Source organism: Bacillus sp. CDB3 (assembly GCF_002081505.1).
In the GTDB taxonomy this organism is placed as follows: Bacteria; Bacillota; Bacilli; order Bacillales; family Bacillaceae_G; genus Bacillus_A; species Bacillus_A cereus_AT.
The window spans coordinates 1-57671 of record NZ_ALBR01000065.1 but is presented as its reverse complement, the minus strand read 5'-3'; the positions used below and the strand labels follow the sequence as shown (position 1 = coordinate 57671).

The window sequence follows — 57671 nt, the reverse complement described above, 5'->3', positions numbered from 1 at the left end:
CTGAAGGAAATGCAAATCGAATACCTTCATTCGCACATGAAAGTAGCCAACTGAAAAATGACGCAATTTTATTAATTATGATACTACCCAATTTGGTACCTAACATAAACCATGTAATAAAAAGCTCCAATATTATTAGAATACTGATTGGTCTCCATTTTATTTTTCTTTTATTAGGCGAACATAGGAAAACGAATAATATTACAATGAAAATCCCTAAAATATTTAATATGAAATTCATGTCAACAACTCCTTGAGCTTTATTATTTGTATATAAAAAAGCTCTTATTCTTCATACTTTGGCTAATGAACAGAAGTATGAAGAATAGGAGAGGAACAAAAAATTGATGGTTTATAAACATCCCAATACAACGAGAGAAATCATATCATTATTTGAATTTTTGTATTCTACGGGCTGCCGTATTGGGAAAGTCGTAAAAATGAATCGTGATGATATTAACTTCTCAACGAATTCTGTCATTGTGCATGGGAAAGGTGATAAAGAAAGGGAAGTATACTTTAATACTCGTTGCACTATTTGGTTAAAAGGTATCTAGATGAAAGAGATGATGAGGAGCCTTGTTTGTTTATTACCGGAAGAAGGCTCAAAAGACGTATAAGTATTGATAACCTAAGATTTATTATCAAACGTATATCAAATTGTACTGGGATTAAATAGAGTATTCATCCTCATCAATTACGTCACAGCTATGCTACATATATGATTAACAACGGTGCGCCACTTGAAGTAATAAAAAGCTTACTTGGTCATGAGAAGAATGAAACCACGAGAATGCTTGCTCAGCTGAGCGGAAAGTTGAGACACAATTTTTATATTAAATATTTTTGAAAACTACTGAAATTAATCTTTAATCAAAATCGAGGGGGCATATAAAAAGACGTATTTTTTTGAAGTGGACCATTTTGTTGAAAAATTAAATTCCTATTATTTTGTTGTGGTAAATAAGTAGAATAGGTCGTGAATATACTGTGGAGATGTTAAGGCTTTAATTAGGATAGGAGTGAATAAGTAATTATGATACAAACGATGAACATCCTTATTTCTGGTGCGAGCATTGCCGGCCCGGCACTCGCTTACTGGCTTCAACGCCACGGATTCGACGTGACTGTAATAGAACGTGCACCAGTATTGCGCACGGGTGGTTACGGGGTTGATATCCGTGGTGCAGCTATTAAGGTGCTTAAGGGGATGGACATACTTGATCAAGTTCGTGCAGCTGACACGAACATGACTGGTGTTTACTTCGTGAACAGCAAGGGCAAGTTCGAAGGTCAAATAAGCGAAGCGAGTATGGGGAACCAGCAGGGTCTGGACATAGAAATCATTCGTGACGATCTTAGTAACATTTTGTACGATTTAACCAAGGATACGGTTGAATACATTTGGGGCGATTCAATTACCGCTATACATGAGACTGAAGCTGGTGTAGAAGTTCAATTTATTCATGGTAAGCCACAGAAATTTGACTTGGTCATCGGTGCGGACGGGCTCCATTCTAATGTGCGCACCTTAACTTTTGGCGACGAAGCACAGTTTAAACGTACGCTTGGCTGTTATATCTCAATTTTTAACCTCGAGAACTACCTCAACCTCGACCACTGCCAGCTGCTTTATACGATACCAGGCAAAACAGTAGGTATGTATAGCGCTCGTGACAATACCGAAGCAAGGGGGATGTTCTTGTTCAAATCAGAGGCATTGAAGTACGACCGCTATGATATAGAATCTCAAAAGAAACTTGTAGAAAATGCCTTCTTAGACCATACAGGTTGGGAAACCTCGCATCTACTCAAGACCATGAGAGATGCGACAGACTTTTATTTTGATGAGATATGCCAGATTCACATGCCGACATGGTCAAAGGGGCGGGTTACATTGGTAGGCGATGCAGCGTATGGCCCATCACCTTTATCGGGTCAAGGCTCTAGCCTGGCGCTTGTCGGGGCTTTTGTATTAGCTGGTGAACTCAAAGCTGCAGATGGCGACTTCGCCCGTGCATTTGTTGCCTATGAACAAAAAATGAGAAAGTTTGTTGAGAAAAATCAAAAAATAGGATTAATAGCTGCCGGGAGTATGATTGAAAAATCAAACTTCAAAATCTTTCTACGCAACTTAATGTTGCGTATACCAACCATTATGGTTGTACAATTTAAGATGATTTCGAAAATGATAGCGAAAGCTGCTAACGGGATAGAGCTGAAAGATTATTGATATTGATATTTATAACAAAAAGAGAGATTTACCTTTTTGTTGGTACTTAAAGTGATGGTGCACAAAATAGACATAAGAAAGAGCCTACAAAAAGTAGGCTCTTTCTTATGTCTATTTATTTCACTTCAACTTGCTGCCTTACAGTAAGTGTTTTCGGCTTTATATTTACAAAACAAATACTTACCACAATAAATAAAAGTCCGATAAATAAGCTAATTGTAATGGCCTCATGTAAGAAAATAGAGCTTACAATAATAGCGATAAGGGGGATAAGGAATGTATAAGCCCCAACTTTACTTGCTTCACCAGCTCCAACAAGTGTGAAGTAAGCCAGCCATCCCATTGCAATAACAAAGAATGAGATGAATAGTAGTACACTTACAAATGGTATACTCCAAGCGATGTTAGACCAGCTTTCAAATTCTGAACCAAATCCGATTAAGCAAAGTCCGCCAATAATAAGCTGAAGTGTTACCATCCAAATGGCATTAACACGGTGTCCAGTTTTCTTAATAAATACTGTGCCGAGTGCCCAGCCGATAGCACATCCTAAAGCAAGTAGAACACCGATAATAGAAATATGTCCAGTTAAACTACTAGAGCTAATAACCCCTACACCAATAAATCCAAGAATAAGTCCGAAAATTTTCAAGCCATACATTGCCTCTTCAAGCCAAATCCATGAGAAAATGCCGAGTAAGACAGGTTGGAGAAATACGATTGCGGAGAATAGTCCGGCGGGCATGTATTGAAGTCCGACAGTTTGTAGTCCGTAAAATATAATGATGTTAAGTAAAGAAGAAATAACGTATAAATGCCAAGTTTCTTTTAAATGTAACTCTTTGTATTTCGGTAAAGCGAAAAGGAGTAAAATGAATCCTCCAATTAAAGTTCGAACGCCTGCAAATAAAACGGGTGGTGTATAATGCAGGGCAAACTTAGATAAAGGCCAATTGATTCCCCACATGAAAACGAGAAACGTAAGGATTATGGCTGTCTTAGTTCGAGAAAGCTGTGTCACTGTAAAACCTCCTTGGTGTGATTCATCTCACTATGATATGATATCGACTGTGATAAATAAAATGAATCTTTTTTATAAGGAGTATAAGTGATTAGTTATGACCATTACACAACTGCAAGTATTAATAAAAACTGTTGAGTTAGGTAGTTTTACGAAGGCTGCTCGGGTGTTAAATATGACGCAACCAGCTGTAAGTCATGCGATTTCAAGTATTGAGTCAGAATTAGGAGTTACTATTCTTATACGTGATAAACGAAAAGGATTACTCGTTACGGATGTAGGAAACAGAATTCTTGTGCATATTAGAGAGATTTTGAACGGTGTAGAGAAGATTGAACAAGAAGTTGCGATGGAGAAAGGGCACGAAGTTGGGACGATCCGAATTGGGAGTTTTCCGAGTGCTTCTGCGCATTTCTTACCCAAAATGATAAATCTTTTTAAGGAGAAGTATCCGAACTTAGAAGTCGTTCTTTGTGAAGGGACGATTAAAGAAGTTGAAGATTGGTTAGTATCGAGGGTTGTTGATATAGGAATTGTTATTTTGCCTAATAAAGATATGGAGATTGTCCCATTAACGAAGGGGAAAATGGTTGTTATCTTAAGAGAGGATCATCCTCTTTGTAAGAAGGACTCTATTACAATTAGTGATTTAGAGAATGAACCGATCATATTATGTAAGGGCGGATACGAACCACCCATTATTGATATGTTTAAACAAGCCAACGTACCACTGCGGGCTGAGTATGTAATTTCGACCGTTACTACAGCTTTAAATATGATTCAAGAAGGATTAGGTATTGCAATATTAGCTGAATTATCTTTAACGAATTTACCAAAAAATGTGCAAACGAGAGAGTTGGAACCGCAAGTATGGAGAGAAATTGCTTTAGCTGTTCCATCATTAAAGGATTCTTCAATCGCTGTGCAGCTATTTATTGAAGAATTTCAAGCGCTATTTACAGAATAAAAAGAAGTGTCTCATATATCATAATGGGACACTTTTTAATTTGCTTATAAAAAATCTATCAAAAGGATTGACTTATCTTTTTGTTGTAACTATAATGATTACATCGAGGTGGTGATTACGATGAAAATTAGTAGCCGCTTTTCTATAGCTGTTCATATTTTATCTATTTTGAAAAACAATCCATCTTCACTTTGTACTTCAGACTATATGGCTGAAAGTGTAAATACAAATCCGGTAGTAATCCGTAAAATTATGTCGTACTTGAAACAAGCTGGATTTGTTTACGTAAATCGTGGACCAGGTGGCGCGGGATTATTAAAGGATTTACATGAAATCACGTTGTTAGATGTGTATCATGCAGTAAATGTAGTGGAAGAGGATAAACTATTTCATATTCATGAGAAACCAAATCCAGATTGTCCAATTGGCGCGAATATTCAAGTAGTGTTAGAAGTTATATTAATTCAAGCACAATCCGCGATGGAAGAAGTTTTGAAAAATATTACGATGGGGCAGTTGTTTGAATCTTTACAAGAGAAAATGAATGCTTAAAATATTATCTATATTTTTTTGTTATCAGTGTAACTATTTTGATTACAACTATAAAGGTAAGGTGTAAAAATTATGACTGTAAAAATGAAAGTATACTCAGACTTTATATGTCCGTTTTGTTTTTTAGCAAAAGGTCCATTAGATGAAGTAGCGAAAGAGAAAGACGTAGAAATTGAATGGATGCCATTTGAATTACGTCCAAGTCCATATTCAAAAATAGATCCATGGAATGAACCAGAAAAGTTAGGTTCATGGGATGCCTTCATTCTTCCTACAGCGAAGAAATTAGGAATCGATATGCGCTTGCCACGTGTTTCACCGCATCCATATACACATTTAGCTTTTGAAGGATGTGAATTTGCGAAAGAACGTGGGCTAGGAAATGAGTATCATCACCGCGTATTCACCGCATTTTTCCAAGAAGAACAAAACATTGAAGATATTGATGTGTTAACAAAACTTGCGGTAGAAGTAGGGCTTCCAGAAGCTGAATTTAAAGATGCATTAGTAAATCGAAAATATAAAGAAAAACATCAAGAAGCAATTCAGCGTGCATATGATGAAGCGAATATTATGGCGGTACCAACTGTCATGATTGGTGATGAAGTTATTCAAGGGCTTGCTAGTAAAGAAACGCTAGAGAGAGTAATTGATAAAGAAATTGAAAAGAATAAAACAAATTCTTTTGAAGGAATGCAATGTAATACAGATGGATATTGCTAATTCGCTTGTTATGAAATAACAAAATAAATTATAAAACAAATATTTGGAGGAATTAAAATGTCAGCAACTACAACAAACTTAAAAGAAGCAATCGTGAACCGTCGTTCAATTCGTAAAGTAACAAAAAATGATGCAATTACAAAAGAAAGAATTGAAAAGGTTTTAAAAACAGCTTTACACGCACCAACATCTTTCAATATGCAAAGTGGCCGTATGGTCGTATTAATGGATGGAGAGCATGAAAAGTTTTGGAATATCGTAAAAGAAACACTTAGATCACGCGTACCAGCAGAAAACTTTGAAGCGACTGTAGAAAGACTAACAGGTTTCCATGCAGGTGTAGGGACAGTTCTATTCTTTGAAGATCAAGCAACTGTAGAAAAAATGCAAGAAAATGCACCATTATATAAAGATCAATTCCCATTCTGGTCTCATCAAGGTAATGCAATGTTACAACATACTGTGTGGATGCTATTATCTGCTGAAGGAATTGGCGCATCACTGCAACATTACAATCCAATCGTAGATGCTGAAGTAAAAGAAACTTGGAACATTCCAGCAGAGTGGAGTTTAGTAGGACAAATGCCATTTGGTGAGCCAAATGAACAACCAGGAGAAAGAACGTTCTTACCTACTGAAGATGTGGTGAAATTTTATTAAGAAATTTAATATATAACGAGAAGGAATCTGTTATATACTTATCAAAATGAAAAGGTTAGATAAATGAAAGGACAGTACATATTAGCCATATATGTACTGTCCCTTCGTATATAATATTTAAACTCTATTGTGGAAAATGTTACTGCAAGAACAATTTCCTCCATATGAATCGATGTCTTTCCTTACAATCAATAATCTAAATGCTTATTTTTTTGAAATGACAGTAAACATCCCTGTCATGTTTGGTGAGTAATCTTTAAAATCGTATTTTTCATAGAACGATTTTTTACCCTGTGATGCAAACAAACCAACAAATGCCTTATCTGGGGCATTTTGATTTAAGTATTCAACCAAAATATACATTATTTCTTTCCCAATACCATTTTTCTGATAATCTGGATGAACCACTATATCTTGAATATAGAAATAGATAGCCCCATCGCCAACAATTCTCCCCATACCCACAATTTGCTCATTATCCTTGACTGTTATGCAGTAAATAGAATTCTTCAGTGATGTTTCCGCTACTTCAAAATTCATATAATTAGACCATCCGACAGAATCGCACAAATATTTGTACTCTTCCAATGTTGGAATGTTATTTTTAAACTCATATTTTTTCAAAATGTATCCTCCAAGTCCTCAAATTCAACAAGTATAATAAATTCGACATTTTTTTATCTATTCCTCTTACGCAACTGAATTCCCTTTACCTATTGAATTTAGTACAGTTTCCTTATTTGTATTAATTTATAAGAGTTTAGGGAAGAAATATAAAAAATGATCTGGTAAAAAAAGGGAGTGGAAATATGAGTGATGAGAAAAAATATACAGTGGTAGGTACTGATGTCGAGGAAGTAAAGCGTTTAAACAAAAATTCAGGGTTAACGTATAACCAAGTGAAGGAATTGTTAGCGAAGCAAATGCAAAAAAGAAATGATTAGATTGAAATAATTAAGCTTTTCATTTAGCATTTTTTTAGAGAGGGTTAAGTAATAGATAACTCTCTTTTTTCAATATGAAAAATCTACTACGGAGCAACAGTTTAAAAATAGACGTTCTCCTAAAATATAGAGTTGATAAAGTAGTTTTTAGAAAAGCATTAGATGAAAAAATCCGACAATAAAAAAGAAAAAAGGATTCTTCCCAATTAGTAAGAAAGATTGTCTATAGAAGCTCATAAAATGTAATAGTATTACAATGAATAAGTATGTGTTGTAATATATCCAATTTCCATCCATTGAAGGGGGAGGTTAAATCTTAATGAATGAAGTGAAAAATTTTTTTCGAAGTAGAGGGTTTCAACGGTTTCTCGTTTTAATAATATTAGCGCTTGTATTATATGGATTAAAAAGTATGATCAATTTGATATTAATTACGTTTATACTGACATTTTTAATGGATCGATTTCAACGTTTTATTTCAAAGAAATTGAAAGTGAATCGAAAAATTGTTATCGCATGTTTGTATATAATATTAGTTTCCTTTATAGGCACTACATTGTATAAATATTTACCTGTGCTAACGATACAAATTTCACAATTGATTTATCAATTTAAGCTATTTTTTCAAAACCCACCTGATAATGAGATCATTAAATATGCACTTTCGACAATTAATGGAATGGAAGTATCAAAATATATAGAACAGGGTGTAGATGTCATCTATCAATCGATAGCGAATATAGGGAAGGTGAGTTTACAAATATTATTGTCTCTAATATTAAGCTTATTTTTCTTATTAGAAAAAGAGCGTATTATTACATTTACTTCTAAGTTTAAAGAGAGTAAGCTAAAGATTTTTTATGAGGAGATTGCATATTTTGGCGAAAGGTTTGCAAGATCGTTCGGTAAAGTAATTGAAGCGCAATTTTTAATTGCAGTTGTAAATTGTATTCTTACTGTCATTGCATTGATTGTTTTAGGATTTCCGCAGCTTCTCGTATTAGCTGTTATGATTTTCTTACTAGGGTTGATTCCTGTTGCTGGCGTAATCATTTCACTGTTTCCACTTTGTATCATTGCCTATAACGTAGGCGGGGTTATGTACGTTTTGTACATACTAGTATTCATTACAATAATCCATGCTCTTGAAAGTTATTTTTTAAATCCAAAATTTATGTCTGCAAAAACGAATTTGCCTGTCTTTTATACATTTATGATTCTCATCTTTTCAGAGCATTTCCTCGGAATATGGGGGCTTATTATCGGGATACCGATCTTTATCTTTTTATTAGATGTACTTGACGTAAATAATGATAAATCGATTAAAAGTAATAAGTGATAGAAATAACCGATGTTGTCTTTTGGGGAAAACATCGGTTATTTCTTATTTTTTCTTTGGAGGAGGTAGTTTTATAAATTTATTTGCAATTAAAGCTATAATAACAGCAGTAAAAATAAACACCGCGATTATGCCAACCCCAATACCTGCCCATCCTCCTATAAGGAAGATACTTATCGGTATTGCTAACAAGCTTAAAATAATAAGAATCAACCCGAGATTCTTATCATATTTTTTGGTTGGAAATAATGTTCGGATGATTAAAAAGAGAAAAAGTATTAATGCCGCTACAGCTAGTAAGAGGATTACTCTTGTCAAAGAATCATTCATGAAATCACTCCTTTTTATCCCGCATTAACTGTCCGTAAACGCCCGATTGGTGCGGGCTAATAATCAGTGGGGGATGAACAAAACCCCCACTGATTAAAGTTTCACTTTATTATAGATAATATTACCGTTTAAATTGAGGGGGAACTATAAAAATATAAAAAAAGCAATCCAATATAAATCGGATTGCTTTTTTGATTGAAAAATATGATTAAAGAACAGGAGCCATTGTTTCTTTCAATACTTGAACAGAGTGATCGAATTTTAATTCTTCTTCTTCACTTAATTCAACTTCTAAAATTTCACGAACGCCTCCGCGGTTTAAGACAGCAGGTACGCCAATATAAACATCTTGTTGACCGTATTGACCTTCAAGGTATGCTGATACAGTTAATACGCTGTTTTCATTGTTTAAGATTGCTTTCGTAACACGCAGCAGTGACATGCCGATGCCGTAGTATGTAGCACCTTTTCGTTCAATAATGTGGTAAGCTGCATCACGAACGTTTATGAAAATATCATCCAAATCTTTTTGGTTATATGTGTTGTCTTTTTCAAGAAGCGTTTCTAGCTTTTGAATGCCAATTGATACATGGCTCCAAACTGGAAGTTCTGTATCACCATGCTCTCCGATAATATAAGCATGGATGTTATGCGGTCCAATATCGAAGTACTCGCCTAACATATAGCGGAAACGAGCAGAATCAAGAGTTGTACCAGAACCGATTACGCGTTCTTTCGGTAATCCAGATTCTTTCCAAGTTACGTAAGTTAAAATATCTACAGGGTTCGTTGCGATTAAGAAGATACCGTCAAAGCCGCTATCCATAATGCTACGAACAATTTGCTTGAAAATTTTAGCGTTTTTCTCAACTAAGTCTAAGCGTGTTTCACCCGGCTTTTGTGGTAATCCAGCTGTAATTACAACAAGATCTGCATCTTTACAATCTTCATAACTACCTTTCCAAACCTTTGTTGGAGCTGGTGCGAAAGGAACCGCATGGCTTAAGTCCATTGCTTCTCCTTCAGCTTTTGCTTCATTTACATCCACTAAAACAAATTCTTCAGCTACAGCTTGGTTAATCATACAGTAAGCATAACTACATCCAACTGCCCCTGTTCCTACTAATACAACACGGTTAATCCCGTTTTTCATTTCAAAATTCCTCGCAATTTCATTAATTTTATTATGTAAGATAATACGTCTTACTTCTGAAGTTTCATATCTATTTTATTACATTTTATAAAAGATATTCAAGTAATTGAAAATGTATCCGCTCAATTACTTTAATGAAACATAGGAATCCTGTTAAACGAATATAATTCAGTAAAATCCTTCATAAAAGGGGAATTGGCATGGGGAATCCATTATCGATGGAAGAAATGCTTCAAATTATTCATGAAGGGCTTGCCAAAACAAATAACCCCAAACGGATTACAATTGCCGGTGCAGGAATGTCTGGATTAGTTACAGCATCTTTATTAAAAGAAGCTGGGCACGAGGTAACGATTATAGAAGCAAATAACAGAATAGGTGGCAGGGTGTATACGATTCGTGAACCATTTAGCTCAGGGCTATATTTTAACGCAGGCCCTATGCGTATTCCGGATACTCATGATTTAACTTTAGCCTACATTCGTAAATTTAAACTACCGTTAAACATTTTTATTAATAAAACTTCTTCAGATGTAATTTATACGAATAACAAAAGAACGAGATTGGATGTGTTTGAAAAGGATCCAAGTGTACTTGAATATCCAGTTTTAGATAAAGAAAGGGGGAAAACGGCAGAAGAATTAATGTTAGAGGTATTGGAACCGATACTTAATTATATTAAGAAAGATCCTGATAAAAACTGGATTATTGTTGAAAAAAAGTATAAAACATATTCGCTCGGTTCATTTTTAACCGAGTATTATTCAGATGGGGCAATAGATATGATTGGAGTACTTCTTGATATGGAAGCATATATGGGAATGTCTTTAATTGAAGTATTACGCGAAATGATCTTTTTCACTTCAACGACGAAATATTATGAGATAACGGGCGGGATGGATGCATTAGCAAATTCATTTTTACCAGAGCTAAAGGATAATATTTTTATGTCGTATAAAGTAGAAAAAATTATACAGGAAGATAATAAAGTAATGATGCAAGTAACACATGAACAAACGTTAAATTCATGTATAGTAACTGGTGACATCGCTATTGTCACAATTCCATTTTCAGCTTTGCGATTTGTAGAAGTCCAGCCATATTATTTATTCTCCTATTATAAAAGACGGGCAATTCGTGAATTGAATTATATTGCAGCGACTAAAATTGCGATAGAGTTCAAAAGTAGATTTTGGGAAAGAGCGGGGCAGTGTGGTGGGAAATCTATTACGGATTTACCGATACGTTTTACATATTATCCGAGCTATGGCATTCAGACACCAGGGGCAGCTATCATTATAGCAAGCTATACGTGGGCAGATGAAGCGTTAACGTGGGATAGTCTCTCGCATAGAGATCGTATTCGTTATGCATTGAAAAATTTAGCGCAAATTTATGGGAATGTGGTTTATAGTGAGTATGTTGCGGGAGAATCTTTTAGCTGGAGTCAAAATCCGTATTCTTGCGGAGCATTTACAGCTTTTGAACCAGGGCAAGAGCTTGAATTGTTTCCATATATTACGCCGCCAGCGGGTAGAGTGCACTTTGCAGGAGAACATACGACATTAACACATGGATGGATGCAGGGAGCAATCGAGTCTGGAATTAGAGTTGCTCATGAAGTGAATGGAAAATGAAACGATAATCTAGCAGTTTTGTTTACAAATAGGTATTCTTTTAATAAAATGATAAATATAAATCGTAATAATTACGCTTTGAAGAAATTTGAAGTAGAGAAATGGATGGTCGGTCAAATGAGTAAAGTAGAAATTCATATATTAGGTGGTTTTTTAGGTAGCGGAAAATCAACATTGCTGCAAAATTTATTATTAGCAGAAAAGAAGAAAAATCGAAAAGTTGCAGTTTTGATGAATGAAATCGGTGAATACTCGGTAGATACAGATATTATTGGAAAAGAGAATGTGTTAAAGGAACTTCTGAAAGGATGTATTTGTTGCACGTTAAAAGAAGAGCTTGAAATACAATTACATTCTTTATATCAACAGGAAAGACCAGATGTAATTTATATTGAAACAACAGGCGTCGCACATCCAATTGAAGTGTTAGATGCATGTGTATCACCAATTTTAGCTCCTTTCCTTGAAGTGAAATCTATAGTAGTCGTATTAGATGCAGTAAGATGGCTAAACCGAAGTATATTAAGTGCAAATGTACAGCAGCTATTACATGAGCAAATGAAATATGGAAGTCATATTCTCATTAATAAATCAGATTTATTAACAGAGGAAGATAAAAATAAAGTATTTGAAGATGTAAAAGCAATAAATAATCATGCGAAGTTGTATGAAACAAAGTATTGTAATATATCTTTAAAGGATATAGAAGAAGCTGAATTTATGAGTGATGGAGAACACGAGACACTTCATGTTAAACAGCATTTACATATACAAACGATGACGTATCAATTTACGAAATCGATTGATCAAGACAAATTATATGAATGGCTTTCGAATTTACCAGATAGTATTTATCGAGTGAAAGGTTTTGTGAAATTCCATGGAGATAAATACCCTCATCTATTCCAATATTCGTTTGGGGTACCGACTTTATTGGAGCAAGATTTTGGTTTCCCGACAAACTTGGTAGTAATAGGGGAAGGGCTAGATAAGAAACAATTGGTTGAAGGGTTAGAGAAGGTCGAAAATAATTAATCTATTTTTCTAATCGTTTTTAGGTAAGCTGCAAATAATTGACTTAATAACTTAAGTCAATTATTTGCAGCTTTTTGCGTGATGATTATTGTAGTGAAACAGTAATTTCATTTGAACAACCGAATATATATTGATTGTATGTCCGTTTCCATTTAATAGGAAGGTGATTATAGATTTATGCCGAATGTAGAGGTTACTACAAAAGTTTTCCATTACCAATTTTAAAGTCATGATTACGGACAAGGGAATTTGGCGTGTTTGATTCTATCAGAAAGTAAAGTATGGGGAGGATCCCAATGTCGATGAAAATACGTAAATGGCTAAGAACGGTGGTTACTGGTTGTGTTTTAGGGTCATTGTTAGTAACAGCGGCTTGTTCAGGAAAGAAGACAAGTACAGAAGATGAAAAAACGATTAAGGTAGGGGTTCTTGCTTCATTAACAGGTCCATTAGAATCTTATGGAAAACAAACGGTAAATGGATTTGAATTAGGGTTAGACTATGCAACTGGTGGAACAGGGAAAGTAGAAGGAAAGAAGATTAAGTTTGTTGTAGAAGATACAGAAACGAAAGCAGATGTAGCAGTTAAAAAGGCTACAAAATTATTAGAAGAAGAGAAAGTTGATTTTTTAGTCGGATCGTCTAGTTCAAGTGATACATTAGCAGTATTACCACTAGCTGAAGAATATGAAAAAATTATGGTTGTAGAACCGGCAGTTGCTGATAGTATTACCGGGAAGAACTGGAATAAATATATTTTTAGAACAGGAAGAAACTCTTCACAAGATGCGATTGCAGGGGCTGCCTCAATTGCTAAAAAAGATGTAAAGATTGCGACGTTTGCTCCAGATAATGCTTTCGGTCGTGAAGGAATTGCAGCATTTAAAGCGGGAGCGAAGAAATTAGGTGCGAATATTGTAAACGAGCAATACGCGGATACGAATTCAACGGATTTCACTGCGAATATTCAAAATATTATTAGCTCAAAACCAGACTATTTATTTATCGTTTGGGCAGGTGCGAATTCACCATGGAAACAGTTGAAAGATATGAATGTGGAAGCGCAAGGGATTAAAATTTCTACTGGTGCACCTGATATACCAGCATTAAAAACGATGGATGCGCTAATAGGGATGCAAGGGTTTTCCGTTTATTATCACTCACTTCCAAAGAATAAGGTGAACGATTGGCTAGTAGAAGAACATAAAAAACGGTTTAATGGTGCTGTTCCAGATTTGTTTACAGCAGGAGGAATGTCAGCAGCAATTTCTATTGTCGAAGCTTTAAAGAAAACGAAGGGCGATACAGATGTAAATACACTTATCAAGAAAATGGAAGGGATGGAATTTGAGACACCGAAAGGAAAGATGAAATTTAGAGAGAAAGATCACCAAGCATTACAGACATTGTATTCTATAACATTGAAAAAGCAAGAGGGGATTGATTATCCAGTACCAGTGTTAGAGCGAGAATTAACAATGAAAGAAACAGAACCGTCTGTTCAAAATAAATAGACTGAATTTTCTGTCGTTATGTATAAAGAGGGGATACCCTCTTTATACTTATTTCTTTCATAAACATGGCTTTCAGTGGGAGGGATTTCATGACACATCTGTTAGAGACGAAAAATCTTTGTGTATCTTTTGGGGATCATCATGTTATTAAGGATGTTAATTTAACGGTACAAAAAGGAAAGCTCATTTCAATAATTGGACCGAATGGTGCTGGAAAGACAACACTATTCAATTTATTAAGTGGGCAAATTTATCCGACGAAAGGTGAAGTTTATTTTAAAGGGCAGGATATTACAAAATTATCAATTTCAGATCGAACGCGTTTGGGGATTGGTCGTTCTTTTCAGCTGACAAATATTTTTCCAGAGCTAACAGTACTTGAAAATGTGCGTTTAAGTGTTCAATCGTTTGTTCAGGATTATTATAGTTTCTTTCCGAATGCAGCCAAGTTAAAGCAGCAAACTGGAGAAGCGAGACGTCTTTTGAAGACAGTACTCCTTCACGAGAAAGGAGACGTATTAGCTAAAGACTTAGCTCACGGAGAAAAAAGAAAACTAGAACTTGCTATGTTGTTAGCATTAAAGACAGATGTATTACTACTAGATGAGCCGACAGCAGGTATTTCAGTTGAGGAAGTTCCGGCTATATTACAAGTAATCGAAAATATTAAAAAGAATCCAGATAGCACAATCGTACTTATCGAACACAAAATGGATATGGTGCTAGATTTATCAGATCATCTTATCGTTTTATTTCATGGTGAGTTATTGGCTGAAGGATTGCCGGAAGAAATGATGAAAGATGAGCGTGTACAAAGTGCTTATTTAGGGGGATTATATAGTGGCACTACTACAGGTGAATAATATAGAGACGTATTTAGATCAGTTTCATATTTTACAAGGAGTGTCTCTTTCGGTTGAGAAGGGAACGATTACAGTATTGTTTGGAAGAAATGGTGCTGGAAAAACAACAACATTGCGTTCGATTATGGGATTTCACCGGATAGCAAATGGTGAAATTTATTATGATAGTGCACAAATAAATGGATTATCTACACATTTAATTTCAAGAAAAGGTATAGGTTATGTACCAGAGAATCAAGGGATTTTTCATGATTTAACAGTAGAAGAGACATTTGCACTTGCTAGGGGAAAAGTAGAAAAAGAATCTGAAGAGAAAATAGATTGGATGCTAGAACTATTTCCAGACTTAAAACAATTTTGGCATAAGAAAAGTGGGCTTTTAAGTGGAGGACAAAAACAAATGTTGGCTATTTCAAGAGCATATATTAATAGTGATGGACTACTGCTTATTGATGAGCCGAGTAAAGGATTGTCTCCAATTATGATAGAAAAATTAATGATAGCTATTTTGAAAATGAAGGAGAAAACGACAGTTTTACTTGTTGAACAAAATTTTATGATGGCTAGTCAAATCGGGGATTATTTTTACATTATGGATAATGGGCGCATTGTGCATAATGGTTTTATGAATGCACTGCGAGAGGATAAGGAAACATGTCATAAATATTTAGGCATTTCTTAACATTGATACGGGGGGATAGAACGTGGATGTGTTAATTAACTTATTTGTAAACGGCGTTTCGACAGGGATGCTTATTTTTTTATTAGCGTCTGGTCTATCACTTATTTTCGGTTTAATGAGCGTACTAAATTTTGCGCATGGCGGTTTATTTGCATGGGGAGCATTTACAGGCGTTTGGTTATTCAATATGACAGGTAGTTATGTATTAGCACTAATTGGAGCAGTCGCTATGGGGATGTTTCTCGGTTTCATTTTAGAAAGATTTCTTATCAGGCCAGTGTATGGAAACCATGTCCGGCAGCTTCTCGTTACACTCGGAGGTATGCTCGTTCTTAGTGAGTGCATCAAAATATTTTGGGGACCTAATCCAATTGCTGCAAAATTACCGTTATGGCTTCAAGGAAGTTTTACATTTGGAGGAGTTATCTTAATAAAATATCGCCTATTCGTTATTTTAATCGGGATACTAATTTACATCGCTTTACTATTACTGCTGAAAAAAACAAAGATAGGGCTAATGATTCGCGCTGGTGTAATAGATAAAGAGATGGTTCAAGCTCTCGGAATTAACGTAAAAGCGATATTCTCGTTTGTCTTTTTATTAGGAGCGGGGATGGCAGCATTAGGTGGTTTCCTACTAGCGCCATATTCAGGAGTTATTTTCGCTGAGATGGGTATGCAGTATGCAATTTTAGCCTTTATAGTAGTTATCATTGGAGGATTAGGTAGTGTACAAGGTTCAGCGATAGCGTCATTAATAGTTGGATTAGCCGGTGCTTTTACAGCGTATTATGTGCCAGATTTATCTCTAGCAATCAATATGTTAATGTTACTATTTTTCTTAATAGTGAAGCCAACTGGACTTGTTGGTGAAAAGGGGTGAAACGGTGAACAGCACATCGGATCGAATTAAAGTATACTTTGGAGTTTTTATGCTCATTTGTTTAAGTGTATTTCCATTCGTAAATGATTCACGGAGCTTGTTAATTTTGTTCACTCAAATCTTCATCTTCGCTATTTTCGCTATGAGCTTTGATGTTCTACTTGGATATACAGGCATTGTCTCATTCGGTCATTGTATGTTCTTTGGAATAGGAGCGTATGGTGTGGCACTCTTATTTGACCGGCAAGGGGTGTCTATAACGAACTTTTTTATAGGAATATCAGCCGCAATTATTATATCAGCCATCGTTAGTTATATAATTGGTATGCTTTCATTACGTTTGAAAAGTCATTTTTATGCAATGTTAACGCTCGCTATTTCCCAGCTGTTTTTTGTACTTGCTGAAAAATGGCGTTCACTGACTCATGGAGGAGATGGATTTACATTTGGTGTACCAAATATATTCCGTGATCGTTTTACGTTTTATTATGTAACACTTATATGTTTAATCATTATTTTCATTTTGTTACGTCTTTTCACAAAATCTTCAATTGGGAAAGTATTAAAGGCAATTTCACAAAATGAACAACGAGTTGAAGCGCTTGGGTATAAAGTTCTTCATTATAAAATTATCGCAAGTGTAGTGGCAGGAGTAGTAGCGGCGATTAGCGGTGGTTTATTCGTCATCACATTACGCTTTGTAAATACGACTGTATTTTCGATTGAAATGACGTTAAATGCATTATTGATGACAATGATTGGGGGAGTTGGAACGTTAATCGGAGCCATTGCAGGAGCTGGGATTATTGAATCACTAAAATATTATTTATCAGAACTAGCGACAGAATATCCGATTTTTGAAAGATGGACGATTATTCTAGGTTTATTATACATTATCGTATTATTAGTTTTTCCAAAAGGATTAGTTGGAACGATTAAGAAGTTGAAGAATTTTAAAAGAAGTAAGAAGGAGAAGAGTACAGGGGTGGAGCAGAACGTGTGAAATAAGTCTTCAAGATGAAAAGGGATGTCCTAGTAGTTAAACATATTAACTAGGTAACATCCCTTTTTATTTTATTAAGCAGATAGTATATGAAGGTTATATTAGCGATTCGAAAAGGGATATCTATTTACCCGTAAAATACGAAAAGTGTAGCCTCTTTATTAATTAAATAGTTCACCAGGAATCGCTTTTTCTAAGTCTCGAGTTGTAAAGAAGTTAATAGGTAGTTTTTCAACCGCGACATTTTCAACTGGAACTAATTTATCATTTCTAATCGGTAAAAAAGCTATCCCATTTCCCTCAACAATAAACTCTTCAATAAGCGAATAAGAATCTAACTGTTGAAGTTGATGCTGGGATAGATTTTTTTCTTTTAGAAATTGTATTGTCATATTTCTAAAAGGGCACTTTTTATCGTTACTAACAAAGAAAAGTTCTTTTGAAAAGTCAATGTTACACTGTTCTTTCGCTTTTAATAAGCCTACAGAAATTGAAGTGGTGAATACTTTTTTAAACGCTGCGTCGGGATAATCCTCATAAGTTATGACCATATCAACTTTTTGTTGCTGTAGTAGTTTTTGTAAATGGCTACTACTTTCTATATATATTTGATAATTCCTGAAATTTTCTTTAATACGCATACTTAAATAATTAGTCAAAATAGATTGTGACGTCGCTATTACATAAGAAGAAGTACTTGTTTTAATTTCATCTTTCGCTTCTTCTAAAAGAGCTAATATTTTATTCGTGTAGTCTAATAAAATGTCACCAGAAGGTAACAGGGAAACACCTTTGTTATCTCTATGTAGTAAAGGTGTTTCTAATTCTTGTTCTAATTTTTTGATTCGCTCAGTTACATTTGGTTGTACATAGCCTAGCTCTTTAGCAGCTTTACTAATAGATCCTTCGTTAGCTACAGTTTTAAATATGATAAGATCATTTATTTCCATTCATTTCAGCCCCTTATACGGTATCATTATAAATGATACCAAACATAATTTATACCTATTTTACGTCAGCCAATCATCGGTTTATCATTATGTATATAAGATCGAAAGTGAGTGATAATCATGATTGGAATGCAATATAAGGTCATTTTACCAAAGGGTTATGACATGGAGATTATTAAAAAAAGGGTAAAGGATAATGGGTTTAAAACTGATGGTTTTCAAGAACTAAATTTTAAGGCTTATTTAATTACTGAGACAGGTAAGTATGGGAATTTCTATAACTGTTATGCACCTTTATATATGTGGAATGGTCATAAAGGGATGAACAAATTTATATTCGAAGGGTATTACGATAATATTTTGCAATCGTTTGGGTGGCAACAAATAAATATAGGTGTTCCATTAGTTGTTAATTTAAGTAATGATTTTAGAAAAAGTAGATATGCTGTTGAATATGTAGGAAGTATTTCTCAAAGTAAATCGCTGATTGGGACGCAATTAAATAAAGTAAATGAAAATGTGCAAAACATAGAAAAATGTTTAGGAAATGTAATAGTTTATAATCCGGATAAGTGGGGATATAGTCAATTCAGTTTTTATAAGGAAAAGCCTGAAATAGATGTAATGGACGATGTTATTATTTATGAGATTTTACATATTTCACGATGATATGTTGTTGAATGCTAAATTAAGAAAAAGGAATGAAAATGTATGCCTTTTGTGAACGTTTATTATCATGAAAATATATTAAATAAAGAAGAGTTGAAAAAGATAGGTGAATGTATCCATCTTTCATTAATTGAACATTTTAACATCCCTGAAAATGATTGTTTTCAAATGTTTTTACCTTATCAACGAAATCAATTTTTGTATAATCCATATTATTTGTTGGAAAGAGGAGAAATGAGAACTGAGAATATGATTCATGTTTCTATTACATGTGGACCTGGAAGAACAGTACAACAGAAAAAAGGTTTGTATCAATCTATATCCTTCGAAGTTTCGGAATGTTCCAACGTAAAAGTTACTGACATTTTTATTACATTACATGAGACAGCTGCTGAAAACTGGTCATTTGGTCAAGGGATGGCACAATTGGTAAAAATGAAGGGAGCAAAATGATGAATGAACCAATTGAATTTTATATTCCAAAGAAAATGAGAGAAATAGCACCTGTATTTTCTCATTATAGTGAAGAGATATTATTTGAGGAAGTGTGGCGGGATGCCGCTTTAACATTAAGAGAAAGAAGCTTATGTACATTGTCGGCACTAATCAGTCTTGGTAATACAGAACAATTACCATTTCATCTGAAGCTAGCTAAACAAAATGGGATAATGGAGAATGAATTAGTTGCATTAATAACACATATGGCTTTTTACGTTGGTTGGCCAAAAGCTGTGGTAGCTTTAAATATAGCAATGAATGAAATGGAAAGTTAAGAATAATGATTTTGGGAGGTATTTTTAACATATTTCTACTTGCATTACTATCACTTGAGTGGTAAAGTGATAGTAAGATCAGCGCTAGGAAGTGATGAAACATGCGTGAAAATACGATAGGATCATTAATATGGTTACGCCTAATACGATTTACGAACCAAAGTAATCAAATGTCAAATGAGTTTTTAAAACGTTTTGATTTAACGACAGCTCAATTTGATGTACTTTTGCAAATACGGACTTATCAGCCATTAACACAAATGGAGTTAGCAGAAAAGGTTACCGTTACACAAGGCGGTATTTCTCGAATGTTAACACGTCTTGAAAAAGAAGGATATATTATACGAAAACAAGATTGGAAAACGAAAACAATTAGTCTTACAGAGCAAGGGGAAGCGGCTTTAGAAAGAGCATTGCCAGAGCAACTTGCATTTCAATCATCATTTTTTGATGATGTATTAAATGAAGAAGAGCAGAAAATACTATACGAGTTGATGACAAAAGTTCATAAGCATAGTGAAAAAAAAGAATTACCGAATGAGTAATTTTTTTTACTCAATCAATTGACTAATCAAGTGATAAAGAGGAGGAAGTTTTATGTATACAATTCCAGGACATCACCACATTTCTATGGTGACTAAAAATGCGAAAACGAATAATAATTTTTATCGAGATGTTTTAGGATTACGCCGAGTGAAAAAGACAGTCAATCAAGATAATCCATTTATGTATCATTTGTTTTATGGCGATTTAACAGGGAGTGCCGGAACTGAATTATCATTTTTTGAAATGCCGAATGTAGGAAGAACAATCCGTGGCACAAATGCAATAACGCAAATAGGTTTGCTCGTACCTTCAATAGAAAGCCTTACATTTTGGAAGAAACGTTTTGAGTCGCTTCAAGTGGCGCATGGAGAAATTACAACTTACGCCAGCCGAGACGCACTGCACTTTGAAGATCCAGATGGCCTACGGTTAGTGCTACTAAATAATAACGGTGAAGAGGTGCCTGAATATTGGACTGCATGGGATGACTCTTCTGTAGAGCAGAATCATCGTATTTTAGGTATGGGAACAGTTGAAATGACAGTGCGCAGTTTAAATAAATTATCAAAAACATTAACAGGTTTATTTGGTTATAAAGAAGTATCTCGTTCAGACGATGAGGGAATTTATCAATCTATTGCTGGTCAAACTTTTGGAGAAATTTTGGTGAAACAGCAAGAGGGAGAAAGTGAAAGACCTGGAAAAGGAAGTATTCATCATTTAGCTATTCGTGTGAAAAATGATGAAGAGCTGAGTTATTGGAATGAAGCGGTGAAAGATAAAGGGTTCCAATCAACAGGGATCATCGATCGCTTTTATTTTAAAAGTTTATATTTCCGTGAGTCAAATGGAATTTTATTTGAGATTGCGACGGATGGGCCAGGATTTACTGTAGATTCAGCAGTTACTGATTTAGGAAAAGAGCTGGATTTACCACCATTTTTAGAAGAGAGAAGAAAAGAGATTGAAGAGAAATTAATACCACTTGATTAAAAGGGAGAGGACAACTATGGAACAATACCGTATTGATATAAGTAAAGGAATTGAATTTGGATTATATTCAATTGGAGATCACATTTTAAATCCGCATAATGGTTCGAAAATAAGTGCAGAAAAAAGAATTCATGAACTAATTGAAACAGCTAAGTTAGCAGATGAAGCTGGACTTGATGTGTTTGCTGTCGGTGAAAGTCATCAAGCGCATTTTACAACGCAAGCTCATACAGTTATTTTAGGAGCTATTGCACAAGCTACGAAAAATATTAAAATCGCGAGTTCTGCAACAGTATTAAGCACGTCAGATCCGGTTCGTGTATATGAGGATTTTGCTACAATCGATTTAATTTCTAATGGTCGTGCGGAAATCGTTGCTGGTCGTGGATCTCGTATTGGGGGATATAGTTTACTGGGTTACGATGTAAATTATTATGAAGAACTATTTGAAGAGAAGATGGATCTTTTATTAAAAATAAATAAAGAAGAAAGTGTAACATGGAAAGGGCAGTTTAGAACGCCGCTTGAACATGCGACAATTATACCGAGAGCTAAAAATAACAATATGCCAATTTGGCGTGCTGTTGGAGGGCCACCTGCTAGTGCAATTAAGGCAGGACACGCAGGTGTACCAATGATGCTTACGACACTTGGTGGCCCAGCTGTTAATTTTAAAGTTTCGGTGGATGCATATCGTGAAGCTGCTGAACAAAGTGGTTTTGATCCAGCAACATTACCAATTGCTACAACAAGTTTATTTTATACAGCAGAAAATTCACAAGATGCACTTAGTGAATATTATCCTCATATTCATGCTGGTATGCTTGCACTACGTGGTGGTGGGTATCCAAAACAACAATTTACTAATGCAATAGATTATCGTGACGCGTTAATGATTGGTAGCCCGCAACAAATTATTGAAAAAATGCTGTATCAACATGAGTTATTTGGACAACAACGTTTTATGGCACAAATTGATTTTGGCGGTGTACCATTTGATAAGATTGAGAAAAACATCGAATTAATTGCAACTGAAATTATGCCGGCTGTTAGAAAGCACATAGCAAAATAATTGAAAAATACCGGGAGTCTAGCTGACTCTCGGTATTTTTTATGTTAATTCAGTTTTGAAAAATGACGAAAAAATGAATTTTTAGTCTAAAAAAGGAAAGGATTTTTCTATTTGTGAATAACAATATTCTTAATTTGAATTTTGTAAATATATTTTTCTCTTGACAAAAATATAGCGTATTTTCAGGTTTGATTCGAGGACATTTTTTAAGGGGAAAGTCAAGCGTATGAAGAGAAAAACGTAATAATAATTGATATAAGAGTCTGTTGTATGTTTGAAAAACAAGTTTTTAAAATGTGAGAAATCTAATTCAAAAAAATTACAAAAGACATATTTCAGACAAAATCCTGTCAATAATACGTCAAAAATCACCTGAATTTATTATGTAAGTATATTATACAATTCGATTAACGAATAAAACACTACTGAAATAGTGAAAAGGTAAATCGTATGAAGAAAGTTCTTTTGTAATTATCTAAAAAACTGACAATCTATATTTTCAGAAAGTACATAAACGAATTTATCTTTTTGTATTTCCAAATGATTGAATTGTTCGTTATGAAGTGAATTCAATCGATATTACGATATAAAAAATTATGAAGGAAGTGAATTTAGCATGGAAACGCTCGAATTGGCACGAATACAATTTGCATCTACAACGATTTTTCATTACTTTTTCGTTCCGCTATCTATTGGTTTAGCTTTTATCATTGCGTTAATGCAAACGTTGTATGTGGTAAAGGGACAAGAAGTTTATAAGAAAATGACAAAGTTTTGGACACAAATATTCCTTGTTAACTTTGCAGTAGGTGTTGTAACAGGTATTTTACAAGAATTTCAGTTTGGTATGAACTGGTCAACATATTCACGTTTTGTTGGTGATGTTTTCGGACCGTCACTGGCAATTGAAGGTTTATTAGCATTTTTCATTGAGTCTACATTCCTAGGTTTATGGGTATTCGGTGAGGATAAACTTCCGAAGCGAGTTCACCTTTTATGTATTTGGCTCCTTTCAATAGGAACAATGTTATCAGCATTTTGGATTTTAACTGCAAGTGCATTTATGCAGTCCCCGGTAGGATATGAAATGGCTGCAGATGGACGTGCGCAGATGAATGATTTCTTGGCGATTATTCAAAATCCACAACTATGGGTGCAATTCCCGCATACAATTACAGCGGCACTTGCAACAGGCGCATTCTTTATTGCTGGTGTTAGTGCATGGAAAATTGCAAAACAACAAGAGACTGAGGTGTTTAAGAAGTCTTTCCGAGTTTCTATCGTTGTTGGAACAATTTCAACAGCATTGGTATTGTTTTTCGGTCATGCACAAGCACAAAATTTAATTAAGACACATCCAATGAAAATGGCAGCAGCTGAAGCGCTATGGAATACGAGTGAGGATCCAGCGCCATTTACAGTATTTGCGAAAATTGATACAGAGAAGAAAGAAAATTCGTTTGAAATTCAAATTCCTTATATGTTAAGTCTATTGTCATACGATAAATTTAGCGGTCAAGTTGAAGGAATGAATCAAATTCAAAAACAATATGAAGAAAAATATGGACCTGGGGATTATATTCCGCCAGTACATACTATGTTCTGGAGTTTTAGAGCGATGGTAATGAGTGGAACATTCATGCTTCTTCTAGGAGTGTACGGCTGGTTCTTATCAAGAAAAGATCGTTTAGCTGAAAAAACTTGGTATTTAAAATTAATGGTATATGCAATTGCACTACCGTTTATCGGAAATACAGTAGGTTGGATTATGACTGAAATGGGACGTCAGCCTTGGGTTGTCTTCGGTGTTATGAAAACAGAAGATGCAGTATCTCCAAACGTTACATTTGGAGAAGTATTATTCTCTCTTGTTTCATTCACATCATTATATGTAATTATTGGAGGCATTACTGTTTACTTATTCGTTCGTATCATTAAAGGACATGCGAATAAGAAAACGAAAAAGGATTATCAAAGCCATGATCCATTTGATAAGGAGGAAGAGTATGTTATCTCTTAATGAGTTATGGTTTCTAATTATTTCAACCTTATTCGTTGGGTTCTTTGTACTTGAAGGTTTCGATTTTGGTGTAGGAATCGTTTCAAGGTTTTTAGGCAAGAATGATTTGGAAAAGCGAATATATTTAAATACAATTGGACCGTTTTGGCACGCAAATGAAGTATGGCTTGTTTGTGCTGGTGGTGCAATGTTTGCGGCATTTCCGCACTGGTATGCAACTTTATTTAGTGGGTTCTATATTCCGTTTGTGTTTATGCTTCTTGCTTTAATTATAAGAGGCGTTTCCTTTAAATTCCGTGCGAAAATAGAAAACCATAAGTGGAAAAGTTTCTGGGATTGGGGCATGTTTATTGGAAGCATGCTACCTCCTATACTTTGGGGAGTTGCGATCGCAAACTTTATGACAGGTGTACCAATTGATGAAAGTAAAAATATGGTAGGCGGATTTATGAAATTACTTCACCCATTTGCGTTACTTGGAGGAGTTATGTTTCTTCTTCTATGTATTGTTCATGGTTTGCAATTTCTTACTATACGTACAACAGGAAAATTACGAGAACGCGCACGTATTGCCGCGACAAAGATTGCACCTTTTGCATTAATAGCACTTCTTGTTTTTGCAGGTGTAGGGTTATGGAAAACAGATATTTTCACCGCACATGGTTCAGAGTGGCTAATGGTTCCGATTGGAGCTTTTGTAGCGCTATTTGTTTCTACTTTATTAAATAAAAGAAGAAGAGATGGTTGGGCTTTCTTTATGACGAGTTTAACAATCATTTTGCTAAGTGCAAGTGTGTTCATCGGTATGTTCCCGCGTGTCATGATTAGCTCATTAGGAGCGGTGAATGATTTGACAATTTATAATGCGGCATCAGGACCTTATGCATTAAAACTGATGAGCTATTTTTCTCTTGCTATTTTACCGTTTGTTATCGGTAGTCAAATATGGAGTTTCTATGTATTTAGACAACCTGTTAAGTCAGACAAAGATTTGGAGTACTAATGAAAAGAAAAAGAGGACTTCCGTCGTATCCTGGTAGCCGAGTTTTATATGTAACTTTAACCTTTATTAGCATTTTAGAGGCGTGTAGTATTATTGCACAGACAGTGTTTTTAGCACGAGCAATCACATTTTTATTTCATGGAGAAACAGTGCAAGCTGTGCTAAATGAAACTGTTTATTTTGGGATTACGTTTGCAGTACGTCAAATGTTGGTGCGAACATCGCAAATATTGGTTGAGCGTTTCGCTGAAAAAACAGGATTGGCATTACGTAAACAAATAATAGAAGCATATTTTACATTAGGGCCGAGATTTGTCCAAACGAATGGAACGGGTCATTTGGTTACTTTATCGATTGAAGGCATAGAGAAATTCAAAACATATATTGAATTGACAATTCCTAAAATGATTAGAAGTAGTATCGTACCAGGACTAATTGTTCTATATGTTTTTACACTGGACATTAAGTCAGGAATCATTTTAGTTGTAACGATTCCTATTGTGATTATATTTATGATCCTTTTAGGATTAGCAGCGCAAAAAATGGCGGATAGCCAATATGAAACATATCGTGTACTTTCTAATCATTTTGTAGATACATTAAAAGGGTTAGAAACATTAAAGTATTTAGGGAAAAGTAAACAGCACGAAGGAAAGATTGAAAAAGTAAGTAAACGATATAGAAAAGCAACGATGCGTACTTTGCGAGTTGCTTTTCTTTCTTCTTTTGCATTAGATTTCTTTACGAGTTTATCAATTGCATTTGTAGCAGTTGGGTTAGGGATACGGTTAATAGATGGGACAATTATACTGTTACCAGCTCTTACGATTTTAATTTTAGCGCCGGAATATTTTCTGCCGATTAAGCAAGTTGGAGCGAATTATCATGCTACATTAGATGGACAACTTGCAATGGAGCAAATAGAAGAAATTCTACAGAAACAAAAAGAAATAGAAAAGAAGGATTCAAATGTAGATATAGTATGGAATTCTTCTAGTAGCTTGAAATTACAAGATGTAAAAGTAAATAATGATGAATCTGAAAAGGCTATATTAGAGGGAATTAATTTTACTTGGCAAGGTAACGGTGCTATAGGCATTATTGGTGAAAGTGGGGCAGGGAAATCAACGCTAATCGATGTGTTAGCAGGATTTCTAAATCCGTCAGGTGGAAATATGATTGTAAATGGTGTGGAAATTGACGCATCTACTCGAGAAGATTGGCAAAAAAACATTGCCTATATTCCGCAACAACCTTATATTTTTCCACTTTCGTTAAAAGATAATATTTGTTTCTATGAAGCGAATACACTTGATGAAGAAGTTGAGAGAGTTATAAATGAAGTGGGCCTTCGTTCGCTAGTTGCATCATTACCACATGGGATGTACGAAAGAATTGGAGAAGGTGGACGTATGCTTAGTGGCGGACAAGAACAACGTGTCGCTATGGCACGTGCACTTTTAAGTAAAAAGCCAATTATTTTATTAGATGAACCTACAGCACATCTTGATATTGAAACTGAATTTGAAATAAAGCAATCGATGTTACGTCTGTTTGAAGGTAAGTTAGTATTTCTTGCAACGCATCGTCTGCATTGGATGAAGCAAATGGATCATATTCTTATTTTAAATAAAGGGGAAATTAAAGAAAGTGGAACATATGAAGAACATTTAAAGAATGAGACATTACATTTTCATAGGGAAGAGAGGGGAGAGCGATGAGTAATTGGATTAAGCCTTATATACAGCAAAATAAAGGTAGAATGACTTTGACTATTTTCCTGGGGCTTCTTGGAGTTAGTTCGGGTGCGATGTTACTTTTTATTTCAGGTTATTTAATTTCTAAATCTGCTCTCAGACCAGAAAATGTAATGGCTGTATATGTTCCTATTGTCGCAACGCGTGCATTTAGTATAGGACAAGCGGTCTTTCATTATTTAGAGCGTTTAGTTGGGCATGATGTTGTACTACGTATATTAGAAAAAATGAGAACGAAACTATATAGAATTGTAGAACCACAGGCGTTATTTTTCCGCTCACGCTTTCAAACTGGTGATGTACTAGGTGTATTGTCTGAGGATATTGAACATTTACAGAATCTATATTTACGAACAATATTTCCTAGTATATTAGCGCTAGTTGTATATAGCATCTTCGTACTTGTTATCGGTGCATTTGATTTAGTATTTGCACTTATTGCAGGCTGTATGTTAGCTATTATCGTTTTTCTTCTTCCGGTTGTATCACTGCTTTTAATGAAACGACATCATATTGCTTTGAAGCAAGGGAGAAATCGTTTGTATCAACAATTGACAGATGTAGTATTTGGGTTATCTGATTGGCAGGCGAGTGGTAGAAAAAATGAATTTATTAATGCGTATGTAGAGCAAAATGATCAATTGTTAAAAACGGAGAAGAGAGTGAAACGCTGGTATCATATTCGAGACAGTCTCATTCATTTAGTAGTAGGGATTGTAGTTATTTCAATGATTATATGGACTGGGAATGAAGCGTCAAGTGAACAGATTGCACCTACAGTTATCGCGGCTTTCGTATTAATGACTTTATCTGTAACGAATGCGCTTATTCCTATTTCAGATGCCATCGATCGAATCCCATCGTATGTAGAATCTGCTCATCGTCTTAATCGTGTAGAAAGTGATAGTGTTTTACATGATGAAATGGATTTGCATGGAGATAAAGATTACGTTGCACCAAAACATGTAGATATTGAACTGAATCATATATCGTATAGTTACCCAGATAGTAACGAGACTGTATTAAAAGATGTATCGTTACAAATAAAAGCAGGAAAGAAAATTGCTATTTTAGGTAGAAGTGGGACAGGGAAATCTACTTTACTAAAATTGTTAACAGGGGCGTTAAGTCCGGTAAATGGCCAAGTTTTATTGAATGGTGAACAAGCTCATACGAATCTTTTATCCAAATATATTTCTGTGTTAAATCAAAAGCCACATTTGTTCGATACGACAATTGGAAATAATGTGCGAATTGGTAAACCAGAGGCGAATGATGAAGAGATATGGAAAGCTTTAGAGAAAGCACAATTAGCCCCGCATATCACTTCTCTTCCAGGTGGATTGCAAACAAAAATGCATGAAATGGGAAAGAGGTTTTCTGGCGGAGAAAGGCAAAGGGTAGCATTTGCAAGAACCCTTATGCAAGAAACACCAATCATTGTACTTGATGAACCGACTATCGGTTTAGACCCTAAAACGGAATTAGCCTTAATAGAAACAATGTTTTCTGCAACAGAAGAAAAGACTGTTATTTGGATTACACATCATCTTGTAGGAATGGAACATGTAGATGAAGTTATTTTCCTTGATAGTGGTCAAATCGCTATGCAAGGTAGCCATGAACAGCTACTGAAAGAAAATGAGAAATATCGTAGGTTATACGAGCTTGATAAAGGTATATAAGAATGACATGCAAAAAAACACAAATTCTTGATAGTTCAAGGTTTGTGTTTTTGTATTTGTGGTGAAATCATATAGGTCGTATAAGCTACTTGATCATGAATTGGTTATATATTGTTAGAAAGGGTGTTTAAAACCTATCCTTTCAAGGCAATACTTGAGCCATAGTGAATGGATTGTTGGAAGGCGTGATTATATGTTTGAAGAGGATGGCATTGTTTTAATTCTGGAGCCTGCTGATGAGCGGAATATGAGGAAATTTATTTTTACAGTACCGAAGTCGGTTTATGAAAAAAAAGAGATTTTATTACATTACGGAACACCTTTAGGCCAAGGATATACGGACATTATAGAAGATATTATTAGTGTACATATAGACATAGATATTGTAACAGTAATAGGGCATGTGAGAGGATAAAGAGAAACTTTAATTAGTGGGAGTCATACTGACCTTGAAAACAGACGTACTTAAAATAAGTATGTCTGTTTTTATATTTAAATGAAGATAGTTTCGAGGTGCATGTTGAACAGGAAAATAATGATTTTTCTAGAATATATAAAAGGAAGATTAAAAAATAAGATATGATGTGATAAGGTGTATAAGAAGAAAACAAAGTGTTTATAAATGAATAAAAGTATGGAAAATATTTGGGAGGTCAAAATGAAGTTTACAAAAACACTGTTACTTTCAATTGTAGTTTCAATTGGTTTGATGGGATGTTCGTTAGTAGAGGAAGGGAAGAACTCTATAGACTATGCTCAAAAAGCGACAGACTATGTAAATGAAATAAGTGCATTTGCAAATGAAGCGCCAGCATTAGCTGAAAAGGCTGTTAATGATAAAGAAGCTCGAAAAGAACTAGAAACGAAACTTACTGAAATTAAACAAGATATACCAGCTTTTAATGAATTAACACCACCGGATGTAGCGAAGGATCTTCACCAGCAAATCGTCGGGTATAATGAAAAGTTAAATACATTAATTGATACCTCTATGCAAAAGATAGAGGAAGGGAAGATGAATGTAGAGCAGTTTAAAAACTCTGAGCTTATGCAGACGATAGAACAAGTTCAGGATTTGAAAGATAAGGTTCAAAATTTAGGGCAATAATAAAAAGATCCGTTATCATAAACGGATCTTTTATTATTGTATACAATAGATGATTACACCAATGACAATAATAATGTTGCCAATGATTTTTCGTTTCGTTATTTTCTCTCCTAGGAAGTACCAACTAAAAATTAAAATGATAATATAACTTAATGATTCTAATGCAGATGCTTGCTTTAATGCCAAGCCCTTTAAGGCGATCACATTTAATCCGGCATTAATTACAAATAAAAAGTAGCCGATGATAACATAAGGATTCACATATTCTTTTATTTTAGAATCGTATTGTTGTAAAGTAGCCTTTTTTAATAATATTTGTGAGTAATTGGCTAAAATTATCCCGAATATCAATAATAACATATAACTATTCATCTTTTGTCACCACCACAATTCCGACGATAATAATAGCTGCGCCAAGTATGTGATTCCACTGTATCGTATCTCCAAATAGGAATACTGACCAAAGCATTGACCATAGTATTATAATTCCACGGTGTGAATATGCTCTAGAAATTTCAAAATTCTTAATGACTTGTTGCCATAGAATTGCGTATCCGAATAAAAGTACAACAAGTCCGAAGTAAGCAATAAAAAATGAAATTGATGCAATAGGGAATTGAGCTGCCCATTTCATGTAGACCATAATGATAGAATATATCAAGAAGGCCACATGTAAAAATACATAGTTTTTAATAGTTGGTTTCATATATTCACTCTCTTTTACTTTATATACACGTATGTAAACTCGATGTATATAATCAATAGCTTCTTATTATATATAAGGCATATTGAAATGATTTTTGTTTATTTCTTCACATTCCAAAATATATAGTATCATGTCTTCTAATGTAAAACAATAGAAGGCAATATGTAGCTTTAGAGCTGAAATAGAGGTAGTAGAGTTAGATTTTCCACTGTTCTATAATTTGTATCGTTTTATTTGTTGCATCCATCTCTACTTGAATACCTATTGGCAAAGTAATCATGGGATGAGTATGACAACAGTCAAAATCGGCTAGAAAAGGAAGTTTTTGATTTTGTAATACTTCTAATAATATTTCGTAAGGTTTTCTATTTGTACCACAATCATCAAATTGCTCATGTTTTCCAAGGATGATACCTGAAACTTTATCAAAAACGCCGTTAATTTTAAGTAATGAAAAACTTCTTTCGATAGTAGCTGCATCTTTTGAGCTATCTTCAATAAAGAGAATATCACCTTCTTGAATGTTTGGCATATAAGGGCTGCCCCAAATACCTTGTAAAGTGTTTAAATTCCCACCAATAATACGTCCAGTAGCTTTTCCACCTATTACTGAAATCCAATTGTTCGGTCGAAGATCTTTTTCTTTCGTTTTTTCTTCCCAATTAATCAATTCATCTGACCAAAATAACGGCTGGTTTATGTTGTAAGGAAGGTGTTGATCAGTTAATAAAGTATCCGCAAAATATTTGTATGTGCAATCTACGAAAGGCTCAAATTCACCAAAAGAAGGAACGAGTGCTGGACCATAAAATGTAGGAATTCCTGTTTTTGCATAAATTCCTAGTAATAATGCTGTTGCGTCTGAATAGCCAATCATTATTTTAGAGTTTTTTTGAAAAGAAGCATAATCAATATAAGGTAATAATGAATTTGAATTCATTCCCCCAATTGTCGACATGATACAAGAAACGTTAGGGTTTCTAATTAATTCATTTAGTTCCTCAGCGCGATCTTTAATGCTCCCTGAACGATAGTAATCATATTGACCTGTTAGTGAACCTTCTAATATATGAAATCCTTTTTTTTGTAAGTATAATTTTGCTCGCTCAAATCTCTTTGGAGAAGTATGGGCTACTGGTGAAGAGGGAGAGTAGATGCCAATTGTATCGCCATATTTTAATGCTTTTGGAAGTATCATTTGTATAAATCCTTTCTATTATAGTATTTTTGCGCTTATATTTTATTGAATATTCTTATATTTCGTTATTTTTAGTTTAACACATATGAAAAAGAGAAAGAGGTTGAAATTATAATTGCTGTAGATGAATAAATATGCCTTTTACCTTGACGATATAAAGTAATTGTTGTTATGGTTAAACATGAGTGTATAAAAGGTTTGCTAAAGGAGTTTTAGAATGAAGCGGTTAAAATGGGGAAGATTAACAATCCTATTAGTAGTAATTCTAGGTATATGTTGGTTCTTTTTCCAAGGAGTTCAAAAGAGTGAAACAAATGTAGATATTCAGCCTTTACAAGTGGCAGAGCTACCTAAAACAGGGCTATCTGAAAAAGTAGTTCCACCAAAATATATACCACCAGAAATTGATGTAAAAGCAGCTATTATTATCGATGCGAGTAATGGAGAAGTTATTTATCAAAATAATGAAAATGAAGCTGTTGCCCCTGCTAGTATGTCAAAAATGATGACAGCATATCTCGTTTTAGAGAGTATACATAATGGGAAAGTCCGCTGGGAAGATCCAGTGAAAATAAGTGCGAAATCGGCACAAACAGAGGGTGCAAAAATCCCAATGCAAGTAAATGATACATTAACTGTTAAGGACTTATATCATGCGTTAATGATTGAGTCGGCTAATAATTCGGCTGTCGCTTTAGCAGAACATGTAGCTAAGACAGAGAAAAACTTTGTTCAACTTATGAATGAAAAAGCCCAGCAGTTAGAAATGTCAGATAAAGCTAAATTCGCGAATGCTTCCGGATTACAGGAGCCCGACGGAAGTGAAACAAAAATGACAGCAGCTGACGTAGCGAAATTAGCGTATCATCTTATAAAAGACTATCCAGAGATATTAGAAGTGACTCACTTACGTCAAAGTCAGTTAGCATTTAATAATATTAATGTTACAAACACAAATGAGATGTTAAACAAAAATAATAAAGCTTTATATATAGAAGGAATAGACGGATTAAAAACAGGATTTACAGATAGCGCAGGGTATTGTTTTACAGGTACTGCAAAACAAGGCGATAATCGCATCATTACAGTTGTTATGGGGACGAAGGGTAAAACAAAACGTTTTACAGAAACAAATAAATTAATGTCCTATGCATTTCAATTGCTTAATTAGGTGAAGAAATAAGTAAATTAGATTGTTATAAAAATAAAGCAGACAGTTTATTGAACCTTGATGTTGGTGCCAATAGACTGTTTTTTTATTCTTTGACGTATTGGGAGTAAAAACTTAAGTGATATCATTTGAGTTTGATTTTGTTTGTTGATATTATTAAGTTAAGAACTTATTATTAATAAGTTTAGGAGGCATTATATGCTTCATACATACGATACTGCCTCAAATAAAAATTGGAGGGAATTGTGATGGCAAAAGATTTTTACTCAGCAATTGAAGACAGAAGATCTATTTACGCGATTAGTAAAGAGCAAGTAGTTTCTGATGAAAGAATTCAAGAAGTGATTTATCATGCTGTGAAACATACACCTTCGGCTTTTAATTCCCAAAGTGCAAGAGTTGTTGTATTACTAGGTGAACAACACGACAAATTATGGGATGTTACGAAAGAAACGTTACGAAAAATTGTACCCGAAAATAATTTTGCACCTACGGAAGAGAAAATGAATGCATTTAAAAGTGGCTATGGGACAGTTTTGTATTTTGAAGATAGTAAAGTAGTAGAAAGTTTGCAAGAGAACTTTGCACTATACAAAGATAATTTTCCTACATGGTCTCAGCAATCTTCTGGAATGTTGCAATTTGCGATTTGGACAGCGTTAGAGATTGAAGGTTTTGGTGCTACGTTGCAGCATTATAATCCGTTGATTGATGAAGAAGTAAAAAAAGAATGGGATGTACCTAAAAACTGGAAGTTAACTGCGCAAATGCCATTTGGTAAACCGGTAGTTTCGGCAGGAGATAAAGAATATCAGTCATTAGAAACTCGTGTGAAAATTTACAAATAAAATAAAAAGGTGAACAGAGATATAATCTGTTCACCTTTTTATACATGGTAGGAGTTTGTATGCTGAATTGTTTTCATCTGTTCTTTTAATTCATTTTTCTTTGTTTCAATAGTGTGTACCTTTTTAAATGTTGCAAATGATAATAAGTGAGTAAGTATATAGTAAATTTCGATATTATTAGTTATGTGATCGTCTATTATTTTTTCCACAAATGCAACCCCTCTTTGTATGTGATTATACATATTCTATCAATAAAACCCTAATAATTCCATATTTAGAAGAGGAAAAATAATCAATTGTGTTTTTGGAAGGGGAATGCTCTCAAGTCGGATGGAATTTTCGTGTGTGAAATCTTACAAATCATCACTTTGTTTAAAATCATACATAGTATTGAGAATTCATTTTCTTAATATATTATACTATTGATAAATAAGGGTTTTTTTGTCATGATAAGAGTGTGCCTCATGAACAAGAACTTTCTAGAAAAATATATTGTGTTTATGTATTAGATTAATGGAATTTCAATATTAGATAGAAAGTGTAAAATCTATATTGAAATAACGTATAAAATTTTAAATTTTGATGTAATACATAAGAAATTTGAAAAAATCGTTGCAAAAACACACTGTTTAATGGTAAAGTTCACATGAAGTTCACACGGAATTCACTTCAATCGTTTAAAATAAACGACGTGTGAAAAATAAAACTCTTGCTAAAAAATGGAACTGGATGAATATTTTACTTTGATAATATTGTAAAGTATTAAGTTTATAGTTTTTTCTTAAGAGGATAGTAGGGAAAGGAAGTAAAGACAACTTATGAAAAAAGTAATCGCAGGTTTAGCAGCAGCGTCTGTAGCAGGCGTAGCAGTTCCTGGAATGGATTCTGCTCATGCACAAGTTTCAAATGATGCGCTAAAAGAAATTAATGGACAAACTCAAACTCAAACGACTGTAACTGAAACAAAAACGGTAGAAACAACTTCTGAATTAAAATACACGGTAACAGCTGATGTATTAAATGTACGTTCAGGTGCTGGTACAGGACATAACGTTATTTCTAAAGTGAAATCAGGTCAAGTACTTCAAGTAATTGGACAAGAAAACGGTTGGTTCAAAGTTAGTGTAAACGGTCAAACAGGTTATGTAAGTGGGGACTTCGTAACAACTGGTGGCAATAAAGGAACTACTACTACTGTTCAGCAAGGAACAGGTACTTACACAGTAAACGTTTCTTCATTAAACGTACGTACAGGCCCAAGTACATCTCATACTGTTTTAGGTTCTGTAAATAAAGGAAAAACAGTTCAAGTTGTAGGTGAAGTTCAAGATTGGTTTAAAATTAACTTCAATGGTGGAACTGGATACGTAAGCAAAGACTTCGTAACAAAAGGTGGTTCAGCTGTATCTAACCAAACTCAGCAACCAACTACAAACAACAATACTACTACAGTTCAAACTGGTGGATCATATGTTGTTAACACAGGTGCTTTAAAAGTACGTACAGGTCCAGCTACATATAACCCTGTAATTGGTGGGGTAACAAATGGTACAGTATTAAACGTTACTGGCGCTGAAAATGGTTGGTATAAAATTAACCATAATGGCCGCACTGGTTACGTAAGTGCAGACTTTGTTAAGTTTGTAAAAGGCGGAGTGAACAACGTTACTAATAACGTTCAACAACCAGTTAAAGATGTTCAACAACCAGTTAAAGAAGTTCAACAACCAACAACAGGTGGAGATACATCTTCAATCGCTGGATTCGCTAGATCTTTAAATGGTTCACCATACAGAACTGCTGGTACAACACCTGCTGGTTTTGACTGCAGTGGATTCATTCACTACGTATTAAATCAAACTGGTCATTCAGGCGCTCGTCAAACAGTTGCTGGATACTGGAGCTCTAAAACAAAGACTAACAGTCCACAACCAGGTGATTTAGTATACTTCCAAAATACTTATAAATCAGGTCCTTCTCACATGGGCGTTTACTTAGGTAATGGACAGTTCATCAGTGCAGAAACTGACGCAACTGGCGTACGCATTAGCTCTGTAAGCAACTCTTACTGGAGTAAGCACCTATTAGGTTACACAAAAGCATACTAAGAAAAAGTATTTTTTATACTTTTTGTATAGAGAAAAGGCTTTCCAGGGAAACTTGGGAAGCCTTTTTCATATTTGGATAGATTACAAATATAGAAGCATTTATTTTAATTTCCCATGTAAAAATTTAGCATACAAATCATGAAAGTAGTTGGGACGAAATAAGTTTGCTGCATGTCCAGCTAATGGGATCTCTTTATATAAAACGTTCGGAAGAATGGACTTTAAATCAAAGAGACAAGATTTATAGAGATGATCATGTTCTCCCATCACCCATAATATAGGATGGGGAAGTGCTTTTAATTTAGATTTCAAGTCGAATTCTAAGCGATGTCGTAATGACTCAGCAATAATGGAAGAGTGTAATTGTAATCCGAAACGGTAATAAATATTTCTTGAAATTACAGCGAATGGATTAGCCTTTAATATCCCGCTTGGGAAAATAGTATTTGCATACTGAGAAAGCCAAGCTGAATATTCATCCCCGCGTTTTTCCCAAAATCTCTGAAAAACACTATATAAACGGGAAGGATTATTATAATGTCCACCAATATGACAAATGCTTAATACTTTTTCAGGATGCATTTGCGCAAATGTCGTAGAGATATAACAGCCGTAGCTTAGAGCGCAAATATGAGCTTTTTTAATACCCTCTTTTTCATACAAGTTCAACAATTGATCTACGAGGCGCTGTATTGAAAAGTCGATAGCTTCTCCTTTATCATCTCCGTGACCTAATAAGTCATAAGTTATAATGTTGTAGTATGCAGAAAATCGTTTATGCTCTTTTTTGAAGGCACGGCGATTTCCAACTAATCCATGAATAAAAATAATTGTTTCCTTTTCAGAATGTTTATTTGTTTGCAAAAAGGATACTCCTTTCAGTAACTGGAGATTTATTTAGTATTTTAAATTGGCTAATTAAGAAAATCCGTTATATATATTCTATGCCTAGTCTAGCATTTGCATAGAATAATATTAAGTACCAGGTAATAATATCAGATGTTTATATCTGTTGTAAAGATGAGTTTATATGTATATTTTGTGAAAATAGAAAAAGTGTGTTTACATTCAGTTTACATTTATATCGTATTCTATTTTTAGAAATCATAGTTTTGTTGAAAACGAGGAGATGAACGACAATGGAAGTTGGGAATACAGAAAAGAAAAAAGGAAATTGGAGGCAGTTTTTACGTCTTATTCAAGATACAAATCCACCGAAAGGTATTCTTATTTTTGCATTATTAATGAGTTTACTTTCTACTGGAGCGAGTTTGTTTATTCCGATGTTAACAAAAGGATTAGTTGATAATTTTTCGCTTTCTTCAATTAGTACAGGACAAATTGTTGGGTTAGTCGCATTCTTTATTATGCAAACAATTGCTGCAGGATTGTCAATTTATTTACTGAATTATATTGGACAAAAAATTGTAGCTGGACTTAGAGAACGATTGTGGAAAAAGGTACTTATTTTACCAGTGTCTTATTATGATCAAAATAGAACTGGAGATACAATTAGTCGTATGACAAATGATACAGGTGTTGTTAAAACATTAATTTCTGAGCATTTGTCAAACTTATTAACAGGCGGTATCTCAATTATTGGATCGTTAATTGTATTATTTGTTTTAGATTGGAAAATGACAGCATTACTTTTAACGGTTATTCCATTATCTGTACTGATTTTAGTGCCACTTGGACGGAAAATGTATAAGATTTCAAAAGCACTTCAAGATGAAACAGCTTCTTTTACAAGTGTGTTAACACAGGTGTTATCAGAAATTCGTTTAGTGAAATCTTCAAATACGGAAAAAAGAGAATATGAAACAGGTAATACAGGTATCCAAAAGTTATTGCAATTTGGTTTGAAAGAAGGAAAAGTGCAAGCGTTAATTTCACCAGTTATGTCGTTTGTTTTAATGGCGTTGCTTGTTATTATCGTAGGGTATGGTGGAATGCGAGTTTCTAGTGGCGCATTAACAACAGGGGAACTTGTAGCGTTTATTTTATATTTAGTTCAAATTATAATGCCAATGAGTCAATTATCTATGTTTTTCACACAATTCCAAAAGGCAATTGGTGCAACTGAAAGAATTAATACGATTTTAGAATATGAAGTAGAAGACCATGAAACTGGTGTGAAAGTTACAAATGCAAAGCAGTCGATCGTTATTGAAAATGTGAATTTTGAGTATAACGAAGATGAGAAAGTATTGAAAAATATCGATTTCACGATTGAATCTGGAAAAGTAACAGCGATTGTAGGACCAAGTGGTAGTGGGAAAACAACTTTATTCTCGCTATTAGAACGTTTTTATGAGCCGACTAATGGTGTAATAAAATTAGGAGAAGAACCAATTACGGCCTATTCATTACAGTCATGGCGACGTCAAATTGGTTACGTTTCACAAGATAGTCCGTTAATTGATGGAACGATTCGTGATAATATTTGCTACGGTGTTGAGAATGAAGTGACGGATGAAGAAATTGAAAAAGTGGCAGCAATGGCATATGTTGATGCGTTTATTCATGATTTACCGAGCGGCTACGCAACAGAAGTTGGAGAGCGTGGTGTGAAGCTTTCTGGAGGGCAAAGACAACGAATTGCGATCGCTCGAGCGTTACTACGAAATCCACAAATCCTTATGTTAGATGAAGCGACTTCAAGTCTTGATAGTAAATCCGAATCGGTTGTTCAGAAGGCGTTAAATAACTTAATGAAAGGTAGAACAACTTTAGTTATTGCGCATAGACTTTCTACTGTTGTAGATGCAGATAAAATTATCTTTATTGAAAAAGGGAATCTTACAGGAAGTGGCTCACATGATGAGTTATTACGGACACATGACATGTACCGTGAATTTGCAATGCAACAATTGAAAATTAAAGAAGGAGCATTATAGAATGAAAACAATCAGTGAGGGGGCACTTCACTGATTGTTAATTTTAGAGTGCTAAAAAGTATGTTAAGCAGAAAGGAGATGATTCCTTGATACCCAAAATATTAATTGTAGATGATGATCCGCACATTAGGGAACTTGTTTCTGTATTTTTGGAACGAGAAGGTTTTCAAACATATGAGGCCGTTGATGGATTAGATGCTCTTCGAAGAATAGAAGAAGTGAAAGTTGATATGGCGATTCTTGATATTATGATGCCAAATATGGATGGGTTTGATTTATGCTATGAATTAAGAAAATACTATGATATACCGATTCTTATGTTAACTGCTAAAGGTGAAACATCTCAAAAGATAAAAGGGTTTCACCTCGGAACAGATGATTATCTTGTAAAACCATTTGATCCTTTAGAATTAGTTGTGAGAGTGAAGGCATTGTTGAAACGTTATCAAATTACAGTATCGCAATCTATTCAAGTTGGGAATGTACTGTTAAATCGTAAAACATTTGAAGTTAACGCCGGAGAACAAACGGTGACGTTGCCGTTAAAAGAATTTGAATTACTCTTTACATTAGGATCTAAAGCGGGAAGAACTTGTTCAAGAGAGCAATTAATAGAAGACGTATGGGGATATGATTTTGAAGGGAATGAACGCACGCTAGACGTTCATATTAATCGGTTGCGTGAAAAGTTTCAAGAAGAGTTATCGAAGTTTAGTATAAGGACGATAAGGGGATTAGGGTATCGCTTAGAGGTAAGTAAATGAGAAGAAGAGAACGAATGAGTAAGTTGAAGATGCTGAAAGTAATTGGAGCGGTAATAGCGCTCTTTTCTTTTCTTACTATAATCTGGTCTATCGCATTTTTTGTATCATCTAGTGTATTGAAAGCTCTTGAAATAAACGTATCGCCTTTTATTACTTTTCTAATTAGTGATATGGTCGGCTTTGTATTTATTGTTCTTATTTGGACATTAATCGGGATTTTAATGAGACCGAAGCGAGAGGCGATGATTTGGACTATTATTGAACCGATACAAAAAATTGCAAAAGGAGATTTCTCTGTAAAAATACGAAATGAAGAAAAGTATGATGGAGAAATTGGTGTACTCGTAAAAAGTATCAATGATATGACAGATGAACTGAACGCAATGGAGAAACTGCGCCAGGAATTTGTATCGAATGTTTCTCATGAAATACAGTCACCATTAACTTCTATAAAAGGGTTTGCTAGAGCGCTGCAAGATAATAATCTTTCTGAGGAAAAAAGAAAGCATTATCTTACCATTATTGAAACTGAAACAACGAGATTATCTAAACTGAGTCAAAATCTATTAAAGCTAACACTTTTAGAATCAGAAGAGTATACACCAGAAAGAGTGAGTTATCGATTAGATCAACAGTTAAAGCAAGTTGTATTAAATAGTGAACCGCTGTGGGCTGAAAAAGAAATTGAGTTAGACCTTGATTTAGAAAAAGTGCAAATTACTGCCGACCAAGAAAGTGTGAGTCAAGTATGGATCAATTTAATTCATAATAGCATTAAATTTACTCCAAGTGGTGGTACGATTACAATTCAGTTAAAAAAACATGAGACATTAGTGGAAGTACGTATTCGTGATTCGGGAATTGGTATATCCGAAGAACAGAAACAATATATTTTTGAACGTTTTTATAAAGCGGATTCTTCACGAAATCGTACTTATGGAGGAAGTGGCTTAGGTTTGGCCATCGTAAAAAAAGTACTCGACCTTCATCAAGGAGAAATAAAAGTCGAGAGTGTGGAAGGGAATGGTACGGAATTTATTGTGTGTATTCCGAATTATGAAGAAAAATAGTGTTAGGGGAGTTCCCCTATGCTCATCAAGTTAAGATTATATAAGTTTAATGGCAGGTGAGATTTGTTCTTTAGCTAAAGATTCAGTGTGATTTATAAAAATCATGGTGGAATGTATATATATTGTATATGGAGAATATGAAAGAAATTATGTATGGTTAATGAAGAAGTATGGATTAGAACAAGGCAAAAACCCTAAATAAAGAAGCAGCTGACCATATGAGGTAGCTGCTTCTTTATTTACCAGACAGGTCTTACTCCCGATGAAAATTTACCTTCTCTTGCTTCATAAACTAATTTTGTTAAATCTTCTCTGATCATTTGCATTCGTTCAGCACCGATGTTTTCACTCCAGCGCTGTTCTATCTCAGCTATTATTTCCTCTTTTGCTTTGACTACTAACCAACCTCGTTTAGTCAAAATAATAATTTTCCCTCTTTTATTAGTACGATGAGTTTGGCGCATTACATAACCACTATTCTCAAGATAATCCACCATTTTACTCACAGCTTGCTTTGTAATTCCTAAATATTTGGCTAGTTCTATACCCGTTGCTCCATCAATGCTGATACATTTAAGTATAAAACCATGTGCAGGTTTTATATCGCCAAATCCTAATTCGCTCAATCTGTCATGTAGTTCATTAATGGATGCACTAAAAGATAATGACAACAGAGATGTAAGATCTAATTCACTAAAAACTTGATGATTCATACGTAAAACCTCCTTAAAAGAAGTTAATTAAATTGACTATATTTGAAACTTATTGTACTACATGAATCAAAATCAATCAAATTGATTAAATTAAAAATGTTATAATAGATTAATTACAGTAAACTAAGTTGACTTAAATTCAATCATCTTATATTATAAAAAACGTAGTCAATTTAATTGACTGTTTAGCTTGTGTGATAAAAGAAAGGGGTTTGCTAAAAAAATCAAAATGCTATGATTCAAAATTTATAATGGAAAAGGATGAATGATTAAAGTGAATGAAATTAATCACGATGTACATAAACCTGTAAAAGCAAACAGGTTATGGATAATTCTTGTATTAGGGATACTTACAGCAATTGGACCGTTGGCCATTGATTTGTACTTGCCTTCGTTACCAAAAATAACAGATGATTTACAAACGAGTGCCTCTTTTACTCAGCTTACGTTAACAGCTTTTTTGCTCGGGCTTGCGTTGGGACAATTATTCATTGGTTCTATTAGTGATATTTATGGGCGGCGCAAACCTTTAATTATTGCTCTTATTATTCTTGTTGTATCTTCTTTACTTTGCGCGGTAGCACCATCTATTTGGAGTTTAATTCTTTTACGATTTTTACAAGGGGCTTCAGGTTCCGCAGGTATTGTTATATCGCGTGCCATGGTACGCGATATGTACTCAGGTTCTGAAATGACAAAGTTTTTCTCACTGCTTATGTTAGTCAACGGAGCAGCACCGATTTTAGGGCCCATGATTGGAGGACAATTGTTAAAGGTTACATCATGGCATGGTGTATTCGTTGTTCTTGGAGCAATATGTGTCTTTATGTTAGTATCTGTTATTTTTCTCTTACCCGAGACATTACCTCCAGAAGAGAGAGCAACAGGTGGTTTAACAGGAACGTTATCAACATATAAGAGATTACTGAAAGATCGTTTGTTTATGGGGTATGCTTTGTCACAAGGGTTAGTAATAGGAGCGATGTTTGCTTATATCTCGGGATCACCGTTTGTACTGCAAAATATATATGGAGCATCCCCTCAAGAATTTAGTGTGTTTTTTGCTCTTAATGGTATAGGTATTATTATTGCCACCCACATTACCGGTCGTTTAGCAGGGAAGCTACGTGAGAAAACATTATTTGTAGTTGGTATTGGTATTGCAGTTGTCGGTGGTATTTCTTTACTTCTCACGATTGTATTAGGAATCGGATTAATTGGTGTTTTATGTTCATTATTCCTTATTGGATCAAGTGTTGGGGTTGTATCAACACCAGGTTTTTCTCTAGCAATGAAAAATCAAAAACAAGCTGCTGGAACAGCTGCAGCATTGCTTGGGTTGTTCCAATATATTTCTGGAGCGCTTGTTGCGCCTTTAGTTGGGATTGGAGGTAGTAATACAGCACTCCCTATGGGGATTGTGATTGTCTTATGTGAAGTGGGAGCAGTTTTATGTTATATATTTATGGCAAATCGTAGTGAAAAACAATTTGAACTGCGAGAAAAGCAAAATATATCGGCATAAAAGTACAAAAAAGAACTAATTCAATCTGATATGCTCCCTTTAAGGTAGACAGATTAAAAAATAAAAATCTGTTGTATCTTAAAGGGAATTTTTCTATGTCAAAAGCCCATACTCTATGGAGTAAAAAAAGAAATGTTACTTGCTTATAAGAAAGGAGAAAGTACACTTCAAGAGATCTGTTCAAAGCATAAAATCACGGTAGGATCGTTAAAGGAATGGATGAAACGATTTGAAAACTATGGTATGTCAGGATTAAAAAAATCAACATCTTGGAAACATTATTCTAAGGATGTAAAATAAATCAAATGCTCATAGCTAACTGTGTAGAGATAAAATTTTCATTTGTGGGGTATTTCAAAATCTTATCTTGATGGGTTTGGGGAGTTTCTCTAACATTATGTGTCTTTAAAGACACATTTACCATTACTACAACTATATTGATAAGCTATTCCTTCGTTATTTTGTAATCGAGTTCTTTATCTTTCCTAAAGTCAATGAATGCTTCTGCACCATGATTATCATCATCTACATCAATAAATTGAACGTGTCGTATAGAATAACCCTTCCTTTCATTCAATCCTCTTGCTTGTAAATTTTCTATAGTTACCTAGAAGTAACCTACGCACATGAAAGTGCATCATTGCCTTTTTTCATAAACATAGATACACTTTTAATATAATAAACAACTGAGATGATTAAGGAGTGTTATACTTGGCAGAATTATTACAAGGTAAAAATGCTTTAATTACGGGAGCAGGTAGAGGGATTGGTCGTGCTGTAGCGATTGCATTAGCGAAAGAAGGCGTAAATGTAGGTCTTTTAGCTCGTTCAGAAGAAAACTTAAAAGCTGTAGCGAAAGAAGTAGAAGCTGAAGGTGTAAAAGCTGTTATTGCGACTGCTGACGTATCTTCGTATGAAGAGGTAACGACTGCAATTGAAACGTTAAAAAACGGCTTAGGATCTATCGATATTTTAATTAATAACGCTGGTATCTCTAAGTTCGGTAAGTTTTTAGAACTAGACGTTGCTGATTGGGAAAAAATCATTCAAGTAAACTTAATGGGTGTATACTATGCAACTCGTGCAGCTTTACCAAGTATGATTGAACAACAATCTGGTGATATCATTAACATTTCATCTACAGCAGGACAAAAAGGTGCACCAGTAACAAGTGCATATAGTGCTTCTAAATTTGGTGTTCTTGGATTAACAGAATCGTTAGCAATGGAAGTTCGTAAACATAACATTCGTGTAACAGCGTTAACTCCAAGTACAGTAGCAACTGATATGGCTGTAGATTTAGGGTTAACTGATGGAAACCCAGATAAAGTAATGCAAGCAGAAGATATTGCAGAGTTTATCGTAGCACAGCTGAAATTAAATAAACGCACATTTATTAAATCAGCTGGACTTTGGTCTACTAATCCGTAAGGGCTAAATTTATAAAAAAAGAAGGGACATCTATTCTGTAATGGAGTGGGTGTCCCTTTTTTTATTTTTTGTTTGAAACAGAATTTTCGGTATAATTAGATGTACATGGTAGAAAAGCATTAAAAACTTTAAGGGGATGGTATATACATGAGTACGATTGAGAAATGGACGGCTGTTGATCAATATATGAGTGATGTATTAATACCGAAAGATTCTATATTAGAAGAAGTTCTTCAAGCAAACGCTGCAGCTAATTTGCCGGCACATGATGTATCGCCAACTCAGGGTAAGTTTTTACAACTATTAGTACAAATTCAAGGAGCTCGTAACATTTTAGAAATTGGCACTTTAGGTGGATATAGCACTGTATGGCTTGCAAGGGCATTGCCATTAGGAGGACGAATTGTTACATTAGAAGCAAGTGAAAAGCATGCTGAAATTGCTCGTAGTAATATTGAGTGTGCCAATTTGAGTGATAGAATTGAAATACGAGTAGGATTAGCATTAGATTCTTTACAACAAATAGAAAATGAGAAGTATGAACCATTTGATTTTATTTTTATAGATGCTGATAAACAAAATAACCCTGCTTATTTTGAATGGGCGCTGAAACTATCACGCCCTGGTACCGTAATTATTGGGGATAACGTAGTACGTGAAGGTGAAGTTATTGACAATACTAGCAGCGATCCTCGTGTACAAGGGATACGTCGTTTCTATGAATTGATAGCTGCAGAACCGCGTGTAAGTGCTACAGGGCTTCAAACTGTCGGAAGTAAAGGGTATGATGGATTTATAATGGCAGTCGTAAAAGAGTGATGTGAGGAGGTAAAAGGGATGAAAAAGAAATTTCAAAAATTATAACATGTATCGTGTGTAACACAGCTAGCTCGTGGACCTCCAACATACATAAAAATATAAGTTTATATAAAAATTGGAGGTTAGGAATAGATGAGAGCTGAAAAAGAAATGTTGGACTTAATTGTTAATACAGCAAATGAGGATGAAAGAATTCGAGCAGTCATCATGAATGGATCACGTGTAAATCCAAATGTGAAAAGAGATTGTTTTCAAGATTATGATATTATATATGTTGTAAAAGATATCCAATCTTTTACGTCTAATCATAATTGGATTCAAAGATTTGGAGAGATAATGATTGTACAAATGCCGGAAGAAATGTCATTACTTCCAGCAGATGAAGACGGGAAGTTTCCGTATTTAATGCAGTTTATGGATGGGAACCGAATTGATTTAGCGCTAGTTCCGGTTGATTTGATAGATATATTCGTTAGGCAAGATAGTTTAAGTAAGCTGCTTCTAGATAAAGATAATTGTATGGGAGAATTTCCGCCAGCAAGCGATAAAGATTACTTAATAAAAAAGCCAACAGAAAAAGAATTTTTAGATTGCTGTAATGAGTTTTGGTGGTGCAGTACAAACGTAGGAAAAGGGTTGTGGCGCGAGGAACTTTCTTATGCGAAAGGGATGCTTGAAGGGCCAGTACGAGATATGTTAATCGTAATGCTAGAATGGCATATTGGTATGAAAACAGACTTTACAGTTAATGCAGGGAAGTTTGGTAAGCATTTCGAGCAATATTTTGAAAAAGATATATGGCAACAATTTAAGAGGACCTTTTCTAATGCTGAATATGAAAACATATGGGAGTCATTCTTTGTAATGGGAGATTTATTTAGGGAAGCTGCGAATGAAATTGCTAGTACTTATGGTTATCAATATCCGCAAGATGATGATGACAAAGTGACGAGCTATTTAAAACATGTGAAAGCTTTGCCGAAAGATAGTACAACGATATATTAATTTTATAAAGTAGTAAGACTGTCCTAATTATGGACAGTCTTATTTTTGTTCATGAATAAGAATTTCTCTAACAAAGTGCAGCTGAATCACATATGAAATTTTAGGGAGGTTTTTATCATGTATTATTTTTATTCACCAGAGATGTTCGTTCCATTTCAATGGGGATTAGAGCGAAATGTTTCGTATGCTTATATGCCATATAACTCATTTTATTATGGAGACTATATAAGCTCATTGCCATACGCTTTACATGTTCCTCAAAATTATGAAATCCAAATGAAAGAAGAGGATCGGGGATCATGGACACCGTTTTCATGGGCCGAAAAATATGCGTATGCATTTTCAGGACCATACAATAAGGCGGAAGTGGCTCTTACATTTGATGATGGACCAGATTTAGTATTTACACCAAAAATATTAGATAAGTTAAAACAACATAATGTAAAAGCTACTTTTTTCCTGCTTGGTGAAAATGCAGAAAGGTATCCGAATGTAGTAAAGCGTATCGCTAATGAAGGGCATGTAATTGGTAATCATACGTATAACCATCCGAATTTAGCGAAAGTAAATGAGGCTGAGTACCGTAATCAAATTATAAAAACGGAAGAAATATTAAATCGTTTAGCTGGTTATGCACCTAAATTTATACGTCCGCCGTATGGTGAAATACTTGAAAATCAATTGAAATGGGCAACTGAGAAAAATTTTATGATTGTACAGTGGAGTGTTGATACGGTTGATTGGAAAGGTGTAAGTGCTGATACGATTACAAATAATGTGTTAGGGAATTCATTTCCAGGTAGTGTCATACTTCAGCATTCAACTCCAGGCGGACATTTGCAAGGATCTGTAGATGCACTAGACAAAATCATTCCGCAGTTAAAAATGAAAGGGGCTCGGTTTGTAACACTTCCAAGTATGTTCCAGACATCGAAAGAAAGAAAGTGAATGTGTTATCAATTGGGAAATTTAGGGTTATGTCGTATAATGAAAGTGTAGGTTAGGAGGGGATATAATTGATTGATGCACTAGTAAACATAGGAATAAGCATATTGATTGGTATTATATTTATACTTGCGGCACTTATACTCCAAAAAAATCCACCGACAGACATTAACGCGGCATATGGTTATCGTACGAAACGATCTATGAAAAATAAGGAATTATGGGATGCTGGTAATAGGTATAGTGCAGAAGTGATGAAGCAAAACGGATTCATCATGATGTTAATTGGAAGTGTTATTAGTATACTGTTTAGATATCCGCACACAATGATAGCGATTATGATTGTTATGCTATTGTTAATCATTCGCTTATTTGTACGAGTAGAGAAAAGATTGAAGATACTTGAACAATAATGATAAATAAAATAGGTCTCTCGGGTAATATAAGCTGGGAGATCAACTGCCCGTAAACGCCCGATTGGTGAAGGCTAATAATCAGTTGGGGATGAACAACCCCCACTGATTATTAGCCTTCACTTTATTTACAAACTATTATTTTTTAGCAATTCTTTTCCTTGTTCTACAACAAATTCATAGTATTCAAGGTCATACGGATAAATATCTTCAAATGTTATCGTTATCGGTTTATTGTTTAGAGCAGAAATAGTCGTTATAGATGAAATATCCCTCTTTAATAACTGTAGAAAAGAAGTTGCATGTACTTTCATCACATCGTCTACTTCTTCACCTGGTGCAAATGGAAGTGGTTTTATTACATTGTGAAAATACATATGACAAAACTCACGATCAGTAAGGTTTGAAATTTCATAATCTATTTTATAGATTCCTTTGTATGTTAAATCAGTCGTTTGGAAGGAAAGACCCAATTCTTCCTCAATTTCACGTAGGCCACCAATTAGTACATCCTCATCATGCATAATGTGTCCAGCTGAAGTAATATCCCATATACCTGGAGCTTCTTTTTTATTTTTAGAGCGTAATTGGAAATATAAAAACATATCTTCATCATCTTTTTCTACAAACCAGCAATGGAATGTTTCGTGCCAATCACCGTCACGATGCACTTCATTACGTAATTTCTTTCCAAGTGTATTTTTTTCAGAATCAAATATCGTTAACCACTCTGTCATTTTAATTCCCCTTTCTGCAAATTTTATTATACAATATTTGTATTGAATTTTGGGAAAATAAAGAAAAAGGAGTGGCTATAAGTGGAGATAGAGAATAAGGAAATAAAATCAATAATTTCAACTGAGGAAGAATTAAGACAAATATTGGGGCAACCAAGTGAGCGGGCTTTGAAAAAAGTTATTTCATCACTTGATCACCATTGTGTAGATTTTCTGTCTAAATCTCCTTTTCTAGTATTATCTACTGCAAATAAATTAGGAGAGTGTGATGCTTCGCCGAGAGGAGATGCACCTGGATTTGTATATGTATTAAATGAAAATAAAATTATCATCCCAGAAAGGCCGGGTAATCGTCGTATAGACTCTATTTTAAATATTATTTCGAATCCGCACGTAGGATTAATCTTTTTCATTCCTGGTCTCGGTGAGTCACTCCGAATAAACGGCCGAGCATACATTACAAACGATGAAGAAATTTTGAGAGAAATGCAGGCGAATGGACGTAATCCGTTACTTGGAATTGTTGTTGAGATAGAGGAGTGCTATATACATTGTGCAAAAGCTTTTATACGTTCAAAAATGTGGGATCCAGAATCGTGGTTAAATAAAAAAGAGTTACCTTCAGCAGCGAAGATGTTACTGGAGCATGCGAAAGTGAATGCTTCAGAAGAGGACGTTGCACGTTCTTTAGAAGAAAGTTATACGAAAAGATTGTATTAAAAAAATTCTTTATTGATATAGTTTTAGAAAGTGGAGATCTTCTCGTTTTAAAATGGAATATTTATATATGAACTGTTGATTTGCAAGATAGTAAATTGCAAAAAAAGTAATAAGAGCAGTCATTGTAAAATGTTATTGTGAAATATAATGAAAAATTATCTTTAAAATAGTGAGTAAAAATAGGCTTGCTTTTTAAAATTTTCATAACTATAATAAGTTAACAAATAGACATGAACGAAAAAGTAACGATAAGGACATGAGATGATTTTTACGGTTTACAGAGAGGGAAGACAAGGCTGTGAGCTTCCTAACACGAAAAATGATCTTACCACCTTTGAACTTCAATAGTGAACGAGTAATCTAGTAATTATTGACGGTATCAGCCGTTATCTGAACTTGAGCAACCTGGAAAGAAATAAGTCTAGGTTGGAACAAGGGTGGAACCACGAAAACACATTCGTCCCTTTCCTAGGGATGAGTGTGTTTTTTTTATAGTTTTTAAGATTGAAAATTTAAAATAATTAAAAAATATATTGCTTTTGTTTTTTATGCGAGTATAATGAGTTAACAAATATATATGAACGAAAAAGTAACGATAAGGACATGAAATCATTTTTACGGTTTACAGAGAGGGAAGCCAAGGGTGTGAGCTTCCTAACACGAGAAATGGTTTTACCACCTTTGAACTTCAATAGTGAACGAGTAATCTAGTAATTATTGACGGTATCAGCCGTTATCTGAACTTGAGCAATCTAGAAGGAAATAAGTCTAGGTTGGAACAAGGGTGGAACCACGAAAACACATTCGTCCCTTTCCTAGGGATGAGTGTGTTTTTTTGTCACTTTGAAAGGAGGTGCGGTAACATGAAGGGTTTAGTACGTACGGAAATAACCACCACCTGCATGATTAAAAAGCAGAGTAAGGTGATTCATAGGTGTAACAATTAAACTATTTAGGAGGAGATTAGAAGATGAATAACGTTATTAATGTTGGGGTATTAGGGTTAGGTACTGTCGGAAGTGGTGTTGTCCATATTTTGAAAGAACATTATAAAAAAATTACTCTTGATACAGGATATGAAGTAAAGGTAAAGACAGTCGTTGTACGTGATTTGGAAAAAGAACGTGATGTTTGTATTGATGGAATCGTAGTAACAAGTAATGTCGATGAAGTTCTAAATGATTCAAATATTGATATTGTAGTAGAGGTAATGGGCGGAATTGAAGAAGCGAAAGAGCATATTATGAAGGCTTTGCAAAGTAAGAAACATGTCGTAACAGCAAATAAAGATTTAATGGCTGTATATGGTGCGGAACTTCTGCAACTGGCAAATAAAAATGAATGTGACCTATGTTACGAAGCGAGTGTAGCGGGTGGGATTCCAATATTAAGAGGATTAGCAGACGGGCTAGCTTCAGATCAAATTGAAAAAATAATGGGAATCGTAAATGGAACAACAAATTATATGTTAACAAAGATGAGTCAAAATGGATGGTCGTATGAAGAGGCTTTACAGGAAGCGCAAAAATTAGGGTTTGCAGAATCAGATCCGACAGCGGATGTAGATGGACTAGATGCTGCGAGAAAGGTAGCAATTCTTGCAAACTTAGGTTTTTCGATGAATGTTGCATTAGATGATGTGCAAGTTAGAGGTATTCGAAAGGTTGAAAAAGAAGATTTAGAGATGGCCGAAAAATTAGGATTTACTATGAAACTAATTGGTAAAGCTGAAAAACAAGGATCATCCATTCACTTAAGTGTAGAACCGACTTTATTACCAAGTCATCATCCGCTATCGAATGTGAATAATGAATTCAATGCGGTGTATGTTCATGGTCAAGCAGTAGGAGAAGTGATGTTTTACGGACCTGGAGCTGGGAAGTTACCAACTGGTTCTGCTGTAGTAAGTGATATTATTTCAATCGTTAAAAATATGAATCAAGTTCCGAAAAATAAAAGTGTGTTAAAAGAACCAGAGCCGTACGAATTACAAGGAGATGAAGAAGTAGTTTCGAAATATTTCTTACGTATTTCATTACGAGATGAGCCTGGGATGTTGCAAAAAATAACAGAATGTTTCGTTAGTTATTCTGTAAGTTTAAAAGAGGTTATCCAATTACCTTTGAATCGTGAACTTGCAGAAGTCGTTGTTGTGACACATCACACTTCAAAATATCAATTCGAACGAGTTTTAGGAGCGATAGAAGCTGTCGCAAGTGAAATAAACAGTTACTACATTATTGAGGAGGAAAAACAATATGTATAAAGGATTATTAAACCAGTATGCTTCTTATTTACCAGTGAATGAAAACACACCTGATGTCAGCTTAATGGAGGGGAATACACCCCTGATTCCATTATTAAATATATCAAAACAATTAGGGATTCAGTTATACGGAAAATATGAAGGAGCGAACCCAACAGGTTCTTTTAAAGACCGTGGCATGGTAATGGCAGTTGCAAAGGCGAAAGAAGAAGGTTCAGAGGCCATCATTTGTGCATCTACAGGTAATACATCGGCATCAGCTGCCGCATATGCGGCACGCCTCGGAATGAAATGTATTATCGTAATACCAGAAGGAAAGATTGCGCATGGGAAATTAGCGCAAGCAGTTGCTTATGGAGCGGAGATCATTTCAATAGAAGGGAATTTCGATGATGCACTTAAGGCTGTAAGAAATATTGCTGCAGAAGAGCCGATTACATTAGTAAACTCAGTAAATCCTTACCGAATTGAAGGGCAAAAAACAGCAGCATTTGAAATTTGTGACCAGTTGGAAAATGCACCAGATGTTCTAGCTATTCCTGTTGGGAACGCAGGGAACATAACAGCATACTGGAAAGGATTCTGTGAATATGAAAAAGAAAAGGGTTATAAAAAACCAAGAATTCACGGTTTTGAAGCCGAAGGAGCAGCTGCAATTGTAAAAGGACATGTAATTGAAGAACCTGAAACGATTGCAACAGCGATACGTATCGGTAACCCAGCGAGTTGGTCGTATGCAGTAGAGGCTGCTGAGCAGTCTCATGGTGAAATAGATATGGTATCAGATGAAGAAATTTTAAACGCGTATAGATTATTAGCAAAAACTGAAGGGGTTTTCGCTGAGCCAGGATCAAATGCTTCATTAGCAGGCGTAATCAAACATGTTCAATCTGGAAAAATTAAAAAGGGAGAAACAGTTGTTGCGGTATTAACTGGAAATGGTTTGAAAGATCCTGATATCGCAATTTCTTCTAATAAATTAGATATTGCAAGTGTGTCAAATGATATAGAGCAAATTAAAGATCATATTAAAGGGGTGATTATGTCGTGATACCATTGAGAGTACGTGTCCCTGCTAGTACAGCGAATGTCGGACCTGGATTTGATTCAGTAGGAATAGCGTTGTCATTATATTTAGATGTGGTGGTAAAGGCGGAGGCAGATAAATGGCAAGTAATCCATTCCTTTGAAGATTCAATTCCAACAGATGATAAAAATTTAATTGTTAGCACGGCATGTAAAGTGTGTCCTTCTTTATCACCCTATATAATAGAAGTTACTAGTAATATTCCGCTGACAAGAGGTTTAGGAAGTAGTGCATCAGCAATTGTAGCAGGAATAGAGCTTGCGAATCAGCTTGGAAATTTGAACTTAACAACTGATCAGAAAGTTCAAATTGCAACAAATTTTGAAGGACATCCAGATAATGTTGCTGCTTCTATATTAGGTGGAACTGTAATCGGAGCACTGGATGGAAAGAATGTTTCCGTCGTAAGGATTGAAAGTAAGGAATTAGGCGTAATTTCTCTTATTCCGAATGAAGAGCTAAATACGGACGAGAGTCGATCTGTATTACCAGAGATGTTTCCATTTCATGAAGCCGTTAAGGCTAGTGCGATAAGTAACGTATTAGTAGCTGCGTTTTGTCAAAAGAAGTGGGAAGTTGTAGGTGAAATGATGGAGAGAGATCATTTTCACGAGCCGTATCGTTTAGAACTTGTACCGTTATTACCATCAATTCGTAAATGTGCAAAAGAATTCGGAGCATATGGCACAGCGCTTAGCGGTGCGGGACCATCCATTTTTATATTAACTCCATATGAGAAGCGACAAGAAATTGCGGAGCAATTAGCGAGAGTATTTACAGCTATGAAAGTATGTGAGCTTGAAATCGACCATAAAGGGATTACTGTAAATAAGGAAGAACATATTGGATTATAAAGAAAGCTAGCATCATTAGCTTTCTTTACGTTGTAAATCCATTTTAAATTGGCATATGAAATGAATACCAATATTTTAGAATTAAGTGAAGAGCGTATTAATTCTAGAGGTGATTATATGAGTTCAAAAGAGTCACCAGAAGAAAAAAGAGAACGCATAAGACAAAGTGAATTGAAAAATAATCCTACCGGTTCTTTGAGTGATGGACTCAATAGAGCGGAATCAGGTAGTCCTGTTGATATGGCAGGCGGTATGAATTGGAAAGGTACAGGGATAATCATCTTAGTACTACTTTTAGGATACTTTGTATACACTTACTTTTTCAGTTAAAGAATGTTTGTTAAAATTTTGATTTGCTTAGTTTCATAATTAGTGAAAAAGAAAAAAGCAGTTATCGTATTACATATCTTCTAAGCGAGTTAAAGTTGTTCATATCACCTTTTTTAATACTCCAAATAGAGCTAGCAATATGCTAGCTCTATTATTTTTTGCCACATTCCTGTAACAAAGCACCTGTATATTCATTGGTGGAGGTGCAGAGGATGAAAAAAATGATAGCGATATGTCTTCTTACAACTATGTCATTTTCGACTTTAGTCGGTTGTGATGTAAAAGGTAATAATACTGTACAAGAGTCTAAAATAAAGAAAGCGACGTATAAAGATTTTACTTACGATGTAAATCCAGAAACATTCACAATAACTGTAGAACATGAGGGTGTAAAGGAACAGGCATCACAACCCCTACCGAAAATGAAGGTATCGAATGTAAAAAAAGAAAAGGATCGTACATCGTGGGAATATCCAGATGAAAAAGTAAAAGTAAACTTAGAAAAGAAAAAAGACCACTTAAACATTGAAGTGGAATCGACTGGTGCGGAAAGCTTTACGTGGCCGAAAGTAGAGGCTGAAAATTATACACTTCCGTTATGGGAAGGTAAGCAAATTCCGAGCAATGATGAGAATTGGAAGAAGTTTTTAAAGGATGATGCATATTCATTTGCTGAATCATTTTCTATGAAGTTTTTCGCATTAAATGGTTCGAAATATTCAATAGTATATATTGCGAACAATATGTTTAATAATGAATTGAAATTTCATTCGGATCCGAAAATAGGATTTGATTTTACACATGAATTCCCGAGCATAAATAAAAATAAAACATATGGATTTCAATTATATGTGACAAATAATGATGCGGTCAGTATTGCTAAACTGTATAAGGATTATATTATTGAAAAAGGTGAATTTAAAACATTACAAGAAAAGGCTAGAAAAAATAAAGAAATCGAAAAGCTATACGGGGCGGCTCATTTTTATTTTTGGAATCAAAATGGGTTATCAGAAAGTAATGTAAATTGGCTGAAGTTAAGAGAACAAATAAATAGCCCTGTATTTAGCCATATAAAAGAGCTTATTCAAAAAAATAGTTCAGAACCTGGAGAATTGAATGTATTTGAGCAAGTAAGTAAACAAGATTTCATCGATAAGTATCAAAAAAATGTTATTTTGCGTTATGTAAACGAAGTATTATCAATGAAGGAATTTTATAAAGAGGATATTTTTCCTAAAGTTGATCAGGAAGCTAGTGCACTATTAAAGAAAGGCATGGATCACTTATCGAAGATGGAGTTATATAACTTAAATAAGCATTTATTAAAGTCGATACTTGGTGATGCGGTTGAAGAAGTAAGTAAATGGGGTAACGCAGATGGGACAGATATTATAAAGGAAATGAAAGAAGCAGGAATAGACAAAGCGTGGATTGGTCTACCGAACTGGGAACAAGGATATATGCAGCCTAATTTCGTTACAGAAGCTAAGAAAATGGGGTATTTAGTTGGTCCGTATGATTCTTATCACTCAATTCATGAGAAAGGTGATAAGAATTGGAATACAGCATCTTTTAATGATCCATCGTTATATGAAGAGGCAACTGTAACGAAGAAAAATGGAGAAAAGGTGCAAGGATTTTTAGGTAGAGGACGAAAACTAAATCCGACATTATCACTTCCTAGCGTAAAAGAAAGAATGAACGATATATTACAAAATGGTCCTAAATATAATTCATGGTTTATTGATTGTGATGCAACAGGTGAAATTTACGATGACTATTCAGCGAAACATATAACGACACAAGAGCAAGATTTAAAAGCAAGATTACAACGAATGGATTATATTGCGCAAGAAAAAGGTATGGTAGTTGGCTCTGAGGGCGGAAATGATTTTGCTAGTAGTACGATTGCATTTGCTCATGGAATTGAAACGCCTGTTATTAAATGGGATGATGAAGATATGAGAAAAAACAAAACAAGTCCGTATTATGTAGGCGGATATTGGTCACCAAATCAAAATGTTCCTGAAAAATATGCAAAACAAGTGCCATTGAAAGAAGAATATAAACAAGTATATTTAAATCCAGTATATTCGGTACCATTATATAAATTAGTATACAACGATTCCGTTATTACAACGCATCATTGGGAATGGGGAAGTTTAAAAGTAAAAGATGAAGTTGGAAATCGAATGCTATCCGAATTATTGTATAATGTTCCTCCGTTGTACCATTTAGATGAAGTAGAGTGGAATAAGCATAAAAAAGAAATTACAGAGCATCTAAAAGTTTGGAATGAAGTTCATGAAAAAGCAGTAAAAGAAGAGATGACGAATTTTGCATATTTGACAGAAGATAAGCTAGTACAATCTGTTTCTTATGGAAAAGATATTAAAATTATTGTGAACTTCTCAAATGAAGATAGGGAAGTAGAAAAAACGAAAATAAAAGCAAAGTCGGCTTTCATTTATAATCAGGGGAAAAAAAGCATGTATACGCCGTTTGAGAAATAATAATGTGAAATATACTGTATCCATAGAGATTTCATAACTAGCTGGACTCTTTATTTTTATCGTTTGTTAGGGAAAAAACATCCTAATTTAAAATGAACGAGTCAATAAATTTGTAAATTCACATGTTGCGAAGTGCTAAATTTTTGAAATTGGCAAATAGTGACTTGCCAAAAATAAGTACGAGAGTATAATGTGAAATGGAATACATATTGGGTTTAAGTAGTAACCTTACAAAATTGTAAGGTTACTGAAAGGAAATTCAATATGAAGATAAATAGACTTACATTATACTTGGTAAAGAGAAAGAGAGGCGAATGGGTATGAGCTCTGAATTAGAACAAAATACGAGAAGTAATAAAAAGCGTTCTAAAAGAAAGTCAATGAAATGGTTCATATTAATTCCATTTTTCCTACTTATTTTTGGAGGAGTAGGATATGGTTCGTTTATATATAACAAAGCAAAAGCTGTTGTAAGTGATGCGTATGCAAAAATTGATAAGTCATCAAAGCGTGATAAAGAAGTTGAACCTTTAAAGGATAATATTTCAATATTAATTATGGGTGTAGATGGAAGTGAAATGAGAAAAAGCCAATATGGCGAAGCGGTTCGAACAGATGCACTTTTATTAGCAACAATTAATAAAGATGATAAGTCTGTTAAGCTAGTAAGTATTCCACGTGATTCACGTGTTTATATTCCAACTAGAAAAAAACTAGATAAAATTACTCATGCTCACGTATTTGGTGGCGTGGAAAGTACCCGAGATACGGTGGAAAGATTTTTAAATGTCCCTGTTGATTATTATGTGAAGTTTAACTTTGAATCATTCGTACAAATTGTCGATTCAATTGGTGGTATTGATATTGATGTACCAGTTACTTTCACTGAACAAGATAGTAAAGATCAAGCTGGTATGATCCATTTAGAAAAAGGTTACCAACATTTAAATGGAGAACAAGCACTTGCACTTGCAAGAACGCGTAAAATTGATAGTGATGCAATGCGTGGTCAAAGACAACAACTTGTAATTGAAGCAATTGCGAAAAAAGCTATGTCTGTTCAATCAATTAGCAAAATGGGCTCGTTACTTGATGCAGTGGATAAAAATATGAAAACAAACTTAACGTTTGATGACATGCTTGCTATTACGAAAAATATGGCTGGATCTGACTTGCAAATGGAAAAAATGCAAATTGAAGGTACTGATAAACGTATTGGTGGTATTTATTATTACATTCCAAACGAAAAAAATGTGAAAGATATTTCGAATAAGTTAAATGAGCATTTAGGTGTAACGCCAAAGCCAGTTCGAAATGAATGTAAAAAAAAGTAGCGTCGTCGTACTACGTTACTTTACGTTAGTTACGTAAGTAGTTAACGTTACTTACGTTACGTTACGTTTATTTTACGTTTAAGTTTAAATTTAATT

General features: G+C 34.5%; 57 protein-coding genes, 3 pseudogenes and 2 other annotated features (1 of these 62 running past the window's edge). Of the genes and pseudogenes, 47 read left to right on the top strand and 13 right to left on the bottom strand.

Translation table 11 applies throughout. The features are described from left to right. Positions 1-241: pseudogene (locus CDB3_RS14925) on the bottom strand (nucleoside transporter C-terminal domain-containing protein); it reaches 952 nt to the left of the window's first position. A gap of 145 nt (positions 242-386) precedes the next feature. On the opposite strand from CDB3_RS14925, the pseudogene CDB3_RS32405 reads away from it, so the two are divergent. Both CDB3_RS32405 and CDB3_RS14910 read left to right on the top strand, forming a co-directional pair. Continuing rightward, positions 387-850 (top strand): annotated as a pseudogene (locus CDB3_RS32405) (tyrosine-type recombinase/integrase); the annotation flags it as partial. 186 nt (positions 851-1036) lie between these two features. Then, complete coding sequence (locus tag CDB3_RS14910) at positions 1037-2233, top strand: FAD-dependent monooxygenase (protein WP_128855033.1); 1197 nt, start codon at positions 1037-1039, stop codon at positions 2231-2233. A 115-nt stretch (positions 2234-2348) separates the two neighbouring features. On the opposite strand, the gene CDB3_RS14905 is transcribed toward CDB3_RS14910, so the two are convergent. After that, positions 2349-3254, bottom strand: coding sequence for a DMT family transporter (locus CDB3_RS14905; RefSeq protein ID WP_128855032.1), 906 nt, complete (start codon positions 3252-3254; stop codon positions 2349-2351). Between the two features lie 97 nt (positions 3255-3351). Here CDB3_RS14905 and CDB3_RS14900 point away from each other — a divergent pair, with 97 nt between their 5' ends. The 4 genes from CDB3_RS14900 (at position 3352) to CDB3_RS14885 (ending at position 6156) form a co-directional block, all read left to right on the top strand. Next, on the top strand, positions 3352-4221 hold the full coding sequence (locus tag CDB3_RS14900) for a LysR family transcriptional regulator (RefSeq protein WP_071769982.1): 870 nt from the start codon (positions 3352-3354) through the stop codon (positions 4219-4221). A 120-nt stretch (positions 4222-4341) separates the two neighbouring features. Next, positions 4342-4773 carry an Rrf2 family transcriptional regulator gene (locus CDB3_RS14895; RefSeq protein WP_128855031.1) on the top strand — a complete coding sequence of 144 codons (432 nt, stop codon included), beginning with the start codon at positions 4342-4344 and terminating at the stop codon, positions 4771-4773. A 72-nt stretch (positions 4774-4845) separates the two neighbouring features. Then, entirely contained in the window at positions 4846-5496 is a 651-nt protein-coding gene (locus tag CDB3_RS14890) for a DsbA family oxidoreductase (RefSeq protein ID WP_071733864.1), read from the top strand. 57 nt (positions 5497-5553) lie between these two features. After that, positions 5554-6156, top strand: a complete 603-nt coding sequence (locus CDB3_RS14885) for a nitroreductase family protein (protein WP_128855030.1) — start codon at positions 5554-5556, stop codon at positions 6154-6156. Positions 6157-6360: 204 nt separating this feature from the next. On the opposite strand, the gene CDB3_RS14880 is transcribed toward CDB3_RS14885, so the two are convergent. Next, the gene (locus CDB3_RS14880) at positions 6361-6780 is read right to left on the bottom strand and encodes a GNAT family N-acetyltransferase (RefSeq protein ID WP_128855029.1); all 420 of its coding nucleotides are present in this window, start codon (positions 6778-6780) and stop codon (positions 6361-6363) included. Positions 6781-6965: 185 nt separating this feature from the next. On the opposite strand from CDB3_RS14880, the gene CDB3_RS32400 reads away from it, so the two are divergent. Both CDB3_RS32400 and CDB3_RS14875 read left to right on the top strand, forming a co-directional pair. Further along, the gene (locus CDB3_RS32400) at positions 6966-7100 is read left to right on the top strand and encodes a hypothetical protein (RefSeq protein WP_002118339.1); all 135 of its coding nucleotides are present in this window, start codon (positions 6966-6968) and stop codon (positions 7098-7100) included. A 319-nt stretch (positions 7101-7419) separates the two neighbouring features. Next, complete coding sequence (locus tag CDB3_RS14875) at positions 7420-8439, top strand: AI-2E family transporter (RefSeq protein ID WP_128855028.1); 1020 nt, start codon at positions 7420-7422, stop codon at positions 8437-8439. Between the two features lie 45 nt (positions 8440-8484). Here CDB3_RS14875 and CDB3_RS14870 read toward each other — a convergent pair whose 3' ends face one another. Then, entirely contained in the window at positions 8485-8769 is a 285-nt protein-coding gene (locus tag CDB3_RS14870; protein WP_128855027.1) for a YesK family protein, read from the bottom strand. Positions 8770-8977: 208 nt separating this feature from the next. After that, on the bottom strand, positions 8978-9922 hold the full coding sequence (locus tag CDB3_RS14865) for an L-lactate dehydrogenase (RefSeq protein WP_128855026.1): 945 nt from the start codon (positions 9920-9922) through the stop codon (positions 8978-8980). Positions 9923-10122: 200 nt separating this feature from the next. Between CDB3_RS14865 and CDB3_RS14860 the strand changes: the two genes are divergently transcribed. The 7 genes from CDB3_RS14860 (at position 10123) to CDB3_RS14830 (ending at position 17539) form a co-directional block, all read left to right on the top strand. Beyond that, positions 10123-11559, top strand: coding sequence for a flavin monoamine oxidase family protein (locus CDB3_RS14860; RefSeq protein WP_128855025.1), 1437 nt, complete (start codon positions 10123-10125; stop codon positions 11557-11559). A gap of 117 nt (positions 11560-11676) precedes the next feature. After that, on the top strand, positions 11677-12594 hold the full coding sequence (locus tag CDB3_RS14855) for a CobW family GTP-binding protein (protein ID WP_179139707.1): 918 nt from the start codon (positions 11677-11679) through the stop codon (positions 12592-12594). A gap of 296 nt (positions 12595-12890) precedes the next feature. Next, positions 12891-14108 carry a substrate-binding domain-containing protein gene (locus CDB3_RS14850; RefSeq protein ID WP_128855023.1) on the top strand — a complete coding sequence of 406 codons (1218 nt, stop codon included), beginning with the start codon at positions 12891-12893 and terminating at the stop codon, positions 14106-14108. Positions 14109-14197: 89 nt separating this feature from the next. Beyond that, positions 14198-14971: an ABC transporter ATP-binding protein gene (locus CDB3_RS14845; RefSeq protein WP_128855022.1), complete on the top strand. Its 774-nt coding sequence runs from the start codon at positions 14198-14200 to the stop codon at positions 14969-14971. Beyond that, a complete protein-coding gene (locus tag CDB3_RS14840; protein WP_128855021.1) occupies positions 14949-15653 on the top strand; it encodes a branched-chain amino acid ABC transporter ATP-binding protein in 705 nt (234 codons plus the stop codon). Before CDB3_RS14845 ends, CDB3_RS14840 begins: the two co-directional genes overlap by 23 nt. 22 nt (positions 15654-15675) lie before the next feature. Then, positions 15676-16536, top strand: a complete 861-nt coding sequence (locus CDB3_RS14835; protein ID WP_128855020.1) for a branched-chain amino acid ABC transporter permease — start codon at positions 15676-15678, stop codon at positions 16534-16536. A gap of 49 nt (positions 16537-16585) precedes the next feature. Continuing rightward, positions 16586-17539: a branched-chain amino acid ABC transporter permease gene (locus CDB3_RS14830; protein WP_128855096.1), complete on the top strand. Its 954-nt coding sequence runs from the start codon at positions 16586-16588 to the stop codon at positions 17537-17539. 161 nt (positions 17540-17700) lie between these two features. Here CDB3_RS14830 and CDB3_RS14825 read toward each other — a convergent pair whose 3' ends face one another. Further along, positions 17701-18489: a LysR family transcriptional regulator gene (locus CDB3_RS14825; RefSeq protein WP_128855019.1), complete on the bottom strand. Its 789-nt coding sequence runs from the start codon at positions 18487-18489 to the stop codon at positions 17701-17703. A gap of 120 nt (positions 18490-18609) precedes the next feature. On the opposite strand from CDB3_RS14825, the gene CDB3_RS14820 reads away from it, so the two are divergent. From CDB3_RS14820 to CDB3_RS14765, 12 genes are all read left to right on the top strand, one after another. Next, a complete protein-coding gene (locus CDB3_RS14820; RefSeq protein ID WP_128855018.1) occupies positions 18610-19158 on the top strand; it encodes a DUF4865 family protein in 549 nt (182 codons plus the stop codon). 42 nt (positions 19159-19200) lie between these two features. Further along, on the top strand, positions 19201-19611 hold the full coding sequence (locus tag CDB3_RS14815; protein ID WP_128855017.1) for a tautomerase family protein: 411 nt from the start codon (positions 19201-19203) through the stop codon (positions 19609-19611). Further along, the gene (locus CDB3_RS14810; protein WP_256869825.1) at positions 19608-19931 is read left to right on the top strand and encodes a carboxymuconolactone decarboxylase family protein; all 324 of its coding nucleotides are present in this window, start codon (positions 19608-19610) and stop codon (positions 19929-19931) included. Before CDB3_RS14815 ends, CDB3_RS14810 begins: the two co-directional genes overlap by 4 nt. Before the next feature lie 101 nt (positions 19932-20032). Next, positions 20033-20476 carry a MarR family winged helix-turn-helix transcriptional regulator gene (locus CDB3_RS14805; RefSeq protein WP_098501106.1) on the top strand — a complete coding sequence of 148 codons (444 nt, stop codon included), beginning with the start codon at positions 20033-20035 and terminating at the stop codon, positions 20474-20476. 52 nt (positions 20477-20528) lie between these two features. Then, the gene (locus CDB3_RS14800; protein ID WP_128855016.1) at positions 20529-21470 is read left to right on the top strand and encodes a ring-cleaving dioxygenase; all 942 of its coding nucleotides are present in this window, start codon (positions 20529-20531) and stop codon (positions 21468-21470) included. A 16-nt stretch (positions 21471-21486) separates the two neighbouring features. Then, positions 21487-22542, top strand: coding sequence for an LLM class flavin-dependent oxidoreductase (locus CDB3_RS14795; protein WP_128855015.1), 1056 nt, complete (start codon positions 21487-21489; stop codon positions 22540-22542). A gap of 616 nt (positions 22543-23158) precedes the next feature. Beyond that, on the top strand, positions 23159-24562 hold the full coding sequence (gene cydA / locus CDB3_RS14790; RefSeq protein WP_128855014.1) for a cytochrome ubiquinol oxidase subunit I: 1404 nt from the start codon (positions 23159-23161) through the stop codon (positions 24560-24562). Then, positions 24549-25565, top strand: coding sequence for a cytochrome d ubiquinol oxidase subunit II (cydB, locus tag CDB3_RS14785; protein WP_128855013.1), 1017 nt, complete (start codon positions 24549-24551; stop codon positions 25563-25565). The genes cydA and cydB overlap by 14 nt, the downstream gene beginning before the upstream one ends. Continuing rightward, a complete protein-coding gene (cydD, locus tag CDB3_RS14780) occupies positions 25565-27286 on the top strand; it encodes a thiol reductant ABC exporter subunit CydD (protein ID WP_128855012.1) in 1722 nt (573 codons plus the stop codon). The genes cydB and cydD overlap by 1 nt, the downstream gene beginning before the upstream one ends. Then, positions 27283-29007 (top strand): thiol reductant ABC exporter subunit CydC, encoded by a 1725-nt coding sequence (gene cydC / locus CDB3_RS14775; protein ID WP_128855011.1) that lies wholly within the window; start codon positions 27283-27285, stop codon positions 29005-29007. Before cydD ends, cydC begins: the two co-directional genes overlap by 4 nt. Before the next feature lie 193 nt (positions 29008-29200). Continuing rightward, entirely contained in the window at positions 29201-29422 is a 222-nt protein-coding gene (locus tag CDB3_RS14770) for a hypothetical protein (protein ID WP_033718184.1), read from the top strand. Between the two features lie 243 nt (positions 29423-29665). Beyond that, positions 29666-30115 (top strand): DUF6376 family protein, encoded by a 450-nt coding sequence (locus tag CDB3_RS14765; RefSeq protein WP_128855010.1) that lies wholly within the window; start codon positions 29666-29668, stop codon positions 30113-30115. Between the two features lie 33 nt (positions 30116-30148). Here CDB3_RS14765 and CDB3_RS14760 read toward each other — a convergent pair whose 3' ends face one another. From CDB3_RS14760 to CDB3_RS14750, 3 genes are all read right to left on the bottom strand, one after another. Further along, positions 30149-30487 (bottom strand): EamA family transporter, encoded by a 339-nt coding sequence (locus CDB3_RS14760; protein WP_097832475.1) that lies wholly within the window; start codon positions 30485-30487, stop codon positions 30149-30151. Then, positions 30480-30821 (bottom strand): EamA family transporter, encoded by a 342-nt coding sequence (locus CDB3_RS14755; protein WP_070141862.1) that lies wholly within the window; start codon positions 30819-30821, stop codon positions 30480-30482. The genes CDB3_RS14760 and CDB3_RS14755 overlap by 8 nt, the downstream gene beginning before the upstream one ends. Positions 30822-31017: 196 nt before the next feature. Further along, positions 31018-32019, bottom strand: coding sequence for a S66 family peptidase (locus CDB3_RS14750; RefSeq protein ID WP_128855009.1), 1002 nt, complete (start codon positions 32017-32019; stop codon positions 31018-31020). 217 nt (positions 32020-32236) lie between these two features. Here CDB3_RS14750 and CDB3_RS14745 point away from each other — a divergent pair, with 217 nt between their 5' ends. The 3 genes from CDB3_RS14745 to entFM all read left to right on the top strand — a co-directional run bounded on the left by CDB3_RS14745 (position 32237) and on the right by entFM (position 36146). Continuing rightward, entirely contained in the window at positions 32237-33190 is a 954-nt protein-coding gene (locus tag CDB3_RS14745) for a D-alanyl-D-alanine carboxypeptidase family protein (RefSeq protein ID WP_128855008.1), read from the top strand. A gap of 248 nt (positions 33191-33438) precedes the next feature. Further along, positions 33439-34038 carry a nitroreductase family protein gene (locus CDB3_RS14740; protein ID WP_128855007.1) on the top strand — a complete coding sequence of 200 codons (600 nt, stop codon included), beginning with the start codon at positions 33439-33441 and terminating at the stop codon, positions 34036-34038. Between the two features lie 818 nt (positions 34039-34856). Beyond that, positions 34857-36146, top strand: a complete 1290-nt coding sequence (gene entFM, locus CDB3_RS14730; protein WP_128855005.1) for an enterotoxin EntFM — start codon at positions 34857-34859, stop codon at positions 36144-36146. Between the two features lie 99 nt (positions 36147-36245). On the opposite strand, the gene CDB3_RS14725 is transcribed toward entFM, so the two are convergent. Next, positions 36246-37010, bottom strand: a complete 765-nt coding sequence (locus CDB3_RS14725) for an alpha/beta fold hydrolase (RefSeq protein ID WP_128855004.1) — start codon at positions 37008-37010, stop codon at positions 36246-36248. 275 nt (positions 37011-37285) lie between these two features. On the opposite strand from CDB3_RS14725, the gene CDB3_RS14720 reads away from it, so the two are divergent. The 3 genes from CDB3_RS14720 (at position 37286) to hitS (ending at position 40880) form a co-directional block, all read left to right on the top strand. Next, complete coding sequence (locus tag CDB3_RS14720) at positions 37286-39046, top strand: ABC transporter ATP-binding protein (protein WP_128855003.1); 1761 nt, start codon at positions 37286-37288, stop codon at positions 39044-39046. A gap of 86 nt (positions 39047-39132) precedes the next feature. Further along, positions 39133-39810, top strand: coding sequence for an envelope stress response regulator transcription factor HitR (hitR, locus tag CDB3_RS14715; protein ID WP_097832467.1), 678 nt, complete (start codon positions 39133-39135; stop codon positions 39808-39810). Then, positions 39807-40880, top strand: coding sequence for an envelope stress sensor histidine kinase HitS (hitS, locus tag CDB3_RS14710; RefSeq protein WP_128855002.1), 1074 nt, complete (start codon positions 39807-39809; stop codon positions 40878-40880). Before hitR ends, hitS begins: the two co-directional genes overlap by 4 nt. A 239-nt stretch (positions 40881-41119) precedes the next feature. On the opposite strand, the gene CDB3_RS14705 is transcribed toward hitS, so the two are convergent. Next, positions 41120-41593, bottom strand: a complete 474-nt coding sequence (locus CDB3_RS14705; protein ID WP_128855001.1) for a MarR family winged helix-turn-helix transcriptional regulator — start codon at positions 41591-41593, stop codon at positions 41120-41122. A gap of 265 nt (positions 41594-41858) precedes the next feature. On the opposite strand from CDB3_RS14705, the gene CDB3_RS14700 reads away from it, so the two are divergent. Together CDB3_RS14700 and CDB3_RS14695 are read left to right on the top strand one after the other, a co-directional pair. After that, the gene (locus CDB3_RS14700) at positions 41859-43118 is read left to right on the top strand and encodes a multidrug effflux MFS transporter (RefSeq protein ID WP_128855000.1); all 1260 of its coding nucleotides are present in this window, start codon (positions 41859-41861) and stop codon (positions 43116-43118) included. Positions 43119-43250: 132 nt separating this feature from the next. Further along, positions 43251-43418: a helix-turn-helix domain-containing protein gene (locus CDB3_RS14695; RefSeq protein ID WP_128854999.1), complete on the top strand. Its 168-nt coding sequence runs from the start codon at positions 43251-43253 to the stop codon at positions 43416-43418. A gap of 95 nt (positions 43419-43513) precedes the next feature. On the opposite strand, the pseudogene CDB3_RS14690 reads toward CDB3_RS14695, so the two are convergent. After that, a pseudogene (locus tag CDB3_RS14690) lies at positions 43514-43713 on the bottom strand (DUF3139 domain-containing protein); the annotation flags it as partial. Positions 43714-43829: 116 nt separating this feature from the next. Here CDB3_RS14690 and CDB3_RS14685 point away from each other — a divergent pair. The 5 genes from CDB3_RS14685 to CDB3_RS14665 all read left to right on the top strand — a co-directional run bounded on the left by CDB3_RS14685 (position 43830) and on the right by CDB3_RS14665 (position 47731). Next, the gene (locus CDB3_RS14685; protein WP_000818985.1) at positions 43830-44549 is read left to right on the top strand and encodes a 3-ketoacyl-ACP reductase; all 720 of its coding nucleotides are present in this window, start codon (positions 43830-43832) and stop codon (positions 44547-44549) included. 147 nt (positions 44550-44696) lie between these two features. Continuing rightward, on the top strand, positions 44697-45368 hold the full coding sequence (locus CDB3_RS14680; RefSeq protein WP_128854998.1) for an O-methyltransferase: 672 nt from the start codon (positions 44697-44699) through the stop codon (positions 45366-45368). Positions 45369-45500: 132 nt separating this feature from the next. Continuing rightward, entirely contained in the window at positions 45501-46373 is an 873-nt protein-coding gene (locus CDB3_RS14675; RefSeq protein ID WP_128854997.1) for an aminoglycoside 6-adenylyltransferase, read from the top strand. 117 nt (positions 46374-46490) lie between these two features. After that, positions 46491-47321 (top strand): peptidoglycan-N-acetylglucosamine deacetylase, encoded by an 831-nt coding sequence (locus CDB3_RS14670; RefSeq protein ID WP_128854996.1) that lies wholly within the window; start codon positions 46491-46493, stop codon positions 47319-47321. A gap of 71 nt (positions 47322-47392) precedes the next feature. Continuing rightward, positions 47393-47731, top strand: a complete 339-nt coding sequence (locus CDB3_RS14665) for an SdpI family protein (RefSeq protein WP_128855094.1) — start codon at positions 47393-47395, stop codon at positions 47729-47731. Positions 47732-47859: 128 nt separating this feature from the next. On the opposite strand, the gene CDB3_RS14660 is transcribed toward CDB3_RS14665, so the two are convergent. Next, entirely contained in the window at positions 47860-48468 is a 609-nt protein-coding gene (locus tag CDB3_RS14660) for an NUDIX hydrolase (RefSeq protein WP_128854995.1), read from the bottom strand. 81 nt (positions 48469-48549) lie between these two features. Between CDB3_RS14660 and CDB3_RS14655 the strand changes: the two genes are divergently transcribed. From CDB3_RS14655 to CDB3_RS14625, 7 genes are all read left to right on the top strand, one after another. After that, positions 48550-49188 (top strand): pyridoxamine 5'-phosphate oxidase family protein, encoded by a 639-nt coding sequence (locus CDB3_RS14655; RefSeq protein ID WP_128854994.1) that lies wholly within the window; start codon positions 48550-48552, stop codon positions 49186-49188. 236 nt (positions 49189-49424) lie between these two features. Beyond that, positions 49425-49656: a binding site (T-box leader), on the top strand. A gap of 115 nt (positions 49657-49771) precedes the next feature. After that, positions 49772-50003, top strand: a binding site (T-box leader). 155 nt (positions 50004-50158) lie between these two features. Next, positions 50159-51454, top strand: a complete 1296-nt coding sequence (locus CDB3_RS14650) for a homoserine dehydrogenase (RefSeq protein WP_128854993.1) — start codon at positions 50159-50161, stop codon at positions 51452-51454. Further along, positions 51447-52505 (top strand): threonine synthase, encoded by a 1059-nt coding sequence (gene thrC, locus CDB3_RS14645; protein WP_128854992.1) that lies wholly within the window; start codon positions 51447-51449, stop codon positions 52503-52505. Before CDB3_RS14650 ends, thrC begins: the two co-directional genes overlap by 8 nt. Further along, the gene (thrB, locus tag CDB3_RS14640; RefSeq protein WP_000612652.1) at positions 52502-53395 is read left to right on the top strand and encodes a homoserine kinase; all 894 of its coding nucleotides are present in this window, start codon (positions 52502-52504) and stop codon (positions 53393-53395) included. The genes thrC and thrB overlap by 4 nt, the downstream gene beginning before the upstream one ends. A 117-nt stretch (positions 53396-53512) precedes the next feature. Then, on the top strand, positions 53513-53725 hold the full coding sequence (locus CDB3_RS14635) for a DUF6366 family protein (RefSeq protein ID WP_128855093.1): 213 nt from the start codon (positions 53513-53515) through the stop codon (positions 53723-53725). Positions 53726-53937: 212 nt separating this feature from the next. Further along, positions 53938-56241 (top strand): glycoside hydrolase, encoded by a 2304-nt coding sequence (locus tag CDB3_RS14630; RefSeq protein WP_128854991.1) that lies wholly within the window; start codon positions 53938-53940, stop codon positions 56239-56241. Positions 56242-56561: 320 nt separating this feature from the next. Continuing rightward, positions 56562-57575, top strand: coding sequence for an LCP family protein (locus CDB3_RS14625; RefSeq protein ID WP_128854990.1), 1014 nt, complete (start codon positions 56562-56564; stop codon positions 57573-57575). The last annotated feature ends 96 nt before the right edge of the window (positions 57576-57671 follow it).

Excerpts from the sequence above, each read along its gene's own strand:
- CDB3_RS14810 (WP_256869825.1), top strand. The coding sequence starts at position 19,608 with ATGATGAATGAACCAATTGAATTTTATATTCCAAAGAAAATGAGAGAA.
- CDB3_RS14675 (WP_128854997.1), top strand. The coding sequence starts at position 45,501 with ATGAGAGCTGAAAAAGAAATGTTGGACTTAATTGTTAATACAGCAAAT.
- CDB3_RS14820 (WP_128855018.1), top strand. The coding sequence starts at position 18,610 with ATGATTGGAATGCAATATAAGGTCATTTTACCAAAGGGTTATGACATG.
- CDB3_RS14755 (WP_070141862.1), bottom strand. The coding sequence starts at position 30,821 with ATGAAACCAACTATTAAAAACTATGTATTTTTACATGTGGCCTTCTTG.
- cydD (WP_128855012.1), top strand. The coding sequence starts at position 25,565 with ATGAAAAGAAAAAGAGGACTTCCGTCGTATCCTGGTAGCCGAGTTTTA.
- CDB3_RS14630 (WP_128854991.1), top strand. The coding sequence starts at position 53,938 with ATGAAAAAAATGATAGCGATATGTCTTCTTACAACTATGTCATTTTCG.
- cydC (WP_128855011.1), top strand. The coding sequence starts at position 27,283 with ATGAGTAATTGGATTAAGCCTTATATACAGCAAAATAAAGGTAGAATG.
- CDB3_RS14860 (WP_128855025.1), top strand. The coding sequence starts at position 10,123 with ATGGGGAATCCATTATCGATGGAAGAAATGCTTCAAATTATTCATGAA.
- CDB3_RS14695 (WP_128854999.1), top strand. The coding sequence starts at position 43,251 with ATGTTACTTGCTTATAAGAAAGGAGAAAGTACACTTCAAGAGATCTGT.
- cydA (WP_128855014.1), top strand. The coding sequence starts at position 23,159 with ATGGAAACGCTCGAATTGGCACGAATACAATTTGCATCTACAACGATT.
- CDB3_RS14825 (WP_128855019.1), bottom strand. The coding sequence starts at position 18,489 with ATGGAAATAAATGATCTTATCATATTTAAAACTGTAGCTAACGAAGGA.
- CDB3_RS14870 (WP_128855027.1), bottom strand. The coding sequence starts at position 8,769 with ATGAATGATTCTTTGACAAGAGTAATCCTCTTACTAGCTGTAGCGGCA.
- CDB3_RS14760 (WP_097832475.1), bottom strand. The coding sequence starts at position 30,487 with ATGAATAGTTATATGTTATTATTGATATTCGGGATAATTTTAGCCAAT.
- CDB3_RS14740 (WP_128855007.1), top strand. The coding sequence starts at position 33,439 with ATGGCAAAAGATTTTTACTCAGCAATTGAAGACAGAAGATCTATTTAC.
- CDB3_RS14700 (WP_128855000.1), top strand. The coding sequence starts at position 41,859 with ATGATTAAAGTGAATGAAATTAATCACGATGTACATAAACCTGTAAAA.
- CDB3_RS14815 (WP_128855017.1), top strand. The coding sequence starts at position 19,201 with ATGCCTTTTGTGAACGTTTATTATCATGAAAATATATTAAATAAAGAA.
- CDB3_RS14805 (WP_098501106.1), top strand. The coding sequence starts at position 20,033 with ATGCGTGAAAATACGATAGGATCATTAATATGGTTACGCCTAATACGA.
- CDB3_RS14900 (WP_071769982.1), top strand. The coding sequence starts at position 3,352 with ATGACCATTACACAACTGCAAGTATTAATAAAAACTGTTGAGTTAGGT.
- CDB3_RS32400 (WP_002118339.1), top strand. The coding sequence starts at position 6,966 with ATGAGTGATGAGAAAAAATATACAGTGGTAGGTACTGATGTCGAGGAA.
- CDB3_RS14850 (WP_128855023.1), top strand. The coding sequence starts at position 12,891 with ATGTCGATGAAAATACGTAAATGGCTAAGAACGGTGGTTACTGGTTGT.
- CDB3_RS14875 (WP_128855028.1), top strand. The coding sequence starts at position 7,420 with ATGAATGAAGTGAAAAATTTTTTTCGAAGTAGAGGGTTTCAACGGTTT.
- CDB3_RS14865 (WP_128855026.1), bottom strand. The coding sequence starts at position 9,922 with ATGAAAAACGGGATTAACCGTGTTGTATTAGTAGGAACAGGGGCAGTT.
- hitS (WP_128855002.1), top strand. The coding sequence starts at position 39,807 with ATGAGAAGAAGAGAACGAATGAGTAAGTTGAAGATGCTGAAAGTAATT.
- CDB3_RS14705 (WP_128855001.1), bottom strand. The coding sequence starts at position 41,593 with ATGAATCATCAAGTTTTTAGTGAATTAGATCTTACATCTCTGTTGTCA.
- CDB3_RS14795 (WP_128855015.1), top strand. The coding sequence starts at position 21,487 with ATGGAACAATACCGTATTGATATAAGTAAAGGAATTGAATTTGGATTA.
- CDB3_RS14745 (WP_128855008.1), top strand. The coding sequence starts at position 32,237 with ATGAAGCGGTTAAAATGGGGAAGATTAACAATCCTATTAGTAGTAATT.
- CDB3_RS14885 (WP_128855030.1), top strand. The coding sequence starts at position 5,554 with ATGTCAGCAACTACAACAAACTTAAAAGAAGCAATCGTGAACCGTCGT.
- entFM (WP_128855005.1), top strand. The coding sequence starts at position 34,857 with ATGAAAAAAGTAATCGCAGGTTTAGCAGCAGCGTCTGTAGCAGGCGTA.
- CDB3_RS14765 (WP_128855010.1), top strand. The coding sequence starts at position 29,666 with ATGAAGTTTACAAAAACACTGTTACTTTCAATTGTAGTTTCAATTGGT.
- CDB3_RS14650 (WP_128854993.1), top strand. The coding sequence starts at position 50,159 with ATGAATAACGTTATTAATGTTGGGGTATTAGGGTTAGGTACTGTCGGA.
- CDB3_RS14895 (WP_128855031.1), top strand. The coding sequence starts at position 4,342 with ATGAAAATTAGTAGCCGCTTTTCTATAGCTGTTCATATTTTATCTATT.
- CDB3_RS14750 (WP_128855009.1), bottom strand. The coding sequence starts at position 32,019 with ATGATACTTCCAAAAGCATTAAAATATGGCGATACAATTGGCATCTAC.
- CDB3_RS14635 (WP_128855093.1), top strand. The coding sequence starts at position 53,513 with ATGAGTTCAAAAGAGTCACCAGAAGAAAAAAGAGAACGCATAAGACAA.
- cydB (WP_128855013.1), top strand. The coding sequence starts at position 24,549 with ATGTTATCTCTTAATGAGTTATGGTTTCTAATTATTTCAACCTTATTC.
- CDB3_RS14660 (WP_128854995.1), bottom strand. The coding sequence starts at position 48,468 with ATGACAGAGTGGTTAACGATATTTGATTCTGAAAAAAATACACTTGGA.
- CDB3_RS14830 (WP_128855096.1), top strand. The coding sequence starts at position 16,586 with ATGCTCATTTGTTTAAGTGTATTTCCATTCGTAAATGATTCACGGAGC.
- CDB3_RS14800 (WP_128855016.1), top strand. The coding sequence starts at position 20,529 with ATGTATACAATTCCAGGACATCACCACATTTCTATGGTGACTAAAAAT.
- CDB3_RS14680 (WP_128854998.1), top strand. The coding sequence starts at position 44,697 with ATGAGTACGATTGAGAAATGGACGGCTGTTGATCAATATATGAGTGAT.
- CDB3_RS14855 (WP_179139707.1), top strand. The coding sequence starts at position 11,677 with ATGAGTAAAGTAGAAATTCATATATTAGGTGGTTTTTTAGGTAGCGGA.
- CDB3_RS14670 (WP_128854996.1), top strand. The coding sequence starts at position 46,491 with ATGTATTATTTTTATTCACCAGAGATGTTCGTTCCATTTCAATGGGGA.
- thrC (WP_128854992.1), top strand. The coding sequence starts at position 51,447 with ATGTATAAAGGATTATTAAACCAGTATGCTTCTTATTTACCAGTGAAT.
- CDB3_RS14625 (WP_128854990.1), top strand. The coding sequence starts at position 56,562 with ATGAGCTCTGAATTAGAACAAAATACGAGAAGTAATAAAAAGCGTTCT.
- CDB3_RS14910 (WP_128855033.1), top strand. The coding sequence starts at position 1,037 with ATGATACAAACGATGAACATCCTTATTTCTGGTGCGAGCATTGCCGGC.
- CDB3_RS14720 (WP_128855003.1), top strand. The coding sequence starts at position 37,286 with ATGGAAGTTGGGAATACAGAAAAGAAAAAAGGAAATTGGAGGCAGTTT.
- CDB3_RS14890 (WP_071733864.1), top strand. The coding sequence starts at position 4,846 with ATGACTGTAAAAATGAAAGTATACTCAGACTTTATATGTCCGTTTTGT.
- CDB3_RS14845 (WP_128855022.1), top strand. The coding sequence starts at position 14,198 with ATGACACATCTGTTAGAGACGAAAAATCTTTGTGTATCTTTTGGGGAT.
- CDB3_RS14770 (WP_033718184.1), top strand. The coding sequence starts at position 29,201 with ATGTTTGAAGAGGATGGCATTGTTTTAATTCTGGAGCCTGCTGATGAG.